Below are 46381 nucleotides of genomic sequence, written 5' to 3' on the forward strand. Positions count from 1 at the left end.
ACTCTCCGATAAAAGTTTGAATAGCTCTTAAAATAAATCTAGAATTAACGTTGACGTTATTGTCTTGTTTTGTTCAGTTTTCAAGGTTCAATGTGTAAGCGCTTCGTTTGAAGCGACTTTTTTATCTTATCAAGTCGCGTCGTAATTGTCAACAACTTTTTAAGTTTATTTAAGTCGCCACTGACCGCTCGTTGCCGTCGTTCAGCAGCGACATTTACTAATATAACAAGGTTTCAGAATGAAGTCAACGAAAAATTAATATTTCACTATAATTATTTCACGGCACGGTAATATCGGTGATAGATGCCCTGTCCTTTCGTCTCTACATCGACGATTTCAACAAATCCTTTATCCGTCAAATATTCAATGAGCATGCTCAAATCCACAGAGTAGTGTCTTGCCTCTGAATGGTTAAGCAGATCCTGGAACGTCCAGTGTTCTTTTTGACCAAGGATGTCTAATAAATGCTCGGTTGAAACCTTGGTTCTTGAGTGGATGAGAAACTCGCTTGCCAGGAACAACAGTTCAAGTCGCTTATCGATCTCTTCATCACTTGTCACGAGCTCTTCATACAGCTTGTATATTTCAGGCTCTATTTGCTTAACCTGGTTCCATACAGTGACCTCCGGATGGAAACCATTTTCAATAACAGCAAGCCTTGCTAAATGATGCAATGAATGCACGATGTGATTATAGGCATCTAAGTAATGTTTGCTTTCGAAAAATTCTCTGCCATCCATATAGCGACGGATCAATTTGGCAAATTCCATCCCCATCTTGATCTTTCTTCCATAGAAAGGGAAATCCCTTAACTCTGTTTTGAGATTATGAATATATTCGTTCCGATCAAACAGAACTTTCCCATTGAACAGCCAATCAATCACTTTACGATTGGATCCAAGCAAAATCCATTCGTTCAGTTTGGCTTCTGTCACAATATGCAATGCCGCCTTTTGTTCTTTATAAGAATAGTGTTTGATGAAAACCGGCTCTTCGGCTTCCTTCACAACCAGGAACAGAACTATATCGAATGTATCGGTCAACGGACTGGATTTCTTGCTTTGTTCTATTAAAAGCGCTCCTAAAGTATTGGGGTGACTGGTACGCTCTTGGTATATCGGTCGTAAAATGTCTTCCATTTCATACTCCTCCACATCACTCATTGGTTGGTTGGTTACTATTTCGACATCCAAAGAGGATTTCCTTCTCTGAATATAGTCATTTTTCGACAAAACGGTTTCGTATCCCTCTTCTTATAACAAATATGGTATAGTATTTTTTTAGGGGGGACAAACAAATGGCTAAGAAATATTCAAGTAAAATCAATAAAATCCGTACGTTTGCCTTAAGTTTGGTTTTCATCGGTTTTATCATTATGTACGTCGGTATATATTTTAGAGAACATCCATGGGTCATGACAACATTCATGCTGCTGGGTTTTCTGGGAATCATCGGAAGTACGGTTGTCTACTTCTGGATCGGGATGCTGTCCACAAAGGCTGTGCAGGTGACATGCCCCAATTGCGGAAAGGTCACCAAGGTCCTCGGGCGCGTAGATATGTGTATGTATTGCAACGAGCCGCTCACTCTTGACCCGAACCTTGAAGGTGAAGAATTTGATGAAGACTATAATAAAAAGAAAAGATAAAGCTTCATGAGAAAAGACCTTCGACTGAAGGTCTTTTTTTGATAAAAAAAAGAATGGTCCTGAAAACCAGAACCATTCATACTTAATGCGTTTCTTTAACCGAACATTCCGTGCACGTTCCGTATATTTCCATACGGTGATTGTTCACTTTAAATCCTGTGACATGAGAAGCCAATTGTTCCACTTCATCCAGCCCAGGGTAATGGAAGTCGACAATTTTGCCGCAACCATCGCAGATGACATGATAATGATCGGTCGTCACAAAGTCAAAACGACTGGAGGCATCACCGTAGGTCAACTCTTTCACTAGCCCTACTTCCCTGAATACGCGTAAATTATTGTATACGGTCGCCACACTCATATTTGGGAACTTTCCTTCTAGTGCTTTATATATGTCATCGGCAGTTGGATGAGCCATTGAATCAATGAGATACTCTAATATCGCATGACGCTGAGGAGTGATGCGGACTCCCGTTTCCTTTAATGTCGAAATCGCTTCTTTTAATTGTCCTTCTTCAGACATCGTCATGCACCTCTTTTCATAAGAATTATTATTTTATAATCTTTATAAATAGTGTACTAATCAACCTTCCCTTTTGTCAATCTTTCACCCTATTACTCGTGGAGGTTTTTCTCCTGTTCCCCCAGCTGCTGGTTGATATAACGGCCAGCTACAAATAGATAATCAGAAAGTCGATTCAGATAAGAGAGCACCAAAGGATTAATGTCTTCATCAATCCCTACCGCTTCTCTTTCAGCTCTCCTGACAATCGTCCTTGCAGTGTGAAGGGCGGCACCGGCCGGCTGACCACCTGGAAGAATGAAATTGCTGAGTGGAGTTAGAGACCCGTCCAGAAAATCGATTTGTTCTTCTAATTCCTTGATATGTGTCTCATCCAGCTTCCATTTCACTTCTTTTCCTGCAGGTGTAGCGAGTTCTGCCCCGACATGAAAGAGAACCGTCTGCACTTTATGAAAGAACCTTTCAAATTGTTCTTTTCCATCAAAGTATTCAGTTTTGATATAACTTAGACCAAGACCAATCATGGAATTTGCCTCATCACATGTACCGTATGCTTCTACTCGCTGATCTTTTTTTGATACGCGTGTTCCATACACCAATGACGTCGTACCCTTATCTCCCGATTTAGTATAGATCTTCATCTTAATATCCCCTCTCTGCATCAATAACGTTAATATAGTTTTCCCTGTTATTACTATATGTAGATAAATTCTTTTTAAAGATTTCAAGTGCTCTGGGCATGTATTTTTTTGTAATGCTTGAAAGATGAGGCGTCACCGTAATTCCTTCCTTCGTCCAGAAGGGATGACCTTCTGGCAGTGGTTCTTGATCAAATACGTCGAGATACATATGTCCGATTGCCTTCTTTTCCGCCACTTCCAGAAGTACTGATTCTTCCACGAGGTCGCCCCTGCCGATATTGATGAATACGGCGGTGTCTTTCATTTCCTCAAAATGATCCACTTTCAGGATTGCCTTCGTACGAGCCGTGCTGGGCAAAACGGATATGATGTAATCGGCTTTTGGCAACTGCTCCCTGAATGTATCCAATGTAAACATCTTGTCGAAATGATCTGCATCTGAACCAGTTGAATTCACTCCGCTGACATTCATCCGAAATGCTTTTGCCAGACGGGCAATCTCCCCGCCGATGGCTCCCGCTCCAAGAATGAGAAGGGATGCTTCATAAAGTTCAGAGGTAGGTAGCCTTCTGCTCCAGACGGCCTGCTTTTCCTGCTCCCATACCGACTGTAGCTGTTTGGCGTGCTGAAGCATCAATCCGATCGAGAACTCAGCCATGGGGATTTTATGGATTCCCCTTGCATTTGTTACCAGGATACCTCTTCTTTTAATGGCATCTAAAGGCATCTTTTCCAAGCCCGCCGAAGTGACCATGATCCATTTGCACTTTTCACTTCTTTCGATATGATCGTCCGTCAAATCTTCCCCCATTGTGACGATCACTTCTGCATTCGCCAGTTCATGTTCTGCTTCCTTTACCTTTTTATAAAAATGAAACTCAGCCTCAGGGAAGCTATTCTTCAAATCTGAGACGAATTCTTCTTTAGGTTGAAATGTAAAGATGATCTTCATGTGGTTGCCCCCCATCCCATTTGACCATTATTTTACCATATAGAGGTTGAATCGCCCTAGCGCCAGCATTCCTAAGGGCAAAAAAAAAGAGGATCGACCTGGTCGATCCTGCTACACGGATGAGACTGACTTATTTGAGGAGGTTGCCCTACTCTTACTATATGTCCTTATCGCTATTGTGAATGGACAAAAGCCTCAAACCCATTAAAATAGGCTTACGAAAGGTTGTCTTGAATGTACTGGAGAGCTTCCTCTACATGCCCTTTCACTTTCACTTTTCTCCATTCCTTGGACAGGTTTCCTTCTTTATCGATGATGAACGTGGAACGCTCTATCCCCATGTATTCTTTACCGAAGTTTTTCTTCAGTTTCCAGACGCCATATTCCTCTGCCACCTTATGATCTTCATCTACTAGAAGCAGGAAAGGCAATCCATGCTTGTCTACAAATTTTTCATGTTTATCAACAGGATCTGGACTCACTCCAAGGATAACCGCATCAAGGTCTTCGAAGTTCTCATGCTGATCCCTGAAATCACATGCTTCTGTTGTGCAGCCAGGCGTCATGTCCTTTGGATAAAAATATAAGACAACGTTTTTCCCATGATAATCGGAAAGCTTCACCTTTTCTCCATTGCTTGCGAGTAATTCAAATTCGGGTGCTTTTTGACCTACTGTCATATGTTTTCCCTCCTATTGGATATTGTTCTGACTTTAGCGTACCCAATAGAAAGGAAAAACTCAAACTATACGCTACTTGTTTTCATAGTTGAGGAAGGATTTCACGACAAAGGCTGCCGGGATGGTATAACCAAGCCAGGATTCAATGAGGGCGATCCCTCTCCCGATGCCGACCGGTGTAACATCTCCGTATCCTACCGAGAAGAGGGTGATGCCACTGAAATACATCGTGGTAAAAAAATGATCGAGGAAGTCTCCCCTAATAGGAATTCCGCCCTCAACAAGGATCGGAATCCCCTCAAGCTCCAGAAGTGTAAATAATAGTCCGAATCCAATCATGATCGTAATATAACTCATCCCTAAAAAGAGGAAATGATGCAGGGAAACATGATGTTCTTTCCATCTTGAAGGATAAAATAATGCCCGTAAACTCATAGCCATGCAGAACAATATAAAAAATCCAATGATATAAAGCATGTACATACCCTCTTTTTCTGCTTGTCTCTTAGTATATGTACGCTTATCATCCTGGAAAAATTCTAGTTACCTGCTCCTCTGTATCTTTTCACACCTTCATTCCAAAGAACGATGGAAAAGATAAAAAATCCGATTCCCACAAATGGAGTGAGAAAGGAATATGGGTACCATTCCGTCTTTTCGAGGAAAAAGGCAGATGGATACACCCCGACGAACGCAAAAGGTAAGATCCAGGTCAGTACAAATCGGATCAGGCTGTTATAAATATCAACCGGATATCTTCCATAGTTTCCTATATTGTACATCATCGGCATGATGGACGTCTTCGCATCAGACCAGAAGGCAATACTTGCAAGTGCAATGAAGATTCCCGCATAAACCAGGGCACCACCGAAGACAAACACGACGAAGAGAATCGGTTCATACCATTCAAACGTAATATCAAGCCTGCCCCCTGCGTAGAACATGACAGCCATACCAGTGATCACTCCGAAAAGGGACTCTAACTCCATCCGCTCTAAGATCACTTGAAATAAGCTGTGGATCGGTCTTGTCAATATCCGGTCGAACTCTCCCTTCACCACATACCGGTCGTTAAAATCCCAAATATTGAAGAACGAACTGAACAGGGCGAACGGAACGAGGAAAAAACCATAGATGAATATGATTTCATCCCTTGTCCACCCGCTCAACAGCTGGGTATGACCGAAGACTACTAGGATAAATACAAGATTAACTGCTTGAAATAGTAAATCAGACAGTATTTCGACGATCAGGTCGGCTCGATATTGCAGTCGTATTTTCATATATTGGGCGACGTATTGAAAGAACATCTTTACATAGAACATCGGTCACCCTCCTTGAATGATCATTTGTTTTTTTGCCATAACCCAGAGCACTTTGATAGGTATAAGAAGGATCAGCGACCAAAGCCCCTGCACCATGATGGCATTGAATGATTCCGAGGCAGAAAAACCATTGGTAAAAATCATACTCGGTACATAGCTGATACTTTGAAACGGCAGATACCCCATCACATCCTGCGCCCAAAGAGGGAAGAAATGGATAGGCAGCAATAAGCCCGAGAACAAATCAATGACGACCCGTTTCGCACGAATGAGACCATCATTATTAAATAAGAAAAAGGTGGTGATCCCTGTCAGCAAATTGATTTGAGTATTAATGATGAAACTGAACATGATGGATAATGAAAAGAGGCCCAACGTATCAAATCCCGTTCCAATCTGAAGCGGAAAAACAAGGCTAACGATGATCATTCCCGGGAAGGAGAAAAACACCAATCGGAATATCCCTTCACCAAGTCCCTGCATCGTCTTCATCCCAAGATAGTTATACGGCCTGATGAATTCAACGGCCACTTTCCCCTCTTTAATTTCCTGGGCGATTTCGCGGTCGATATTATTAAAGTAAAAGGCCCTGGCCATCCATGATACCGCTACATATGTGGTCATTTGAATGATCGATAATCCTTCAATATCCTGTTTGCCTCCGTAAATCGCCTGCCACAAGAAATAGTACGCGCCAATATTGATACTGTAAATTAAGATTCCACTATAATAATTCGTACGATAGGCGAGCATCATCAAAAAACGGATGCGAATCATCTCGATATACTTAGCCACGATACATCCCCTCGCAATCAAGGAGACATTCAGATGCTATTGCACGTCTCATCTTGTCACAGCTCCTTTTTCATAGATGTTCCGAATGATCTCCTCTGTCGTCGTTTCTTCTATCTTCATATCTTTCACCTTGAAGTGTGAAACAACATTCGTGATAAGCTGTGAGATGACCTCTTCATCCGCTTCCGTCACAGCAGCATAAGATTGCTTCTTCTCGTCAAAAGACCAGGAGATATGATGGTCCCTTGTTAAATCGGATAAAGCTGACAGTGATACCTCGTCGAGGAACTGAAAAACAACTTCTTTCTGGTCTCCCCAGTTTTCTTTCAGTCGACTCAGTTCACCATCGTAAATGATCTTCCCTTCATCTAACATGACGACCCGTTCACATAGGGCTTCGATATCCGATAAATCATGGGTCGTAAGTAGAATGGTTGTATTGTACTTCTCATTGATTTCCTTTAAAAATTGACGGATCTTCAATTTCACAAGGACATCCAGCCCGATGGTGGGTTCATCCAGGAATAATAAAGGTGGGTTATGAACAAGTGCCGCGGCCAGTTCACACCTCATTCTCTGTCCAAGAGACAGCTTGCGGACCGGTTTGTCCAAAAGCGGTGCAATATCCAACGTTTCAATCACATGATCCATATGCTCCTTATATTGTTGATCCGGCACTTTGTACACCTTTTTCAAAAGCTGAAATGATTCCTGTACGGCAATATCCCACCAGAGTTGTGACCGTTGTCCGAACACAACGCCGATCGTTTGAACGAATTTTTCCCTGTCACGATGGGGGTTCATTCCATTGACAGTCAACTCTCCCCCTGTCGGAGTCAAGATGCCCGTCAACATTTTGATGGTGGTGGACTTTCCTGCCCCATTTTCACCTATATATCCAACCATTTCCCCCTGCATCACATTGAATGAAATATCATTCACCGCAGGAACGACTTTATAATTACGCGTAAACAAATCCCTGAAGGCACCCTTCAGCCCCGAACGACTGGAAAAAGCCTTGAATTCCTTACGCAAATGATTCACTTCAATTGCATTCATCTTGCGTCCTCCTAGATCCAATTAAAATAGGTCTCTCTTTTTACAAACATAGATTAGTGTACCATAGAGAACCGTGTCTCTTTGAACAGTCTGCTTGAAAATTAGGATACCCAATTGATTCCGTATTTGCTAAAGTGGAAAAGGCCGTACTACAATAGTAGAGTACGGCCTAGAAAAATACGCTTTAACAGGGAGGAAAACATGAAATTCACTGAGTCAGAAACTTTACATACAGAAGCATTGGAACATATCGTCGGAGGCGTGAACAGTCCATCCCGTTCTTATAAAGCTGTGGGAGGCGGTTCTCCCGTTGCCATGGAAAGAGGAAAAGGTGCATACTTCTGGGATGTGGACGGAAACAAATACATTGATTACCTTGCAGCTTATGGTCCGATTATTACAGGTCATGCTCATCCACATATCACAGAAGCGATTACGAAGGCAGCAGAAAATGGGGTCCTTTACGGTACACCAACACGTCATGAAGTGAAATTCGCCAAAATGATTAAAGAAGCCATGCCTTACATGGATAAAGTCCGCTTTGTCAACTCTGGTACCGAAGCTGTGATGACCACGATTAGAGTAGCTCGAGCGTATACAGGCAAAGACAAAGTCATCAAGTTTGCAGGCTGCTACCACGGCCATTCGGATTTAGTACTGGTTGCAGCTGGTTCAGGCCCTTCTACCCTGGGTACCCCGGACTCTGCAGGGGTTCCGAAAAGCATCGCTCAGGAAGTCATCACCGTCCCATTCAATGACATCGAGCCATTTAAAGCAGCGATGGAAAAATGGGGAGATCAAATCGCAGCGGTCCTTGTTGAACCGATCGTAGGAAACTTCGGAATCGTGGAACCGAAGGAAGGTTTCCTTGAGCAAGTGAATGACATAGCCCACGCTTCAAATTCCCTTGTTATTTACGATGAAGTCATTACGGCGTTCCGATTTATGTATGGAGGGGCACAGGACATGTTAAAGGTGAAACCGGACTTGACTGCCCTTGGAAAAATCATCGGCGGCGGACTTCCGATCGGTGCTTACGGCGGGAAGAAAGAAATCATGGAACAGGTCGCGCCGTTAGGACCTGCCTACCAGGCTGGAACGATGGCGGGTAATCCTGCCTCCATCCTTTCTGGAATCGCCTGTCTTGAAGTATTAAAAGAAGAAGGTGTATACGAGAAGTTAGACGAGCTTGGCGCAATGCTCGAAAAAGGGATATTAGCCGCGGCAGAAAAGCATAATACGCCGATTTCCATTAACAGATTAAAGGGAGCCCTCACTCTCTACTTCACTACGGAAAAAGTGGAAAACTACGAACAGGCGGAAGCAACGGACGGGGAAATGTTTGCAAAGTTCTTCAAGCTCATGCTTCATGAAGGAATCAATCTTGCTCCTTCTAAATATGAAGCATGGTTCCTGACAACTGCTCATACTGAAGAGGACATCAGAGTTACACTCCAAGCCGTGGACCGTGCATTTGCACAATTATAATATTAAAGATAAGAAAAAAAGACTGCTTCCAGAATGATCTGCTCTGGGGCAGTCTTTTTTGATCTTTAGGAATATTTCCTTCGATGCTTACATAACTATGAATTTTGTAGTAGAACGGTTGTTTATTCTGCCTCTAAAAAAGGTACATATTTTTGTAGGAAATTATTTAAATTTTCCTATTGATATTGCTTGTAAGTACATGTATAGTACAGTATTGTTTATTAAAAAGTAACACAAGAAAGGATTCTAATTCCATGAAATTTGGTGCTCGCATCCTCAAAACGGGAATTGCGATTGTATTAGCTTTACTTGTATCCGAGCTACTGGGTATACCTTCTCCGGTCTTTGCGGGGATTGCGGCAGTCTTTGCCGTCCAGCCCACTATCTACCGCTCTTATTTAACCATCATTGAACAAATCCAGGCGAACCTGATCGGTGCCGGAATTGCCGTACTTTTCGTCCTATTATTCGGAAGTAATCCACTGATCGTCGGACTTGCGACGGTCATAGCCATTGCCATCATATTAAAATTAAAGCTGCAAAACACGATCGGGCTGGCCTTAGTAACAATGATTGCGATCATGGAAGTGACGGATCAGACATTTATCCAATTTGCATTCATCCGTTTCTCAACCATCATGATCGGTGTTTTCTCTTCGTTCCTTGTGAACCTGGTCTTTCTGCCGCCAAAATATGAAACCAAGCTTTATCATAGAGTATCGGACTCAACAGAGGAAATCTTGAAATGGATCAGGTTGAGCATGAGACACGCAACAGAGTTCCACCTCTTAAAGAAAGATCTGGAACGAATTAAAGAAAAGCTGATTAAAGTCGACCAGCTGTATCTTCTTTATAAAGAAGAACGGGATTATTTTAAGAAAAACTCAATCGTCAAAAGTCGTAAGCTCGTGATTTTCAGACAAATGATTTCTTCAACCAACAGAAGCTTTGAGATATTGAAGCGGCTGAATCGATATGAAAACGAAATCTTTCAATTACCTGACGAGTTACGGGGCGTGATTAAAAATCAACTCGACTGTCTACTCACATATCATGAACAACTACTGTTGAAATTCCTTGGTAAGATGCACCCCCATGCAGAATCAGAAGCACAGCAGGATGTATGCCTTCACCGGAAAGAACTGATGAAAATCATGCTCGAGGAAGTCAAACATCATACAAAGGAAGACAATTTTCACAATTTCCATCTTCTTCATATTTTCTCTGCCATTTTTGAATATGACGAACATCTGGAACATTTGGAAAAACTGATCACCAGCTTCCAGTCGTATCATAAAGAGGATAATGAAGTCATGATCGGAGAAGAAGAAGAATAAAAAACGGAGCAAAGGATGATGTCCTTGCTCCGTTTTTATTAGTTTTTCATTTTTGGATCCAGGGCATCACGAAGACCGTCGCCCATCAGGTTAAATCCTAATACCGTCAGCATGATGGCAAGCCCCGGGAAAATCATTGTCCAAGGAGCCTGAAGCATATACTGTCTCGCATCAGACAGCATTTTCCCCCATTCAGGTTCAGGAGCCTGGGCTCCGAGGCCAAGGAAACCAAGAGCCGCTGCTTCAATGATGGCAGTCGCAATGGCCAATGTTCCCTGCACGATGATTGGAGCCATACTATTTGGCAGCACATGACTGAATAGAATCCGGAAATCGCTCATGCCGATGGCTTTTGCTGCCATTACGTACTCTTCTTGCTTCACACTCAATACCCTTGACCGGATGAGTCGACCGAAATTCGGGATATTGATGATGGCAATGGCTATCAATGCGTTTCTTAGTGATGGCCCAAGAGCAGCTACGACGGCAATCGCTAACAGGATGCTTGGGAATGCAAGCATGATATCAAAGATACGGGAAATGATGGTATCGACCCATCTGCCGTAATAACCCGCAACGATTCCAAGTAAACTACCAATCACAGAAGACCCGATGACTGCGAAGAACCCGACCCATAGAGAAATACGGGCTCCATGGATGATCCTTGATAATATATCCCGACCAAAGTCATCCGTCCCTAACCAATGCTCGGAAGACGGGGCTTGAAGCCGTTTTGAAAGATCCTGTTCATTGATTCCCTGCGGCGCGATAACCGGTGCTGCAATCGCAAGGATGACAAAGAAAAGAACAATGCAAAAGCCGACTAAGGCAATTTTATTTTTTGTGAAGCTTTTCCATGCTTCCTTCCAGGGAGAGACCGTCTCTTCCTCCATAGAAGGATGAAATTCCTTTTGCGGTTCTGCTAATTCTGCCATGAGAGATCACCTCTTTCTATTGATGTTAGTTGTATTTAATGCGGGGATCGACAGCCGCATAGAGTAAGTCGACGATTAGATTGATCGTGACAAAAATCATGGCAACGACCAGGATTCCAGATTGCACGACAGGATAATCCCGATAACCGATTGCCTCGTAAATATATCTTCCGATCCCTGGCCAGCCAAAGATGGTCTCGGTCAGGATCGCTCCCCCAAGGAGAAGGCCCATCTGCAACCCGATAACAGTCAGAACGGGTATGATGGCATTTTTCAACGAATGTTTATACACGACCCAGAACATTTTCAAGCCCTTTGCACGTGCAGTACGGATATAATCAGAACGCATTACTTCCAGCATACTTGAACGAGTCATACGGGCAATGATCGCCATCGGAATCGTTGCCAGTGCAATTCCCGGAAGGATGATATGCTTCAACACGTCACCAAGCTGGTCGAACCGCCCTTGCATGAGGGTATCAAGAATATAGAAGTTGGTAATGGAATCTACGGGGTTCCGTATATTCTCCCTGCCTGTTGTAGGCAGGATGTCCAGCTGAATGCCGAATGTCCATTGTTCCATTAACCCCAGCCAGAAAATAGGTACGGAAACACCGATAAGAGCAAGAATCATGGCCGTATAATCGAACCAGGAATTTTGGAACCATGCACTGATGATGCCGGCATTCACTCCGATGACGACTGCGATGATGATCGCCACGATTGCAAGCTCCGCTGTAGCCGCCAAATATGGCCAGATTTCAGATGAAACTTCCGTCTTTGTGCGAAGGGAACTACCTAAATCCCCTGTCAATAATCCTTTAAGATAATCAATGTACTGGATATACCAGGCATTATCGAGACCAAGCTGATCTCTTAACGCAGCCACGGCTTCTTTCGTAGCCTGCTGTCCCAAAATGACCTGAGCCGGATCTCCCGGAATCGCACGGATGATGAAAAAGACGATAAGAGTCATCCCGAGTAAAACAGGAATGAGTTGCAGTAATCGACGAATGGTGTATTGGAACATTAAGTTCACCTCTCTGTGTGGAGATTCTGATTAACTAGTATTAATGTAATGAAAATGCATTGTGGATATTATTACTTCATTACTTGTCGGGGCTGAACAGTCGGCTCTGCTTTTCTTTTTGTCTAGCTCCGCCTCCTAGCCCCTCGAGGTCATTTTCAATCAAGCAGTTGAGGGCAAAGAACGCCCTCATCTGCTTGCTCGGAAATGCTTGTCGGGGCTGAACAGTCGGCTCCGCTTTTCTTTTTGTCTAGCTCCGCCTCCTAGCCCCTCGAGGTCATTTTCAATCAAGCAGTTGAGGGCAAAGAACGCCCTCATCTGCTTGCTCGGAAATGCTTGTCGGGGCTGAACAGTCGGCTCCGCTTTTCTTCTTGTCCAGCTGCGGGGCTTAGAGGCTCGGGGTCATAAGTCCAGTCCACCAAAAAGGCAAAAGGCGCCTTTCCGGCGGACTTGCCTTATGCTTGTCGCCTCTGGGCAAAGCCCCTCCGCTTTCCTATGTACAAAGGGGAGAAATCGTAGATGTCTCCCCTTTGGTTTGTTGCTTATTACTCCATGTCCACTGCGCCTAACCAGTCTGAACCAGTTGGATGTGGCTTGAAGTTTTTAAGAGCTGCGCTTCCTGCAAGTAATGGTGTAGAGTGAGCAAGTGGTACCCAAGGAGCATCCTCATGGATGATTTCCTGTGCTTTCTTATACAGCTCTTCACGTTTTGCAGGATCTACTTCTGTTTGAGCATCGATCAGGATTTTGTGTACCTCATCGTTTTTGTAGTAAGAGTAGTTGTTGCTTCCGATATTGTCTTGGTCAAGAAGGACATATAGGAAGTTATCTGCGTCCCCATTATCACCAGTCCAACCAAGTAAGAATGCATCTGCTTCTCCGTTTTTCGCTTTTTCAAGGTAAGTAGCCCACTCGTAAGATACGATTTTGGCTTTTACCCCTACTTCAGCAAGATCTGCTTGAATAGCCTCTGCTACTTTTTGACCGTCCGGCATATACGGACGAGGTACAGGCATAGCCCATAATTCCATTTCAAATCCATCTTTATGACCCGCTTCAGCAAGTAGTTTTTTCGCTTTTTCAGGGTCGTACTCATAAGGCTCGATATCGTCATTGTATCCACCGATTACCGGAGGCATCGGGTTTTTCGCCATTTCAGCTTTTCCTTCGAAGAAAGCATCAATGATCTCCTGCTTGTTGATTGCATAGTTGATCGCCTGACGTACTTTAGGGTCATCGAATGGCTTGCGGGTAGATGTTAAACCTAAGTATCCAACGTTCATAGACGGACGTTCGAATAATTGAAGGTTGTCGTCACCCTCGACTTTACTTGCATCACTTGGATTCACACCATCGGCAAGATCGATTTCACCAGAAATCAGTGCATTCAGACGAGCTGAGTTTTCAGGAATCGATTTGAATACGACTTGATCTAACTTTGGTAGATCTTTGTTCCAATAGTCTTCATTTTTCTCAAGTACGATCTTGTCATTGCGCTTCCACTCAACAAATTTGAATGGACCAGTTCCTGCATCAGTCGGAGCTTCAGCAAGCTTGTCTCCCATTTCATCAATTGCTTTCGGACTTACGATTGCGAAAGGACTCATGGCAACATTCTTTAAGAATGGAGCTTGAGGACGCTTTAACACAAATTCAACCGTCATATCATCAGTAGCTTTCACTTCTTTGATCACATGACCTTCATCGGCTTTAAAACCGCCGAACATGGAACCGTAATATGGGAATTGATCTGCATTACCGTTCATCCAGCGTTCGAAGTTCTTCACAACGGCATCTGCGTTGAAGTCAGTGCCATCCTGGAATTTCACGCCTTCACGGAGCATGAATGTATACGTTAAACCATCATCGGATACTTTCCATTCTTCTGCTAATCCCGGGTTTACTTCTGTATCCTGCTCTCCGAATTTCACAAGCGTTTCGAAGATGTTCTTCGTTACTTTAAATGATTCACCGTCAGTGACTGTTCCTGGATCAAGTCCAACAGAGTCTCCTCCGCGACCAAAGATCAGTACTTTAGGATCTCCCTTGTCTCCACTGTCGCCGCTGTTCCCTGAAGATTTTTCATCTCCTCCGCATCCGTAAAGTACGGATGATACGAGCAGGATGAGCAGCATTAAAATTGACCAGCTCTTTTTTCTCAACTAAATCCCCTCCTGAATAATGTTTATATACTTATGAGACATGCCAACTTAGTAAAGATGACAAGCTACATAATGCCCTGGTTGGTGTTCCTTGAATTCCGGCACTTTCTGTTTGCAAATCTCCGTTGCGTGTGGACATCTGGTATGGAAAGTGCATCCACTCGGAGGATTTGACGGACTCGGGATATCCCCCTGCAAGAGGATGGTCTCCCTTTTGAAATCGGGATCGGGTACCGGAACCGCCGACAGGAGTGCCTGGGTGTATGGATGAAGCGGCTTTTCATAGAGATTCTCACTATTACTGAGCTCTACCATTTTCCCGAGATACATCACTCCCACCCGGTCACTAATATGTCTGACTACACCGAGATCATGCGCGATGAAGATATAGGTGAGTCCGAACTCTTTCTGTAAATCCTGCATCAGATTAAGCACTTGGGATTGTATGGATACATCGAGTGCAGATACCGGTTCATCGGCAATGATAAGCTTCGGCTTTGTCATAAGTGCCCTTGCAATACCAATTCGCTGCCTTTGGCCCCCACTGAACTGATGTGGGTAACGCTTGGCATGATAGCTGCTTAGCCCGACGATATTGAGGAGTTCATGAACCCTCTCTTTTCTTTCCTTGGCAGAGCCCATTCCATGAACCTTGAGAGGTTCTTCAAGAATCTTTTCCACCGTATGTCTCGGATTCAAGGATGCAAAGGGATCTTGAAAGACCATCTGCATTTCCCTGCGTACCTTCCTCATTTCCGAGTTTGATAGACTCGTAAGCTCCCGATCCTCGAATGTTACCTTTCCTTCGGATGGATCGATGAGTCTCATGAGCATCCTGCCAGTCGTCGACTTTCCACAGCCACTTTCTCCAACGATTCCTAGGGTCTCCCCTTTATTTACGGTAAAGGAAACCCCATCCACTGCTTTCACAGAACTGACAGGTCGTCCCAGGATTCCCCCTGTAATGGGGAAGTGTTTCTTAAGATTCTCAACCTTTAGCAACGGTTCCGTCATAAACTCCCTCCTCCACTTCATCGAACAGGAAGCATCGTGTGCAATGTCCTTGTGATGTTTCATATAACTCTGGTGTTTCCACTAAACAGCGATCGAATGCTGAATCACAGCGTGCTGCAAATCGGCACCCGGTCTTGATGGATCCGGGTTTAGGCACATTCCCCTGGATCGAATGCAGTCGCTGCTGCTTGATCCGCATATCGGGTACGGACTGGATCAGGCCCTTCGTGTATGGATGTTGGGGATTTTTGAAGATTTCTTCAACGGTCCCTTCTTCCACGACTTTCCCCGAATACATCACGACCACCCGTTCACATGTTTCTGCCACCACCCCTAAATCATGTGTGATCAAGAGGACAGCGGTGTTCAACTCTTTATTTAATCGCTTCATTAATTTTAAAATCTGGGCCTGGATCGTCACATCAAGTGCGGTTGTCGGCTCATCCGCGATCAGGACACGCGGATCGCAAACCATCGCCATGGCGATCATGACCCTTTGCCTCATTCCTCCGGATAATTGGTGGGGATATTCCTTTATCAATTCATCCGCCCTCGGCAGGCCGACCATTTTCATAATGTCTACTGCCTTTTCCCTTGCCTGTTTCTTTCCAACCTTCGTATGTATTCGTATTGCTTCAATTAATTGATCACCTATGGTAAAAACAGGATTTAACGATGTCATCGGTTCCTGGAAGATCATCGCGATATCATTTCCCCGGATATCTCTCATCCGCTTCTCAGATGCCTGTGTCAAATCTTCATCTTTATAAAGAATCTTTCCACCTACTATTTTCCCGGGTGGTTTTGGTACGAGACCCATAATGGATAGGGATGTCACACTTTTTCCACATCCACTTTCCCCGACGATCCCGAGCACCTCCCCCTCATTCACATGAAAACTGACTCCATCGACTGCCGGAACTTCTCCATCATCAGTAAAAAAGGAGGTCCTTAAATCTTCCACTTTTAGTAAAGGACGCTGTTCTGCCATTCAAATCCTCCTCTTCGAAACTATCTCTCTTTTCTCAATAGTGCTTATTTTCTAAATTTTATATGTTTCTTATTATACAAGATGTTACAAATGTTGCAATCTATTTTCAGAATTTTTCTACATAAATTCAAAATTCCCATTTCAATTCAATATATGTCCAATTAACCTGTTCATTCCTTCCATATAAAGTAATTTATACCTACTTTATTCATAACACCCCTGAAATAAGTTTGATATATTTTTTCAACCAACAAAAAAAGTCATGACTTTTATCACACAAAGGGTGATATGTCATGACTTTCAATTTTATTGATCAAGCTGTTGTACTTGAAAGAGTTTGTAATAGTGACCTTGCTTTGCCATCAATTCTTCATGTGATCCCATTTCAACAACTTCACCGTGTTCCATGTGGATGATCCTGTCCGCATGAGTGATGGTTGATAGACGGTGAGCCACGATAAAGGTCGTTCGATCTTTTGCCAGGATTTCAAGGGATTCCTGGATGAGGTGTTCACTTTCTAAATCAAGGGCAGATGTTGCTTCATCAAGGATAAGGATCGGTGGATTCTTAAGAAATACCCTTGCAATCGCAACCCTTTGTTTCTGGCCGCCTGACAGCTTCACGCCACGTTCACCCACTCGGGTATCGTACCCTTGAGGTAATTTCATGATGAAGTCGTGGGCATTTGCCGCTTTCGCTGCCTCAATGACCTCCTCGTCCGTCGCTTCGGGATTACCGAACTTAATATTCATCTTGACGGATTCACTGAAGAGTATATTATCCTGCAGGACCATTCCGATATTGTCTCGTAAAGATCTGACTTGAAACCTTCTGATGTCCGTGCCGTCTAAAAGGATTTCCCCTTCGGTTACATCATAGAAGCGGGGTATAAGACTGACGAAGGATGATTTACCTCCGCCACTCATCCCGACCAACGCGACGGTTTCCCCTGTTTTGATATCCAGATTGAGGTCTCGCAGTACTCTGTCTTCTTCTGATTCATATCGGAAGGAAACGTTTTTGAATTGAATATTTCCTCGAACATCATTGCATGGAATAGCTCCTGGTTCGTCATCAATATCATACTTCTCGTCCATGAATTCAAAAACGCGGTCCATTGAAGCAATCGATTGAGTCAGTGTTGTTGAAGAGTTTACCAGTCGTCTGAGCGGGCCGTACAAACGGTCGATATAGGCTATGAATGCTGCCATCGTACCAATTGTGAGATCTTTTTCAATCACCTGCAGCCCGGCATAGCCGATGATGATCAAGGGGGAAATATCCGTGATGGTATTGACAACCGCAAACGCCTTTGCATTCCAGCTTGTCTGCTTTAACGCTTTTGTCAGGAAATTATGATTCTGCTCCTGGAATTGCTTCTGTTCATAATCTTCAACAGCAAAGCTCTTGATGACAGCCATCCCCTGAACCCGTTCGTGCAGGTGGCTTTGCACCTCAGCAAGTGCCTGGGATCTATCCCTCGTCAAGCCCCTGAGCCTGCCGAAGAAATAACGGACAGAGAAAGCGTAAAATGGGAAAGCAATGAGAGACACCAGGGTCAGAGATACATCCATCGTGAACATGATGGATAGTGCAATCACAATGGTGGCCGCGTCAAGCCATAGATTCATCAGGCCGGTGATGACGAAGTTCTTTGTCTGCTCTACATCATTGATGACCCTTGAAATGACTTCTCCTGCCCTTGTATTTGAATAATACTTAAAGCTGAGCCGCTGAATATGAGAGAAAAGATAATCCCTCAAGTCATACAGGATCTTGTTTCCCGTCCACTGGGCAAAGTACTGTCTGTAATATTCCACTGGTGGTCTGACGAGGAGGAACAGGACGAGCATGATCCCCATGATCATGAGTAACTGACTTGTCTTCTCATCGGCCGATAGCCCTTTGGCCCCTACAATATCATCGATGACATACTTAATTAAAACGGGGATCAACAGTGGGATCGTGAATTTTATGATACCTATGATTAATGTACCTATGATTTGCCACTTATACGGTTTGACAAACTGAAGGTACCTTTTGATACTATCCAAGTGATTACTCCTTTCTAAGTTGTATGTGTTTAGTTTGCCCCAATAAAAAGGGGTGACCCTTTACTGAAAGAAGCACTGCACCTACTCCTGATCGAATAATCGTTCAGGAGTAGGTTGCTCCTTACCGGGTCAGCCCTACGATACCTATACAATTTTGAGGATTTCTGTTAACCCCTGTGGGTCAGATAACGCTCGTACCAAATATCAATAAAGTCCGGGGCGAATGGCCCTTTTCTTTGTCTGATCCAACGGACAAGCTTATCAACATTCCGCTTCAGGATGTGATCGATCACATCAGGGTAACCGTATAGTTTCCGATGAGCTTCATACTCATCTTCATCGAGCAGTGTATATGTCATGTCGGGAAACACTTTGATATCCAGGTCGTAATCGATATACTTGATCGCCTCATGATCATATACAAATGGTGAGCTTAAGTTACAATAATAATAAATACCGTCCTCACGAATCATACAAATAATGTTAAACCATAGCTCCGAATGAAAATAGCAGATGGCCGGCTCACGGGTCATCCATGTCCTTCCGTCTGATTCCGTCACCATCGTCCGGTCATTTCCACCGATGATCTGATTCGTGGTCCCTTTCAGGACCGTCGTCTCATTCCAAATGCGGTGAATGTTTCCATCATGCTTAAAGCTATGTATTTGTACAGATTTTCCTTCAGTGGGAACCGCCATCGTATCCCCTTCTTTCATTTCAAAATTACCCTTATATATACTAGTCTATTTTATCATTATAACGTTTCCTCAGAAAATTTAAAACAAAAGGGCTATCCTTAAAGAAAATATCCTTTAAGAACGGCCCGAAATAACTTCAAAATGGGGTGTTTTATGGAAATATAAGTGGTGCTTCTGCCGAACCGGCCGATGATTCCTGAAGTTTATGATGTGACGCCGCTTTGTTCCTTTTGATAGGAGCGGATCACTTCATCGGTCTGCTCTTGAAAGGTTTTCTGTATTTCCCTGAGATCCTTCTTTTTAGTAAGGATTTCTTTCTGAATCGATTCAGCCTTTGTCATTTCCTGAAGCTCGATCAATTCTTCCTCCAACGCCTGACAGCGCTCTATTTCGGACTGAAGATATAACAACTTATCCATCGTTTCCAACTGCACCGTAACCAACTCATTAAAACGCTGCTGCATCACTTCAACCAACTCCTCTAAACAAGCTCTCCTAACACATTCTCCTTTCAGTGCACAAACCCTTTGACTTTTTCTGTCATAAACATGAAAGTTTTGTCGATGGGAATGTTGAGAACTGAGGTGCCGTTTTGTAAGGTTGTTTTTCAATATTTGTTAAAAGACGCAATTGTCACCCAGAATGACGCAAAATATTTAAAAATTGACGCAATTAAAATGAAAATGACGCAATTATTTTTATAACGACGCAATCATCATCCAAAATGACGCAATGCCCCCCCTTTAGTGCATCCTCAAAAAGTGGCATCTTACGCACTTATTGGACTTCCTATCCTATAATCAGGGCAAAAATGAAAAAGCACCCAACTGAATGGGTGCTTTTCCTGTCAAGAACAATGAAATTATTGTTGTTGTCCGTATTTACCAGAAGCTTTCGCTTTGTTAGCTTCTGCTTGTTGGTTTTGTTGCTTTACGTGTTGAGCTGCAGTCGTTTCTGAAGCAAACTCAGTACCGTATTGTTGCTGAGCTTGACCAGCTTGAGCGTTTTGTTGTTTCACGTGTTGAACGTTTGTACCAGATTGAGTTTTGTTTGGTTGTTTTGCCATTGTAATCACCTCCACGCTTATTAAGATAACCAAGCGTGGATTTCACTATTCGATTAATTTCAGGAAAAACATTCCATTAAACGAGAAGCGAACGACCACCGTCTACGATGATGGTTTGCCCTCTGATCATGGAGGAATCGTCCGAAACGAGGAACATGACTGACTTCACAAGATCATCGATTTCGACCATTCGTCCTGCAGGCGTTTTGCTGCGGGCATCTTCCAGGAGCTCTTCACGGTTAGGGAAATGCTTAAGTGCATCTGTATCGATGGCACCACCGGAAACGGCATTTACGATAATGTCACGAGGCGCAAGCTCAACGGCAAGATAGCGCGTCAATGCTTCAACGGCAGCTTTAGAAACACCTACTGTCGTGTAATTATCCAAATAACGGATCGATCCCAAAGAGCTGATGCTTACGATGCGTCCACCTTTATCCATCAATTTAGCCGCTTCCTGGGCGCAGAATAATAATGCTTTACTATTGATATTCATTGTCCAGTCCCAGTGAGACTCTTCAAGCTCCATGACAGGTCGCAGTACTCCGGACGCCGCATTGCTTACCAATACATCCAGGCGTCCGAATTCTTCTTTGATCTGCTCAAACATGGATTTGATTTTATCTACATCCCCGACATTTGCCCGGACAACAAACGCTTTACGGCCAAGCTTTTCAACTTGTTCAGCCGTCTCAAGGGCACCTTTTTTGCTGCGGGCATAATTGACGACGATATCGTATCCTTTTTCTGCAAGCTGGATGGCGATTTCCCTTCCGAGACCGCGGCTGCTTCCTGTTACTAATGCTACTTTTTGACTCATGTTTCTTCATCCTTTCAAATTTCATTTTCCAATTGGTCCAGGGCATAAAGAGACTCTGAACATGCAAACTAATAAGAACATAGTTAATTGGAGGAATGAGTTATGTATGTAGGCAGAGATATGACAGAGCTTTCAATGATTCCAAAAGATGAATGGAAGAAAAGCGAACTTGCTTTCTTTCATCACTCACTACAACAAATAGTACCTTATTTGAATGCAGAAGGACAATCTATTCACCGGGAAATTGTCGAAGAAATTGAAAACCGTGGCGGGTTGAAGCGTGGCGAAGCCGATTATACTCATGGCACGAAGATCAGCTACGACTGAAATTGCAATGATGAAAGGAGCAGCGGTTCCCGCTGCCCCTTTCTAGTTTTGCAAGATCCCTTCCCCGGTTTCCTGCCAAATTTTCTGATGTGAAACGGGAAAGGCATACTTCTCCATTTCTTCGGGTGTAACTGCCAACAAGCTGCTGCCCTCGAGAGAATTGCTGTCGATCGATCCTACATATACTTCAATATCCCAAATAATATGAGAAAATACATGCTGGATTTTTGTCACAACCCCCGCCTTTAATGAGCAGTCCACTTCATACTCTTCTTCCAAAGAATCAAGTAATTGCGCACGTCCGCTGCCCGAATTTCCCATTTCAAAATTAGGGAATTCCCATAAGTTGGCGAGCAACCCTTTTCCAGGTCGTTTGTGAATCACGACCCGGTCATCTTCTGTAAAAAGAACGGCTGCAGCCATGTTGAGCTTGCGTGCCGATTTTTTCTTTGACTTGATGGGGAGCTCGGTTTGGACCCCTTCTTCAAAAGCTTGGCAGTGTTCCCTTACAGGACAGAGAAGGCAAGATGGTGAAGTTGGGGTACAAATCAATGCCCCAAGTTCCATCAATGCCTGATTGAAATAAGAAGGATTTTCTTTAGAAATCAGGTTCCTTACCGCTTCTTCAAACACCTTTCTGGATGAAGGCTTGGCAATATCAAGCCAAATGGAAAGGATCCGTGAAAAAACCCTCATTACATTTCCGTCTACAGCGGGTTCGGGTTTACTGTAGGCGATGCTGAGTATCGCCCCTGCTGTGTAGGGACCCACTCCTTTTAAAGATGAAATTTCTTTAGGCGTATCCGGAACGATTCCTTCATATTTTTCATTCACTTCTTTAACCGCAGACTGCAAGTTCCTTACTCGTGAATAATAACCAAGGCCTTCCCATGCTTTCAGGACATCCTCCTCATCAGCAGAGGCAAGAGCATCTATCGTGGGAAATTTATCAATGAATCGGTTAAAATAAGGTATGACCGTATCCACCCTTGTTTGTTGAAGCATGATTTCAGATACCCACACTTTATAGGGATCTTGATCCTTCCTCCACGGAAGATCGCGCTGTTCCCTTGAAAACCAGGAAATCAGATCTTTTTGAAAATCCTCACGGTTAATGGTCTGTAAATGTCTCAGTGAATCTTCTATCAATTTTGTACCTCCAGGATGTTAAATGTTACATTGATTAGGGAATAAATAATTAATGCTCTGTTTTTAAGCAGATAAGGTTTATTTCTTTTACACCACCACAAATACATTCGTCCAGTAATCCAAATAATAAATGACGACGGGATTTTCGTAAACGTTTTAACACATGAAAATGAGATTCAGTCGGGACAACGAAGGTTTCGATATAACGGTTAGAAGTGTCTTCAGCCTTCTCCCAACTGATATCACAAGCATCATATTGTGGTAATGTCTCTGCGATACTGGTCATAATTTGCTTATATCGAGGCTTTAGATGCTGTTTTATTTCATATTCTAAGTAAATGTGCAAGGTGTTTTTCATTGAAATAATCTCCTTTTAACCATATCATGTTCACCAATGCTACGTCATAAACAAATCTTAGAAATGCGAGCCAAGGGAGGACTTTTTTTGGATACAGGTACTCATATCGTCATGGGTTTCGCTCTCGGGGGGTTGGCTACATTGGATCCCGTTGTTGCCGAGAGTGCGGCCACTTCTCAAAGCGTATTGCTTGCAGCAGTCATCGGCTCTCAAATACCCGATATCGATACCGTCTTGAAACTTCGAAATAATGCGGTTTATATTCGTCATCACCGAGGAATTACACATAGTATACCGGCGGTTGTTCTCTGGCCGCTGTTGATCGTCGCTTGTCTTTATCCTTTTTTTCCTGGTGCAGATTTGCTTCACTTATGGATTTGGACATTTTTAGCCGTATTCCTCCATGTATTTGTCGACATTTTCAACGCATATGGCACACAGGCCATCAGACCAATTTCGTCGAAATGGGTCGCTTTAGGGGTCATCAACACGTTTGATCCGATTATCTTCGGGATTCATGTTGCCGGTTTAATTCTATGGGGAGTAGGACTTCCTCCGGGAAAAACCTTTTTGGTCATGTACATCGTAATTTTCGCTTATTATGTGTTGAGGTTCCAGGTTCAGAAAGCCGTAAAAAATGCGGTGAAACGCAGGGTTCCGAAAGCGGAGAAAATCATCGTTTCACCGACGATTCGATTTTTCCAATGGCGTCTTGCCGTTGTCACAAAGCACCATTACTATGTAGCGAGAGCCTATAGAAGGTCTATCACGATCTTTGATAAATTTGAACGGGTGCCGATTCCTGAAAACCCAGTCATCATTGCCGCTAAGAAAGATAAAAACCTGGGAGCATTCCTTTCCTTTTCCCCGGTTTACCGCTGGGAAGTGGATGAATACGATGACCATTACGAAGTCCGTTTCATTGACCTCCGCTACCGAAATAATGGACATTACCCATTCGTTGCCCTCGTGCAGCTCGACAAGGACCTGAACATCGTCAGCTCCTACACAGGATGGGTTTTCAGCGAAGAAAAACTTCGCTCAAAAGTCGACATCGACATATTAATTGATTAAAGACAGTGAGGGACGGACCTTTAAAGGTCCGTCCCTCATCATGTTAATGTACTAAATCATCATCTTCTTTATCATCAATCAAGTGCTTGTATTTCGGGTTTTGGGCAGCAAACTCGTGGATTTGTTCTCCGTACGTGTTGACCCATTGGCGAACGACTTTCTCCGTTACTGCTTTTCCTTTGTAATCGTAACCTGCTTTTGCGTATGTCGCTTCGAAATCTTCCCAAACAAGTTCGATCCAAGTCCTCGCTTTTTCATATGAGAGCTTATTATTTTTTTCAATTAACAACTGTGTTAATTCGTGGAATGTAGACTCCATTTTGTCTCCTCCTTTTCCAAATATTTAGTTCATCCTTTTATGATAATGTGGACCATTTCACCCATACTAAGGGTACGTGGTTAAGCTTAGTTGTGAATCTTTGCTTCTTCACGGTATGAGTCAGTAAATTTCACCTTTTAGGAGGCACATTATGCGAAATAAATCGACAGGGTTCCCCAATATGAACAATAATAAATTTGAAGGTGAACCGAGAGCAAAAGCGGAATATGCATCTAAAAGGGCTAACGGCACCATCAATACCCATCCTCAAGAACGCATGAAATCTTCTGGACAACGAGATCACGACTCACTTTAATGCGAGTGAAATTTGATTAGGGGGTAGTCACGATGGCAAACATGAAAAACAACTTTTACCGAAATAAGTACAGCAGTCCATTTAACAAGGCATTCTACAATCCGAAGCATGCCCATTCCCAGGCAAATGGACAGACTACACAAACTCAAGACTTAATCATTCTAGAGAACCAGACACGTAAACGTTCCTAGACCTTCCGAGGTCCGTCCCTCTTGACGGACCTCTTCCTTATTTCTTCTCTCCTGCCAATAGGGAAATCGGCAAAGCCTCTTCTTTCCCATCACCCCCAAGGCGGTACCCCCATGCGAAAACACCATTTAAGTAATCCACCTTGAAGTATGTACCGGGATCTCCTTCGATTGCGTATATGCCGCCAGGCTTGTATGCATCAGGATCCATTAAATAAGCCTGCGCCATAAGGGCTTTCCGCTCCAACACAGCAAACTCATTCACAATACCCAGCTGCTCGGCCTTCCTTGCCTTCTCCTTCAACGAAGCAATCTCCTGCTTCAACTCATGCTCTGTCATCTCACTATATCTTCTCTCTTGTTCCATTCCTCATCACCTCTACTAATAGTAGTATAGAGAAAATGATACAATAAGAAAAGCGGAGACGACTGGTTAGGCCCGACAAGCATTTCCGAGCAAACAGATGAGGGCGCTCTTTGCCCTCAACTGTTTGATTGGAAATGACCTCGAGGGGCTAGGAGTCGGAGCTGGACAATAAGAAAAGCGGAAGCGGCTGGTCAGACCCGACAAGCATAAGACGGGATGGCCGGAAAGGCGCTCTTTGCCTTTTTGGCCATCACGACTTATGACCTCGAGGGGCTAGCCGCTGGAGCTGGACAATAAGAAAAGCGGAGGGGCTTTGCACAGAGGCGACAAGCATAAGGCAAGTCTACCGGAAAGGCGCCTTTTGCCTTTTTGGTGGGCTGGACTTATGACCTCGAGGGGCTAGCCGCTGGAGCTGGACAATAAGAAAAGCGGAGACGACTGATCAGACCCGATAAGCACAAGAAAGGATGAATTCAACATGAAAACAGCCATCATCACAGGTGGAGGCTCTGGCCTCGGTAAAGAATTAGGCATACTTCTGAGCAAACAGGGATTTCATATTTTCCTGCTAGGACGAACGGAAGATACTTTAAGAACAGCGGCAGCTGAAATTGAACATATTGGGGGCAAAGCATCCTTTGCCATATTGGATATCAACTCAAATGAAAAAATACAAAAGGTGTATGAAAACCACCTTACAAACAGCAGCCTTTCATTACTCATACATAACGCAGGTGTAGGCTACTTCGGACCATTCAACGAGTCAAACGACGACGAATTAGTAAGCATGTTCGAGACCAATGCCCTCGGACCAATACGGTTAACGAAGGCACTACTGCCTCAACTTGAGCAGCAGGATAGCACCATCATCAATATCATTTCTACAGCTGGTCTTAGAGGTAAGAAAAATGAATCCTTATATGTAGCAAGCAAGTTCGCACTAAGAGGATTTGGGGAAAGTCTGCAAAAAGAATATGAAGGGACCCATCTTCGTATCGTCAATGCTTATATGGGGGGCATGAATACTCCTTTCTGGGATAATAGCGACCATATTAGCGATCCTTCACGACTTCGTTCTCCCCGAGAAGTGGCGGAGATGATCGTGAATGAATACCAGGAAAAAGATGAAATTGTCATCGAATCAAAAAAATAAACCTCAAAAGGCAGCCTTCGATAAACGAAAGCTGCCTTGATTTACGGAGCAAAAGGAAAAAACATAAAGGCCACAAAAAATAAAAGCATAGGAACTAAAAACAATGCAAATACATCAATGACCACGACAAAGGCGATCCATACCCACCGGATGCCATCTTTCCGTTTTAGAAACTGCTGTATCATCCTGATATTGACCAAGACCAAGAATATGGCGACTCCGAGAAGGAAGAATGGCACGACCCATTTCCCCATATCTTCAGCGAACCCCTGGTTATGCCACTCCTGCCTGCCTATTGAAAAGAAGTCCGTTCGCACCTTAATCGTCAATTCACCGATGAGAAATATAAGGGCTGTACCAATTACTATTCCACCAGCGTATATCTTGAATTTTCTACTAGTTCTAATGATAAGTGGCAGCGTGACAATAACGAACAAAAGAGCAACTATCTCCACAGAACTACCCCTTTCCACAACCTTTTAATGCTGAAAAAGATCACCATTCATTTTCTTTTAATTCTTCCAGCAGTCTTTCGATATCTTCCATGGAAAACCCTTTTCGATACAACGTTTGTTTCATCTTTTGTACATATTCATATCCATCATATTTTGTACTAAGTTTTCTGTGAGCCTTTAATCCCTGATGATAAACCGCATCCCATCTCTCATCGTCATCCCTCTCGGATTCGACTGTCTCCCACACGATTTTCATGACCGAGCCAGGATATCCTTTTCTCATCATATTTTGCTCGACCTTTTGCTTGGCGATCATCTTGGAGTCTTTTCGATATTTATGAAGGAGCTTTTCTGTTAAAGCGACGGCTTTATCTACCTGCTTTTCTTGTGTGAAAGCAGCAAGTGCCTCTTCAATATGTGAGTCACCTACCCCTTTTCTCCTTAATTCACCTCGTATCCATACAGGTCCTTTCTCAGCGGTATTCATCTGTGTCCCGACAAACGCATGGGCGAATTCCAAATCATTGATGTATTTAATCTCATTCAATTTATGGATCACTTCCTGTATGATTCCATCTTCCGGGTCCCCTTCCTGCAAATGATCGCGGATTTCTTTTTCCGTCCTCATCCGATAGGCCAGATACTGAATCGCTTTGTTGAATGCTTTTTTCACATCGTCTTCGTATTGAAGCTCTGAAATCTCCAGCTCATCCACCTCAAGGCCTTTTCTAAGCTGAAACTTTGCAAGGACTGCTTCATCGACACTGAAGGCATATTTCCCATCTATAAATAAATTGTAACGCTCATCATTCTTCACTTGCTTCGTTATTTTCGTAATCTTACCCATTTTTTCCACCTCACCATAATCCTAACACATCCAACATGTTTTTTATTCTGAAGATAGGTAAAATAATAATATAACTGGAGGGATGAAGATGAAGATCGCCATTACAGGTGGAACAGGTTTTGTCGGCCAGGCACTGACGGAGGAACTTCTCTCACATGAACATGAAATACTGATTCTTACACGTAATCCGGATAAACATGAGGCACGTCCAGGCGTGAAGTATGTGAAGTGGCTGTCTGATGGAGCAAGACCCGAAGAGACCCTTGAAGGAATCCATGCATTTATCAACCTTGCAGGCGAATCCATCAACAGCGGACGCTGGACCGATGAGCGTAAGAAGCGCATCATCAATAGCCGGATCACCTCCACTGGGGAAGTAATCAATATTATTAAGGCCCTGAAAGAAAAGCCTGCATGCCTAATCAATGCGAGCGCAATCGGCTATTATCCTTCTTCAAAGACGAATACGTATACAGAAGCCTCGACGGAAACGGCAGACAATTTCCTTGGGGAAACCGTGCAAATATGGGAAAAGGAAGCGGCCAAGGCCAAAAAATTGGGTATTCGTGTAGCATATACACGATTTGGCATCATCCTCGGTAAAGATGAAGGTGCCCTCCCCCGTATTGCGCTCCCTTATAAAATGTTTGTCGGAGGCACGGTCGGTTCAGGTGAACAGTGGATGTCATGGGTTCATATTAAAGATATCGCGAGAGCCGTGCATTTTGTTACTGAAACGGAGGGGATCACAGGACCGGTTAATGTCACCGCTCCTTCCCCAGTCACCATGAAAGAATTCGGAAAGACACTCGGATCCGTTATGGGCAGGCCACACTGGATACCGGTCCCATCATTCGCTTTAAAAGTCGCGATGGGGGAAATGAGTTCACTTGTGCTGGAAGGACAAAAAGTTCTCCCAAGTGTCCTCTCAGAACATGGCTTCAAATTCAAATACCCTGAATTAAAGAGTGCCCTGATGGAAATATATCGATAAGTAAGAGGTATGTCCCTTCCTTTTCACGGCAAAAATAGAACTAATCTTGAAAAGAAGGGATGTACATACGAATGGATAATAAGAAAAAGAAAGACAAGAACAAGTCAGTTTTATCTAGCGCTCAGGAAGTGACGTACTCAAGGGAGTTCAAAGCAGCCGACCGTGCAGGCGGCTTCAGTTCCAAAGCCCATAGATAGTCAATTATTTCCTAACTAAAACCCCCTACTTTGAAGAAAGATAAAGGTACAGGTTACAAGCCTGTGCCTTTATTTTTTAGCGAAAAGGGGATGTTGATATTGGGAAGATCACGCGGACATAGTAAAAGAGGAAATAAAAACAGCCTGCCACAAACACCCGCTCAGCTCAAATCTGATGGTGTTGACGAAGAGTTCTCACGAGAACTTGCCGACCAGGCTGACATGGAAGCGCAAGCCCGTGCAAATGCTGCCAATCAGCGTGCGCGAGTGAAGAAAAACCAATAGTGCAATCCCGTTAGTTGAAAATTCAGGTAAAAAAGGACCCCTGCTGTGAAAGCACGGGTCCCTTCTTATGTTACTCTCTCAAACCACAATCGGCTTTTTGTTTTTCTTTTCATTATGGTGAATCAATTGCTTCATGTATGGCATGATCCAGTGATCAGCTCCCCAATAGTATGTCCCTCTACCTGCAAAAAGAAGAATGATGGCCACTGTATACAGGACTGGATTCGTGCTCACAGTTCCCGCCAATAAAAAGTTAAGGTTCATGAATGCCCCTGCAATCAGAGCTGGTAATGTCATGAATCCCACAACCAAGCCCACTCCCACCAATATCTCACCCCACGGAATCAGAACATTGAACAGCTCAACGTTTGGTAGTGCAAATCCGTTCAGAAATTCTGCATACCAGCCTTGAACTGCAGGATGTTCACCAGTTGCTTTTGTCATTGCCCCTTGCAGGAAACCACTTGCATCAAACCCGTCATTCACCTTATGCCATCCTGCCTCCAGCCACTGAACGCCCAACCAAATTCTCAACATTGTCCAAACCACACTCACCTTTTGATTTTCCCACCATCTCATGATGGATCATCTCCTTATGGTAATGTTTTTGTGAAACAATTCACATGTTATGTCGGATTGAAGAACCTGATGTCAGGTGATGAATAATGATTGTGAAGTGTTTCACATGTTCTTTACATCTATAATATACCTCTACATCAACCTAAATACAATAGGCTTTTGTTGCGTTCACAAAGGTGTCAATATCAGAATACTATTGTGTTTGTAAACGATTCACTAGTAGATTCAGTTGCTGAATTCTATATAAAAAAATCAGCAGCTGAATATTGGGTCATGTTCAGCTTCTGAACAACGCTCTAATTTAAACTGAGAAGTCTCTTCGCATCATTTTAATCCGTTACTTTAAGGCTCGTATATCCACTTTTGTCCAAATATCAAGGAACTTTCATAATCGAAACTTTCCTATTTCAAATCCGTATTACATAATAGAGATAAAAGTTCCCGATTACGGAGGATAAAAATATGAAATCAGAGAACAAGCTTTGGAGAATGTGGAAAGTCCTGTCCCTTGCCTTATCCATCGTCGTGAGGGTCTACTGGTACCGACTACGGGGTAAGTCTCAATGGGAGAAGGAGAAACTGTGGGAACGAATCGGTAAGGAGTTCAAAGATACCCTGTTCGAACTGAACGGGGTGTTAATTAAAGTCGGGCAACTTCTCAGTATCCGGGAAGATTTGCTCCCCAAAGGCTTTATCAGTCAAATTCAAGATTTGGTTGATCATGTACCTCCATCAACGTGGGAGGAAATACAAACGGTTCTTGAACGTGAATGGGGCACCTCTATCTCCTCGAAGGTCATGGACATAGACAAAGATGCCGTTGCATCTGCCTCCATTGGCGAAGTGTATAAAGCAAGACTGCTTGATGGCACTAAAGTAGCCATCAAAGTGCAGCGCCCTGAAATCCCGACACTCGTCAAGACTGATTTCCGTACTCTTTCCATCATCATTTGGTTCGCACGGCATTTCGCTCCCATGCCGAAAGGGTTCATTGATTTCAAGATGCTTTATAGGGAATTAAAGCAGGTGATTGAACAGGAGCTGGATTTTTCTAAGGAAATGAGTACCGCCATTTCCTTTAAACAACGGTTCAAGGATCAATCCAATGTGAAGATCCCTGGGATGTATCCTGACCTTTGCACGGATAAAGTGCTTGTAATGGAGTGGATTGATGGTGTCCGATTGAATGATAAAGAAGCGATGAAAGGGTATGAACTTGACGGACAAAAGCTAGCACAGGATTTATTCCGCCTCTTTCTCCCTCAGTGGCTAGAGCCTGGGATCTTTCATGCCGATCCCCATGCAGGAAATATACTGCTTCAGCCTGATGGTTCATTTGTTTTATTGGACTTTGGGATGATCGGGGAAATTTCGAAAAGAGATTCTGCACATTTTCAAGACCTTCTGGAAGGTGTCCTATTAAAGAATTTCCGGAAAGCCTCTGAGGCGCTGGCTCAATTGGGCTTCCTGCTCCCAAACGCAAGTCCGAAGACGATTGAGCCTGTGCTGAAGGAATTTGTCACTCTTGATATGGAGCAGTTCAAGCAGATGGATATGATTTCAGTTAAAAAGGAAATCAACGACATGGTGAAATCACTCCCTGTTCAGGTACCGACCCGCTTTATCTTCTTGGGTCGATCATTTGCCACCATCGAGGGGCTTGTCCATACGCTGAGTCCGGATGAAGAAACCCTTGATGTCGTTAAACCCGCTTTTTTAGATTGGGTGAAGGATGGCAACACCAACAAATGGGAGCTTCTAATGAAATGGCTGGGTGCACAGCCTCTCTTTCAGACCGTTCAAAAAGTACGACAGCTATTGGATATACCTGAAAGGGCTTTGGAACAAAAGGACCACCATCAGCTAAATGAATTTCAGTTCACTCTATTCGAGAGCCAAAAGAAGCATGCTTTCATTCTTCTACTAGCCGGAATCATCGGCGGGTTTGCAGGACTTGGCTTCGAATTTGAGTTAATCTGGCAGGGAAGCTTTGGACTTGCCGGATTCGGTTCCGTTTTGTATTGGATGACTGCTATAAGAGAAAGAGCCTGGCTGAAGAAATTGAAGAATGGGCAACTGCATTAAACGTAAAAAGGTAACCTATGAATAATATGGTTACCTTTTTACGGCAGAATACAAACAGGAGGGATACTATGACAAATCGTAAAGAATTGTTTAATGATGTGATCGATCATATGTCCAAGATCGAAGGCGCACCCATGAGTAAGCCAGAAATGAGCAGCCTCCCACTCGGAATCCGGATCATCGGGTATGCATTGATTGGATTTACGGCCCTTGCATCTTTATTGTTCATTATTCTGACCTTACTTGATTAGCACTAATTTCGGGCTGATGCTGAAATTCCTCCAGATCAATCCGGTTATCCCCTATAAAATGAATTCCTTCTGCTTCCAACGATAGTTTTTGGGTCATTCTCTGCTCCTCATCACGAAACCCGATTTCCCCTTTACTATTCAGCACCCTGTGCCAGGGCAGATTGTACTTTCCACTCATAGAATGGAGGATGCGGACGATCTGCCTTGCCGCCCTCGGACTGCCCGCATGCGCAGCGATTTGTCCGTACGTCATGACCTTTCCGGGAGGTATCCTCTTTATTATTTTCACGGCTCTTTCGGTAAACGGCTCCATGCTCGTCACCTCCTCTTTCACTCTCAATCATCCACTCCCCCTATTATACTGCCTTCATAAGTCAGGTTCCTAGAAGATTTGCTTCCATTATATTAAACTGTATATGAAAGAATAAAAGGACGTGATGATGAAATGGATATTAAACTGATTGCACTGGATATGGACGGGACTCTCGTCAACCATGAAGGAGAGGTATCTCCTGAGAACGAACAAGCCATTCAGCGTGCGAAGGAGAAAGGTATTCATGTCGTGTTAAGTACCGGACGCTCCCTCTTCACATGCCGGGATATCTCAGACGAACTTGGACGTTCATCTTATCTTGTGACTGTGAATGGCGGGGAAATCTACGATCATGAATACAACCTCGTAGACAGCATCCCCTTGGATATCGACCTTGTGAAGCAGCTTTGGGCGTTGAAAGAAGAGCATGATGTCTACTTCTGGTCCTCTACCTCTCAAGGGCTGTTCAATAGTAAGAAGCCTTTTGATCAGGACATAGAAACCTATAATTGGCTGAAGTTTGGCTTTGATATACAGGATGATGATGTCCGTAAAGTCATGATGGACGAACTCGTGAAAAATGAAGCACTCGAGATTACGAATTCATCCCCGACGAATATTGAAATTAATCCGGCGGGTGTCAATAAAGCCGCAGCATTAGTGAAAGTATGTAAATGGCTGGATCTTTCCATGGAACAAGTCATGGCGGTCGGAGACAGTATGAATGACATTGCCATGATACGTGAAGCCGGTTTCGGTGTGGCCATGGGCAACGCTCAGGAAATGGTAAAAGAAGCAGCCGATTGGGTAACGGGTATAAATACCGATCATGGCGTGGCCCAAGCGATCGATAAAGTGCTTGCTGATATGGAATAAACATTTTCATTAATGTGCCTGATTCAATGCGAATCAGGCACTTTCACTTTCCACCGTGTCTATTATAATTACATTAGGTACATACTGAATACAAAAACAAGGATTGTATCCGACATGTATCTATTACTGGTAGTGGTTGTTTATCTGATTTTTGCTAAGCTCTTTATTGATTGGAAACGCTGGAAAGAGTATTATCCAACGGTTCAATATTATATTATCTGTAATCTTACATATAATGTGATCTTTTATAATCATACTTTATGGAAGTACAAGGCTGTTACGGTGGAATGGCTAAACCATACTCTGATCGACCTCGTCTTCACCTTTTTCATCATTCCTGTTGTAATCATGATCTTTCTCCGTTATTATCCATACGGAAAAAAGAAATGGATTTACCTTACCTGCTGGATAACCTATTTCACGTTTCTGGAATACCTGTTTCATAAAAAAGGTCTGTTTCTGTATGAGAATGGCTGGAATTTAGGGTGGTCCGCTGTGTTTAATATCATCATGTTTTCCATCTTGGGTTTGCATCACAAGAAGCCTTTACTTGCCATCATAATTTCCTTGCCTATCATTGCCATTCTATTATTCCTTTTCCATCCATCTTTACAAGATTTAAAGTGAGGGTGTTTAAATGTCTTCCTTTTCTACTCCTCTATTTATTATATTGGTTTTAGGCGTTTATTTAATCATGGCTATTTATATCGCCATTTTAAAAAGGAAAGAATGAAAAAAAGAAGCACCCTGGAGGATGCTTCTTTTACATTTTATTTCACGATAATCTCATTATTTTCAACTGAGACTAAAAGCTCCGTTACACCTTCTTCATCCAGTAAGAAGTCGGCTATCTTATCTTCTACTCTCTCCTGAATGACGCGCCGTAATGGTCGTGCACCAAATTCCTGGTGATATCCCAGTTCAACGAGCTTATGCTTCGCTTCACCGTCGATGGTCAGCGTAATCCCCTGCTCCTTAAGTTCAACCTGCAACTCCTCCAGCATTAAATCAAGGATTTCTAAGAGCTCTTCTTTTTCAAGAGTCTTAAATTCAATGATACTGTCGAAACGGTTAAGGAATTCCGGTTTAAAGTAGGCACCCAATGATTGAAGAATATTCGTTTCTTTAATGGCATCTGTGCCGCCAGTATCGAAACCGACTACAGCGGCCTTCTTATCCGTGACGCCTGCGTTACTTGTCATGATGATCACGGTCTCCTTGAAGCTGACCGTTCTACCCTGACTATCCGTAAGACGCCCGTCTTCAAGAATCTGCAGGAACATATGCTGCACATCAGGATGTGCTTTTTCAATTTCATCCAGAAGAATGATGGAATACGGATTTCTTCTAACCTTCTCCGTCAGTTGACCGGATTCTTCATGTCCAACATATCCTGGAGGGGAACCGATCAGTTTAGATACTGAATGTTTCTCCATATACTCACTCATATCCAACCGAAGCATGGAATCTTTAGATCCAAATAATTCTTCTGCGAGTGTTTTTGTTAACTCTGTCTTCCCTACACCCGTCGGCCCGACGAATAGGAATGTACCTATTGGACGATGCTTCGCTTTCAATCCTGCACGGCTGCGGCGTATGGCTTTTGCCACTTTCTTCACTGCTTCTTCCTGGCCGATCACTTTATGAGCCAGATTTTCTTCCAGTGATTTCATTCGCTTACGATCATCACTTTGGAGTTTTCCTACCGGTATACCCGTTTTGCCTTCGATGATGGTCTGGATTAATTCTTTTTCTACAACAGCTGCTGAATCAGTAGATTCCTGTCCAAGTTGCTTCTCCAGTTCCGTTTCCTGATCCCGGAGAATCGCTGCCTGCTCATAGTTCTCATCCTTTGTTGCCTGTTCTTTCTTTATTCGTACATCATGTAATTTTTTGTGGATAGCCGTTTTGTCTTTGCCCTCTGATAGAAGGTTGACTTTTGAACCTGCCTCATCCATTAAATCAATGGCTTTATCCGGCAGGAACCTGTCTTGGATATAGCGATGTGAAAGTTTCACACAAGCTTCGATGGCCTCATCTGTAAATGTCACCCCGTGATAGTCTTCATATCTATCTTTTAGACCCTTAAGTATGTCGATTGCTTCTTCTGGAGTCGGTTCATTGACCATGACCGGTTGAAATCGGCGTTCAAGGGCCGCATCCTTCTCAATTTGACGATATTCCTTGAGCGTAGTAGCCCCAATCACCTGCAGCTCTCCACGGGCCAGGGCAGGCTTTAAAATGTTCCCTGCATCCATCGAACCTTCGGCGGAACCGGCTCCGACTAATTGATGGATTTCATCTATGAACAGCATGACGTTTTCACGGTTTTGCAATTCACTGATGATGGCTTTCAACCGCTCCTCAAATGATCCACGGACGCCTGTACCCGCTGTCAAAGAAGCAACATCCATCACATATACTTCTTTATTCAATAACTTGGATGGTACATCCCCAGCTACAATTTTACGTGCCAATCCTTCTGCAATGGCGGTTTTCCCTACACCAGGCTCCCCAATCAGAACCGGATTGTTCTTGTTTCGGCGATTCAGGATTTCGATGACACGATTCACTTCTTTATTCCTGCCAATGACTGGATCGATCAAGCCTGCTTTGGCAGCGCCTGTGACATTTCGGCCGAATTGATCAAGAATGCCGTTACCTCCATGGCCACCCCTGGTTTCGGGAGTAGCTTGCTGATGATGGTTTTGGAACCCATCATTCTGATTTCCACCCATGCTTATGCCTTTAAACAACTCATCAAACGGAAACCCTCCGCTCATGCCAGAAGGTGTCTGCTGCTTTTTAAAGCAAGCTGAACACATTTTCATACTGGACTTCTTACCATTCACTTGCGTATACACTTCAACTGATGCTTGATTGTGATGACATACTTGGCATTTCATGAAACATGACCTCCTGTAGTCTTATCTATAAATTCATTTTCATTATTAGTTGAATTAGAAAGGTCAAATTTATCAAGTTTGACTTTGACTTTCTTTGACCTTATAAATAGTATACTTTGACCTTCTTTGACTTTCAATGTTTTTGCTTATGGGAATTTTTACATAAACGAGCTTGTGATTGAGTGTTGAAGAAGAGTGTAGGACATTTTAGAATAGAATTCAATTAATTGATTTATTGGTACAAAAAAAAAGCCGGCATTCATGCCAGCTCTCTTAATACCAATGTTCCCAGTTATCTTTATGACAACAATGTTTCTGCTTATGGCAGGTACATTTCTTAATCTTCTTTAACTCATCCAAAATGTCTTTAAGAAGTTCTTTAATATCGTTGTCACGATGCTTAGAGCAATCTGATTGTTTATTAGACATACGTTGTTTCACCACCTTTTCAACCATTGGCAGGACGTTCATCACGTTCGCCATATTTCCCATGCTTCCAAGTGATCCTAGTGCATCCAGGGAACCCTTCCCTCCAGAACCCGAATTCAACAGACCTTTTAATTGATCATTATTTAATAATGAACTTAATTGATCTTTTACCGAATTAAGGTCAAGCTTACTTGCATCTTCTTTTGTGTATTGGTTGATCAAATCCATGATCCCCTCAAGTGGATTATTTTTCTCACTCATTGTTTTCCCCTCCAATTCTTTATCATTCGATGTAATACTATTCCTTGAATATGGCTGCCCATGTTCAAGGAATGTTTTAAATCCTGGTTTAGCTAATGGCACCTACCGCAAGCAGAACGAGAATTGCAATTCCTACAATCAATGCTGCTAGAGGATTAATCGCAAGTAGTACTAGAAAAGCCACAATTAACAACACCAAAAGCAAACTGTAAAAATCAAATTCGCTATGAGAATGACTCGCACCCATCCATCATCACCTCACTTATTCAGTACTTGTAAAGCACTCTACATGGTATCTTATGTATAGATTGCTAGATTCGAATGATATAATCGTCTATTTGATAATAAAAAGGGCTATTTTATCCAAAAAAAATGCTAGACCTGAAAGACCAGGCCTAGCATGTTAATGAATATACTAGAGAATTAAACTCTTACTATTATTTTATACCAATTCGCGATCCCAATGGCGATGAGCGGCAATCGCTGTTATGAATTCCTGGACGAATTCCTTCATATTATCCCCAGTTACTACACCGGAACCGCCAACACCGGCTTCATCCAGCCAATGGATCCCTTCATGTGTGGCTCCGATTGGCTTATAATGAGAATACGCTTCTTTTACAAAGTAGGCCGTATCTTGAGAGAATTTCTTATCTACGTCCTCCCCGCCTATAATGTAAAGGCTATCAAATAAAACCGATTCTCCCGTTAGGAACGTATGGTCCACTTCCAGCTCTGAACCATTGTCGCCTTTTCGAATCCCCAGCTTGTCACTGATGACCTCAGGCTGAATCCCTTCTTCTTTAAGGGAAGTAAGGACCATGTCCACTTCTTCCCCTTTATAGCCGTTTCCTACGATTACTCCCACTTTTCTAGTAGCAGGTTTCTTGATTGTATTTTCCTGGCTAAGGGCTTTCGAAGATTTAGTCACCTTGGATTCTTCACCATCAGGGACTTCTCCATTGATCGCTTCGGCAAATCCTTTTGCCAGCTCCCTGCTTACATTTGCAAACATGTCAACGACCTGTTTCTGCACCGATTTACTCTTCACCTTCCCAAGTTCAAAACTGAAAGCTTGAATAATATGCTCTTTCTCAGGGGCACTCATGCTGTTCCAGAACATGGTGGCTTGTGAGAAATGATCTTTAAAGCTTTCACTTCTCGCACGTACTTTACGCCCTTCCATTTTTTCCTGGTAGTGGGTGTATCCACCGTCTTCTTTGGAAGCAGGAGCTGGTGTATTGTGAGCAAGTGAGTTGTTATGATAGCTTACCTGCCCTTTATTGATTGTATGTCGACCGTATCCGTCACGCTGATTATTGTGGAAAGGACACACCGGTCTATTAATAGGAAGCTCGTGGAAGTTTGGTCCTCCAAGGCGGATCAATTGTGTATCGGTATAGGAAAATAAGCGGCCCTGTAATAATGGGTCATTGGAGAAATCGATACCTGGCACGACAGATCCCGGATGAAACGCCGCCTGCTCCGTTTCTGCGAATACATTATCCACATTGCGATTGAGGGTCATTTTCCCGACCATCTTCACAGGGACCTCTTCCTCCGGCCACAGCTTGGTCGGATCAAGGACATCAAAGTCAAAGTTAAATTCATCTTCTTCCGGAATGAGTTGAACACCAAGCTCATATTCAGGATAGTCCCCGTTTTCAATGGATTCCCACAGGTCCCTGCGATGGAAATCTGGGTCCTTCCCATTGATTTTCTGTGCCTCATCCCATACAAGGGAATGTGTCCCAAGTACCGGTTTCCAGTGGAATTTCACGAAATGTGCCTTGCCTTCCCCGTTAACCAAGCGGAATGTGTGAACTCCGAAGCCTTCCATCATACGCAGGCTTCGCGGAATTGCCCGATCGGACATGGCCCACATGACCATATGTGCAGATTCCTGGTTGTTCGCTACAAAGTCCCAAAACGTATCATGGGCAGAAGCAGCCTGGGGCATTTCATTGTGTGGCTCCGGCTTCACTGCGTGGATCAAATCCGGGAATTTGATTGCATCCTGTATAAAGAAAACAGGGATGTTGTTGCCGACAAGGTCATAATTCCCTTCTTCGGTATAAAACTTCGTGGCAAATCCACGTGCATCCCTTACCGTCTCCGCAGAACCTTTTGAGCCTGCCACAGTAGAAAAACGGACGAATACCGGTGTCTTCTTTGTGGTGTCCTGCAGGAATTTGGCACGTGTATATTCTTTCATAGAGTCATAGAGTTCGAATTCCCCGTGAGCCGCAAACCCCCGGGCATGGACAATCCGTTCAGGAATACGCTCATGGTCGAAGTGAGTCATCTTTTCACGGAAGTGGAAATCCTCCATTAACGTAGGACCGCGGTCTCCGGCTTTCAGCGAGAACTCATCCTCGGATACCTTCAACCCTTGATTGGTTGTAAGATGCTTCCCTTCATCTTCCACGCGATACTGTTCAAGCTGTTCATCCTTACTGCTGCCATTCACTTTCGTATGACGATCGTCTCCCATTCTTTCATCCCTCTCCATCTAAATTAATGTTTACTATGTAAAACATTCTGTTTCATTTGTACCCTTGATGGGATGATTTAAACATGCAATACATGCGGATAAATACAAAGCTTCAAAAAAATACTTTACCGCGTAACATTGTTCTGTTAAACTGGATGTAAATTAACGTAACAATGTTTTGTTACGTAAAAAGAGGTGATTCCTCATTGGAAACAGATTTAATTTCAAAAAAGGAAGTATTGGAGCTGACTGGCATATCCTATGGACAGCTATACAGATGGAAACGGAAGAATATCATCCCGGAAAGCTGGTTCATCAAGAAATCCAGCTATACAGGACAGGAAACTTTCTTCCCAAGGGAAAAGATGCTTGCCAGAATTGATACTATCAAAGAGATGAAAGATGGTTATTCCCTGGATGAGCTTTCGGACTTTTTCTCACCCCATCCCACCAAGGTCGAAGTCAGTGAAGAAGGATTGCGCTCACACAACATTCTTACAGAGGACACCATGACATTCTGTACATCACTGTTAGCAATGAAAGGCGCTTATGAATTCCAGGATATCTTAAATATGGTGATTGTCGAAAAGGCACACCGATTAGAGATTCCTAAAGAAGCTCAGCGAACCCTATTTCTTTTTCTTCATGAGAAGTTTACTCCACTGAAAGAATCTTCCCTTGAGCTTATCGGTATCCGAAAAGATGAAGCGTATATATGGATGCTCCTGCCCCTCCCTTCGGACTTTCACGTAGACCATATGGCTCAAGTCGTATTGCGATTCGATTTACAACAAATGACGGAAGAATTGAAATTGACGTTAACGAATACGGAAGGGATCTAACACCCTTGAACTGGAGGAGAAATGGATGAATACAGTAGAAAAGAAAAAGTTGCATGACTTAAAGATCAGCGGGTCGGGAACATCCGGCGGAGGACAATTTGATGAAGTGAAAATCAGTGGAAGCGGAAAGATTGCAGGAGATATTGACTGTCGGGAGATGAAGATTTCAGGATCCGGGACGGTTGCAGGTGATGTAAAAGCCGGCGTCATCAAAACAAGCGGCTCTTCCACTATTGAAGGAAATACAAAAGCTGAAAATATATCAACGAGCGGGAGTTCTAAATATAACGGCTCCGTCATGGCCGCTGAAATGAATATCAGTGGCTCCAGTAAAATAACCGGTGACCTTATAGTGGAAAAATTCAAAGTAAGCGGTTCATGCAAAGTGGGAGGAAAGCTTCAGGGCGGATTGATCAAAGCAAGCGGTTCCCTGAAGGTGGGGCAGGATTGTGAAGTTGAAACCTTCTCATCTTCAGGCTCTGTCCACATCGACGGATTGCTCAATGCTGACAACGTTCAAATTGAGATCAATCACGAATCATCCATCAAAGAAATCGGCGGGGAGAAGATCTCCGTGACTCACCACAACTCGAACAGGCTGATTAAGCAAGTGGTCAACTTCTTCCTGCAAAAGGAAGACTATTTATTTTCAGATTTAATCGAAGGTGATGAGGTCTATCTTGAGAATACGAAAGCGAAGCTCGTTCGCGGTAAAAACGTCGTGATTAGTGAGCATTGCGATATCGATACGGTTGAGTATTCCGGCTCCATCGATGTGCACAAAGAAAGCCGCATCAGAAACAAAGTGAAAATCTAACATATTGGAGGAAGGGGATGGGCTTTGCCTTCCCTTTTTTCTACCATCTCCCCTTATTTACACCACCTTTCCCCCTCTAACATCTGAATTTCATATTTTTATTCTGAATGTTCTGCTATATTAATAGGTATATAGTACAATCCTGCACTGCATATTGGAGGACTTTATGAAACGTTTGACCGATCACCTGATAGTCATCTCTTTTGATTGTTTGTCTGCCCTGGATTATCCGATTCTGAAAGAGCTCCCCCACTTCCGGGAACTGCTTGGACGAGGATCCTACTGCAAACAGGTTGAAACCATCTATCCTTCTGTTACCTATCCATGTCACGCAACCATCGTTACCGGGAAGTACCCCAATCGACACGGTGTTGTAAACAACACCCTGCTTCAGCCGGGGAGGGATTCCCCTGATTGGCATTGGTACAGGAAATCCATTAGAGGCACCACCCTGTATGATGAAGCAAAGAAGGCCGGGATGACGACCGCTGCCCTGCTTTGGCCGGTGACAGCTAAAGCAGACATAGATTATAATATGCCTGAAATATTCGCCAATCGACCATGGCATAATCAGATCCTTGTTTCCCTTCTGAATGGCAGTCCGCTCTATCAACTTCAGATGAATCGTCTCTTCGGCGGGATCCGGAGTGGTCTTAACCAGCCGGAACTGGATGATTTCGTCCTGGAATCAACGGTCGAAACGATCAAAAGGAAGCCCGGCTTATTGCTTGTTCATTTTACGGATCTTGATACCCAGCGGCATTATCATGGCTTCTCTTCCGAAGAAGCGAAGAAGGCTCTTCGTCGTCATGATGAGAGACTGGGGAGAATCATGAAAGCGTTAAAGGAAAACGACATGTATGAAGAAACGACGATCGTCGCCTTGGGGGATCATAGTGCACTTGATGAATCCATGGCCGTTCAATTCAACATTCTCTTAAAGGAAAAAGGAATGATAACCGTAAACGGACGGGGGAAGATTTCGAAATGGAAGGCTTATTGCAAAGGATGTGATGGCTCAGCCTACGTCTACACAAAAGATGATAAAGCAACAAAGGAAGTAAAACGGCTTTTGGAAGAGTTGCAACCCGATCCTTCCAACGGAATCGAATCCTTTCTCACTGGAGAGGAAGCAGCTGAAAAGGGGGCCGACGGACATTGTGCGTTTATGCTTGAGGCCCGTCCAGGTTTTTATTTTAAAGACGCACTGGAAGGTTCCTTCATTCATACGATCACCCCGGAAGATGTCAGGAAGAAGCGTTATACGTATGGATCTCATGGCTATTCTCCAGAAAAAGAGGGCTACTTCACGATTTTTATGGCGGCAGGAAAAGGCATTCGCCCGCATCAGGACCTCACTTCTATGCGCCTCGTCGATGAAGGACCTACATTCGCCACATTGCTCGGACTCAGCTTAGGTGACACTGATGGAAAACCGATAGAAGCCATACTCGACATATAAAGAAGAATCTGTTTCCTTAGGGGGAAAAACAATGAAGCGTTTTTCGAAAGAAGAAAGCAGCTGGATTTTTTACGATTGGGCGAACTCCGCTTATTCAATCATCATTTCCACCGCCGTCTTTCCGCTGTTTTATAAAGCCGCCGCCACCAATGCAGGGGTGAGTGCTGCTAATTCAACGGCTTATCTGGGATATACGATTGCCATTGCCACCTTCATCCTTGCCATGATCGGGCCGATTCTTGGTACCATCGCCGATTATGAAGGGTACAAGAAGAAGTTCTTTTCCTTCTTCTTTGCATTGGGTGTAACGTTCACCGCCCTTCTCGCTTTTGTTCCGAGCGATAATTGGCTGCTCTTATTGATTTTTTATACAGTGGCTGCCGTCGGTTCAGCAGGATCGAACGTCTTCTATGATGCATTTTTGACCGACGTTACCACGGAAGAACGGATGAACCGGGTATCGTCCCGGGGGTTTGGATTTGGATATATAGGCAGTACGATTCCCTTCATCATCAGTATCGCCATCATCGTATTATCCCAAAATGGCACTATCCCTTTCTCTGTCACCGTCGCCAGTAAGATCGCCTTTGTCATCACCGCTGTATGGTGGGGACTCTTTTCCATCCCTCTATTAAAGAATGTTCATCAGCGCTATTTTATCCAACGTGAGAAAAGCCCGGTGGCAAATAGCTTTAAACGCCTGGGAAAAACGATGAAAGAAATCAAAAAATATCGGGCACTCTTTTTATTCCTTCTTGCTTATTTCTTTTATATTGACGGTGTAGGTACCATCATTACGATGTCCACTGCTTACGGATCGGACCTTGGTATTTCATCCACGAATCTATTGATCATCCTATTTGTTACACAGGTAGTGGCTGGGCCATTTGCCATTCTATATGGAAGACTGGCAGAAAGATTCACAGGGAAGAAGATGTTGTATGTAGGCATCTGCGTATATATCATCGTGTGCATTTATGCTTATTTCTTGGAAACGACCCTGGACTTCTGGATATTAGCCATGCTTGTCGCCTCTTCTCAAGGGGGCATTCAGGCACTCAGCAGGGCCTATTTCGCCAAACTGATACCCAAGAAAAATTCCAATGAATTCTTTGGTTTTTATAATATTTTCGGTAAGTTCGCATCCATACTTGGTCCGCTGCTCGTGGCGGTCACAGCTCAAGTGACAGGTGCGTCCAACAGCGGTGTGTTCAGTCTTGTCATCCTCTTTATCATCGGAATTGTGGTACTCGCCTTCGTTCCAGAGCCAAAGGAAGATGATGTGGAAAAGTCTGCGATTGTGTAAACAAGAAAGAGCCTGATCACAGGATCAGGCTCTTTCTTTTAACTTTAGTTAATCTTAGAAAGTATGAGCTGCATCTTTCGCACGGGAAATGGCATTTTGCTTGATTTCCTCTGCTTTGTCCGGCATAGCAGCATGTCCCTCCACAATGACTCCTTCAAAAGAAGGTACCCCGAAAAACTGCATGATGATACTTAAATATCGGTGGCCCATCTCCATTCCAGCTGCAGGTCCTTCAGAGTAAATACCTCCCCGAGCCTGGATATGGATGGCTTTCTTATCCGTCAATAACCCAACCGGCCCCTGTTCCGTATATTTAAACGATTTCCCTGCCACTGCAACAGAGTCAATATAAGCTTTCATCACCGGCGGGAATGAGAAATTCCAGAACGGAGTGACAAATACATACTTATCGGCACTTATGAACTGGTCCGATAATTCATTCAGCCGATTCACTTTCTTCTGTTCTTCCGGTGAAAGCTCCTCGAATCCTTTACCAGATTGAAGCTTACCCCATCCGCTGAAAACATCCGCATCGATATGAGGAATATGTTCCCGGTATAAATCGAGGTGTATCACTTGATCTCCCGGGTTCACTTCCTTATATGTATCCATAAATGCTTTTGCAACCGCCATACTGTAGGACTGTGTATCATCATGGGGATGCGCTGTTATATATAATACTTGTGCCATTGATCATCCATCCTTTGCTTCGTTTTATTCACAACAGTATTTTATGAAGAAATGGATGGAATTATCCTTATTTACGAATCAAAAAAAAACGCTGCCTGTTTAGGGCAGCATTAAGTGAAATACCTTAGTCTTCTTCACCAGGCATTTCAAAAGGGTTTCCCCCGATATTTCTTCTCATTTCGTCTGTTAGTTCAAATGGAGTGTTCTCTTGTGCTTCCCCTGTTGTGAAATGGTGACTGCCATCAAAGTGAAATGGTTTACCTTCCAATGTCGACACCTCCGTTTTACTATAGTTTAGCCATTATGTAACGGTCTATCCATTTTTTCAGGCACAGACCTTTTACCTGGTAGTATTTACTTAATTATAATATGTCTCATTTCCAGAAGATATCCTTTTTCCCCATTTTATATTGATATTCTTTATTTTCTAATACGACGATTTGTTCAGATGATAGCTCTGCCACATGTTTGGTTTCTTCCACTAGATGTTGAATGAGCCGGTGACATTGCTTCGCTCCTTTGACAAGGAGGGGAACCCCTATCCAATCGATGCCAAGTTCTCTCGAGAATAATCCCCCCGCAGTCATGAATGGGGGTACAGTAGGAGAAGTGTTGGAAATGATGATTTTCTCTTGTTGATCATATCGACTAAGGAGAATGCCACATAAATCAGTTAAGGCAGGAACAACATACTTGGAATTTCTCCTTCCAATTGTATACACAGGATTATCATCTTGGTCCAACCCATGAAAAAGAATGTGACCGGTGTCCTTTTTGGTAAGCTTGTTAAAAAAAGGCACTGAAAGGATGTCATCCTTTGTAAGATCACCTTGTTTTAATAACTGTAAGTGATAGGCAGCAGCCATAGACGTTGTATGGGTTCCACCGAAATCATTGTAAATATAAATCATATGCCCACCCTTTGAATAGATTCATTTTCCTTCAGTATGAACCTGATGAGCAGACTGTATCCCATTCCATGCATCAATAAAAAAAAAACGCCGCTTCCCAGAGTACAGGAATCGGCATTTACGGATGTATTTAACCACCTGCTGGTGCGGCACCAGCTGCTGGTCCTGCAGCACGTTGACCAAGCTCCTGATCCATTACCAGTAAGGCAGAAGGATTATCCCCGGCAATCTTTAAGCGGTCGACAACTTTCTGGGACTGTGCTTCTTCATCGATTTGTTCCCTTAGAAATTCCTGGATGATCACCGCAGTCTGTTGATCCGTCTGGGCTGCATAATTATAGGCTTGACGATACGAATTTGTAACGAATTGCTCATGCTCCAACACCTTTTGAAAGGTTTCCAGAGGGGAGCCATATTCTTTCGGCTGGGCTGGAAGCTCCTGAAGCTCCACCACTCCTCCCCTGTCCGTCAGATAGTCAATGAGTTTCAACATATGTGTTCGCTCTTCCTCCGATTGAATTCTTAACCATTTAGCCATCCCGGTATAATTTTGGTTCGCCATATAAGCCGACATAGCCAGATATAATGTCGTTGACACATGCTCAATCTGAATCAGATTATTCACCAGTTTTTGAATTTGATCATTAAGCATAGCAATCCTCCTCAATAATGTACTGACCTTCTATTTTATTGAGAGGGACCTTAAAATATGAGGAGATAAAAAAGAGACTGGGACAAAAGGGTTTCAGATAAAGAAAAATCCGAACGAGTAATTTGATAAAAATTTAACTCGTTCGGATTTTTAATTTTTAAAACCCATGTATTTAGCAGGTTCTAGCTGTTGATTGGAGTGCAAGACGAAGACTCCTGCGGGAAAAGCGGAATAGGTGAGACCCCGCAGGAGCGACAGCGAC

The 46381-nt window shown here is 43.5% G+C and carries 54 protein-coding genes; 19 read left to right on the top strand and 35 right to left on the bottom strand.

Annotation, left to right across the window (positions count from 1 at the left end; translation table 11 throughout):
- Window positions 1–272 precede the first annotated feature (272 nt).
- A complete protein-coding gene (locus KYJ26_RS01420; RefSeq protein ID WP_219165626.1) occupies window positions 273–1139 on the bottom strand; it encodes a nucleotidyltransferase-like protein in 867 nt (288 codons plus the stop codon).
- Between the two features lie 158 nt (window positions 1140–1297).
- On the opposite strand from KYJ26_RS01420, the gene KYJ26_RS01425 reads away from it, so the two are divergent.
- Complete coding sequence (locus KYJ26_RS01425; protein WP_219165585.1) at window positions 1298–1648, top strand: YgzB family protein; 351 nt, start codon at window positions 1298–1300, stop codon at window positions 1646–1648.
- Between the two features lie 82 nt (window positions 1649–1730).
- Here the strand turns inward: KYJ26_RS01425 and perR are convergent, their stop codons facing one another.
- The 8 genes from perR to KYJ26_RS01465 form a co-directional block, all read right to left on the bottom strand.
- A complete protein-coding gene (gene perR / locus KYJ26_RS01430; RefSeq protein WP_307513390.1) occupies window positions 1731–2171 on the bottom strand; it encodes a peroxide-responsive transcriptional repressor PerR in 441 nt (146 codons plus the stop codon).
- Window positions 2172–2263: 92 nt separating this feature from the next.
- Window positions 2264–2812: a cob(I)yrinic acid a,c-diamide adenosyltransferase gene (locus KYJ26_RS01435; protein WP_219165587.1), complete on the bottom strand. Its 549-nt coding sequence runs from the start codon at window positions 2810–2812 to the stop codon at window positions 2264–2266.
- Window position 2813: 1 nt separating this feature from the next.
- Complete coding sequence (locus KYJ26_RS01440) at window positions 2814–3764, bottom strand: D-2-hydroxyacid dehydrogenase (protein WP_219165588.1); 951 nt, start codon at window positions 3762–3764, stop codon at window positions 2814–2816.
- A 215-nt stretch (window positions 3765–3979) separates the two neighbouring features.
- Window positions 3980–4444, bottom strand: a complete 465-nt coding sequence (gene bcp, locus KYJ26_RS01445; RefSeq protein WP_219165589.1) for a thioredoxin-dependent thiol peroxidase — start codon at window positions 4442–4444, stop codon at window positions 3980–3982.
- A 72-nt stretch (window positions 4445–4516) separates the two neighbouring features.
- Window positions 4517–4921 (bottom strand): ion channel, encoded by a 405-nt coding sequence (locus tag KYJ26_RS01450; RefSeq protein WP_206853181.1) that lies wholly within the window; start codon window positions 4919–4921, stop codon window positions 4517–4519.
- 62 nt (window positions 4922–4983) lie between these two features.
- Window positions 4984–5769 (bottom strand): ABC transporter permease, encoded by a 786-nt coding sequence (locus KYJ26_RS01455; RefSeq protein WP_219165590.1) that lies wholly within the window; start codon window positions 5767–5769, stop codon window positions 4984–4986.
- Between the two features lie 3 nt (window positions 5770–5772).
- Window positions 5773–6564: an ABC transporter permease gene (locus KYJ26_RS01460; RefSeq protein WP_219165591.1), complete on the bottom strand. Its 792-nt coding sequence runs from the start codon at window positions 6562–6564 to the stop codon at window positions 5773–5775.
- A gap of 48 nt (window positions 6565–6612) precedes the next feature.
- Entirely contained in the window at window positions 6613–7623 is a 1011-nt protein-coding gene (locus KYJ26_RS01465) for an ABC transporter ATP-binding protein (RefSeq protein ID WP_219165592.1), read from the bottom strand.
- A gap of 201 nt (window positions 7624–7824) precedes the next feature.
- On the opposite strand from KYJ26_RS01465, the gene KYJ26_RS01470 reads away from it, so the two are divergent.
- Window positions 7825–9111: a glutamate-1-semialdehyde 2,1-aminomutase gene (locus tag KYJ26_RS01470; protein ID WP_219165593.1), complete on the top strand. Its 1287-nt coding sequence runs from the start codon at window positions 7825–7827 to the stop codon at window positions 9109–9111.
- 254 nt (window positions 9112–9365) lie between these two features.
- Complete coding sequence (locus KYJ26_RS01475; protein ID WP_219165594.1) at window positions 9366–10448, top strand: FUSC family protein; 1083 nt, start codon at window positions 9366–9368, stop codon at window positions 10446–10448.
- A 38-nt stretch (window positions 10449–10486) separates the two neighbouring features.
- Here the strand turns inward: KYJ26_RS01475 and nikC are convergent, their stop codons facing one another.
- From nikC to fabL, 10 genes are all read right to left on the bottom strand, one after another.
- On the bottom strand, window positions 10487–11383 hold the full coding sequence (gene nikC / locus KYJ26_RS01480; protein WP_219165595.1) for a nickel transporter permease: 897 nt from the start codon (window positions 11381–11383) through the stop codon (window positions 10487–10489).
- Window positions 11384–11408: 25 nt separating this feature from the next.
- On the bottom strand, window positions 11409–12413 hold the full coding sequence (locus tag KYJ26_RS01485; protein WP_219165596.1) for an ABC transporter permease: 1005 nt from the start codon (window positions 12411–12413) through the stop codon (window positions 11409–11411).
- A 542-nt stretch (window positions 12414–12955) separates the two neighbouring features.
- Window positions 12956–14545, bottom strand: coding sequence for an ABC transporter substrate-binding protein (locus tag KYJ26_RS01490; protein WP_219165627.1), 1590 nt, complete (start codon window positions 14543–14545; stop codon window positions 12956–12958).
- A 75-nt stretch (window positions 14546–14620) separates the two neighbouring features.
- Window positions 14621–15586, bottom strand: coding sequence for an ABC transporter ATP-binding protein (locus KYJ26_RS01495; protein WP_219165597.1), 966 nt, complete (start codon window positions 15584–15586; stop codon window positions 14621–14623).
- A complete protein-coding gene (locus tag KYJ26_RS01500; protein ID WP_219165598.1) occupies window positions 15561–16577 on the bottom strand; it encodes an ABC transporter ATP-binding protein in 1017 nt (338 codons plus the stop codon). The genes KYJ26_RS01495 and KYJ26_RS01500 overlap by 26 nt, the downstream gene beginning before the upstream one ends.
- 306 nt (window positions 16578–16883) lie before the next feature.
- Window positions 16884–18632: an ABC transporter ATP-binding protein gene (locus KYJ26_RS01505; protein WP_219165599.1), complete on the bottom strand. Its 1749-nt coding sequence runs from the start codon at window positions 18630–18632 to the stop codon at window positions 16884–16886.
- 167 nt (window positions 18633–18799) lie between these two features.
- The gene (ntdP, locus tag KYJ26_RS01510; RefSeq protein WP_034762875.1) at window positions 18800–19330 is read right to left on the bottom strand and encodes a nucleoside tri-diphosphate phosphatase; all 531 of its coding nucleotides are present in this window, start codon (window positions 19328–19330) and stop codon (window positions 18800–18802) included.
- A gap of 203 nt (window positions 19331–19533) precedes the next feature.
- Entirely contained in the window at window positions 19534–19794 is a 261-nt protein-coding gene (locus KYJ26_RS01515) for a YgaB family protein (protein ID WP_219165628.1), read from the bottom strand.
- 398 nt (window positions 19795–20192) lie between these two features.
- The gene (locus KYJ26_RS01520; RefSeq protein ID WP_219165600.1) at window positions 20193–20396 is read right to left on the bottom strand and encodes a gamma-type small acid-soluble spore protein; all 204 of its coding nucleotides are present in this window, start codon (window positions 20394–20396) and stop codon (window positions 20193–20195) included.
- Window positions 20397–20472: 76 nt separating this feature from the next.
- Window positions 20473–21216: an enoyl-[acyl-carrier-protein] reductase FabL gene (gene fabL / locus KYJ26_RS01525; protein WP_034762580.1), complete on the bottom strand. Its 744-nt coding sequence runs from the start codon at window positions 21214–21216 to the stop codon at window positions 20473–20475.
- A 102-nt stretch (window positions 21217–21318) separates the two neighbouring features.
- Here fabL and KYJ26_RS01530 point away from each other — a divergent pair, with 102 nt between their 5' ends.
- Window positions 21319–21543, top strand: coding sequence for a hypothetical protein (locus KYJ26_RS01530; protein WP_034762579.1), 225 nt, complete (start codon window positions 21319–21321; stop codon window positions 21541–21543).
- Window positions 21544–21585: 42 nt separating this feature from the next.
- Here KYJ26_RS01530 and mutY read toward each other — a convergent pair whose 3' ends face one another.
- Together mutY and KYJ26_RS01540 are read right to left on the bottom strand one after the other, a co-directional pair.
- Window positions 21586–22692: an A/G-specific adenine glycosylase gene (mutY, locus tag KYJ26_RS01535; protein WP_219165601.1), complete on the bottom strand. Its 1107-nt coding sequence runs from the start codon at window positions 22690–22692 to the stop codon at window positions 21586–21588.
- Window positions 22693–22741: 49 nt separating this feature from the next.
- Entirely contained in the window at window positions 22742–23050 is a 309-nt protein-coding gene (locus KYJ26_RS01540; RefSeq protein WP_219165602.1) for a hypothetical protein, read from the bottom strand.
- A gap of 87 nt (window positions 23051–23137) precedes the next feature.
- Between KYJ26_RS01540 and KYJ26_RS01545 the strand changes: the two genes are divergently transcribed.
- Window positions 23138–24124 carry a metal-dependent hydrolase gene (locus tag KYJ26_RS01545; protein WP_219165603.1) on the top strand — a complete coding sequence of 329 codons (987 nt, stop codon included), beginning with the start codon at window positions 23138–23140 and terminating at the stop codon, window positions 24122–24124.
- A gap of 43 nt (window positions 24125–24167) precedes the next feature.
- On the opposite strand, the gene KYJ26_RS01550 is transcribed toward KYJ26_RS01545, so the two are convergent.
- Window positions 24168–24443, bottom strand: coding sequence for a YfhJ family protein (locus KYJ26_RS01550; RefSeq protein ID WP_034762572.1), 276 nt, complete (start codon window positions 24441–24443; stop codon window positions 24168–24170).
- 151 nt (window positions 24444–24594) lie between these two features.
- Here KYJ26_RS01550 and KYJ26_RS01555 point away from each other — a divergent pair, with 151 nt between their 5' ends.
- Together KYJ26_RS01555 and KYJ26_RS01560 are read left to right on the top strand one after the other, a co-directional pair.
- Window positions 24595–24759: a small, acid-soluble spore protein K gene (locus KYJ26_RS01555; protein ID WP_034762570.1), complete on the top strand. Its 165-nt coding sequence runs from the start codon at window positions 24595–24597 to the stop codon at window positions 24757–24759.
- A gap of 32 nt (window positions 24760–24791) precedes the next feature.
- Window positions 24792–24950 carry a YpzG family protein gene (locus KYJ26_RS01560; protein ID WP_082051311.1) on the top strand — a complete coding sequence of 53 codons (159 nt, stop codon included), beginning with the start codon at window positions 24792–24794 and terminating at the stop codon, window positions 24948–24950.
- A gap of 37 nt (window positions 24951–24987) precedes the next feature.
- On the opposite strand, the gene KYJ26_RS01565 is transcribed toward KYJ26_RS01560, so the two are convergent.
- Window positions 24988–25314 (bottom strand): YfhH family protein, encoded by a 327-nt coding sequence (locus KYJ26_RS01565; RefSeq protein WP_219165604.1) that lies wholly within the window; start codon window positions 25312–25314, stop codon window positions 24988–24990.
- Window positions 25315–25792: 478 nt separating this feature from the next.
- Between KYJ26_RS01565 and KYJ26_RS01570 the strand changes: the two genes are divergently transcribed.
- Entirely contained in the window at window positions 25793–26467 is a 675-nt protein-coding gene (locus KYJ26_RS01570) for an SDR family NAD(P)-dependent oxidoreductase (RefSeq protein ID WP_219165605.1), read from the top strand.
- 41 nt (window positions 26468–26508) lie between these two features.
- Here the strand turns inward: KYJ26_RS01570 and KYJ26_RS01575 are convergent, their stop codons facing one another.
- Together KYJ26_RS01575 and recX are read right to left on the bottom strand one after the other, a co-directional pair.
- A complete protein-coding gene (locus tag KYJ26_RS01575; protein WP_219165606.1) occupies window positions 26509–26922 on the bottom strand; it encodes a hypothetical protein in 414 nt (137 codons plus the stop codon).
- A gap of 40 nt (window positions 26923–26962) precedes the next feature.
- Window positions 26963–27769: a recombination regulator RecX gene (gene recX, locus KYJ26_RS01580; protein ID WP_219165607.1), complete on the bottom strand. Its 807-nt coding sequence runs from the start codon at window positions 27767–27769 to the stop codon at window positions 26963–26965.
- A gap of 88 nt (window positions 27770–27857) precedes the next feature.
- On the opposite strand from recX, the gene KYJ26_RS01585 reads away from it, so the two are divergent.
- The 3 genes from KYJ26_RS01585 (at window position 27858) to KYJ26_RS01595 (ending at window position 29245) form a co-directional block, all read left to right on the top strand.
- The gene (locus tag KYJ26_RS01585) at window positions 27858–28763 is read left to right on the top strand and encodes a TIGR01777 family oxidoreductase (RefSeq protein ID WP_219165608.1); all 906 of its coding nucleotides are present in this window, start codon (window positions 27858–27860) and stop codon (window positions 28761–28763) included.
- Between the two features lie 71 nt (window positions 28764–28834).
- Window positions 28835–28960, top strand: coding sequence for a YfhE family protein (locus KYJ26_RS01590; RefSeq protein WP_079531092.1), 126 nt, complete (start codon window positions 28835–28837; stop codon window positions 28958–28960).
- 99 nt (window positions 28961–29059) lie between these two features.
- Window positions 29060–29245: a YfhD family protein gene (locus tag KYJ26_RS01595; RefSeq protein WP_060673389.1), complete on the top strand. Its 186-nt coding sequence runs from the start codon at window positions 29060–29062 to the stop codon at window positions 29243–29245.
- Between the two features lie 78 nt (window positions 29246–29323).
- Here the strand turns inward: KYJ26_RS01595 and KYJ26_RS01600 are convergent, their stop codons facing one another.
- Complete coding sequence (locus KYJ26_RS01600; protein ID WP_219165609.1) at window positions 29324–29824, bottom strand: DoxX family protein; 501 nt, start codon at window positions 29822–29824, stop codon at window positions 29324–29326.
- 462 nt (window positions 29825–30286) lie between these two features.
- Between KYJ26_RS01600 and KYJ26_RS01605 the strand changes: the two genes are divergently transcribed.
- Together KYJ26_RS01605 and KYJ26_RS01610 are read left to right on the top strand one after the other, a co-directional pair.
- On the top strand, window positions 30287–31909 hold the full coding sequence (locus tag KYJ26_RS01605; protein WP_219165610.1) for an ABC1 kinase family protein: 1623 nt from the start codon (window positions 30287–30289) through the stop codon (window positions 31907–31909).
- A 68-nt stretch (window positions 31910–31977) separates the two neighbouring features.
- Window positions 31978–32160: a hypothetical protein gene (locus KYJ26_RS01610; RefSeq protein WP_219165611.1), complete on the top strand. Its 183-nt coding sequence runs from the start codon at window positions 31978–31980 to the stop codon at window positions 32158–32160.
- On the opposite strand, the gene KYJ26_RS01615 is transcribed toward KYJ26_RS01610, so the two are convergent.
- Complete coding sequence (locus KYJ26_RS01615; RefSeq protein WP_219165629.1) at window positions 32138–32473, bottom strand: MGMT family protein; 336 nt, start codon at window positions 32471–32473, stop codon at window positions 32138–32140. The two genes, KYJ26_RS01610 and KYJ26_RS01615, sit on opposite strands and share 23 nt — an antisense overlap.
- Before the next feature lie 111 nt (window positions 32474–32584).
- Between KYJ26_RS01615 and KYJ26_RS01620 the strand changes: the two genes are divergently transcribed.
- Together KYJ26_RS01620 and KYJ26_RS01625 are read left to right on the top strand one after the other, a co-directional pair.
- The gene (locus KYJ26_RS01620) at window positions 32585–33349 is read left to right on the top strand and encodes a Cof-type HAD-IIB family hydrolase (protein WP_308807536.1); all 765 of its coding nucleotides are present in this window, start codon (window positions 32585–32587) and stop codon (window positions 33347–33349) included.
- A 114-nt stretch (window positions 33350–33463) separates the two neighbouring features.
- Window positions 33464–33976, top strand: a complete 513-nt coding sequence (locus tag KYJ26_RS01625; protein ID WP_219165613.1) for a CBO0543 family protein — start codon at window positions 33464–33466, stop codon at window positions 33974–33976.
- A 143-nt stretch (window positions 33977–34119) separates the two neighbouring features.
- On the opposite strand, the gene KYJ26_RS01630 is transcribed toward KYJ26_RS01625, so the two are convergent.
- From KYJ26_RS01630 to KYJ26_RS01645, 4 genes are all read right to left on the bottom strand, one after another.
- The gene (locus KYJ26_RS01630; protein ID WP_219165614.1) at window positions 34120–36255 is read right to left on the bottom strand and encodes an ATP-dependent Clp protease ATP-binding subunit; all 2136 of its coding nucleotides are present in this window, start codon (window positions 36253–36255) and stop codon (window positions 34120–34122) included.
- Between the two features lie 273 nt (window positions 36256–36528).
- Complete coding sequence (locus tag KYJ26_RS01635; protein ID WP_219165615.1) at window positions 36529–36945, bottom strand: hypothetical protein; 417 nt, start codon at window positions 36943–36945, stop codon at window positions 36529–36531.
- Window positions 36946–37033: 88 nt separating this feature from the next.
- Complete coding sequence (locus KYJ26_RS01640) at window positions 37034–37192, bottom strand: hypothetical protein (RefSeq protein ID WP_219165616.1); 159 nt, start codon at window positions 37190–37192, stop codon at window positions 37034–37036.
- 195 nt (window positions 37193–37387) lie between these two features.
- A complete protein-coding gene (locus KYJ26_RS01645) occupies window positions 37388–39439 on the bottom strand; it encodes a catalase (RefSeq protein WP_219165617.1) in 2052 nt (683 codons plus the stop codon).
- A 206-nt stretch (window positions 39440–39645) separates the two neighbouring features.
- Between KYJ26_RS01645 and KYJ26_RS01650 the strand changes: the two genes are divergently transcribed.
- The 4 genes from KYJ26_RS01650 (at window position 39646) to KYJ26_RS01665 (ending at window position 43866) form a co-directional block, all read left to right on the top strand.
- Window positions 39646–40281 carry a DUF4004 family protein gene (locus KYJ26_RS01650; protein ID WP_219165618.1) on the top strand — a complete coding sequence of 212 codons (636 nt, stop codon included), beginning with the start codon at window positions 39646–39648 and terminating at the stop codon, window positions 40279–40281.
- A 25-nt stretch (window positions 40282–40306) separates the two neighbouring features.
- Window positions 40307–41098 (top strand): polymer-forming cytoskeletal protein, encoded by a 792-nt coding sequence (locus KYJ26_RS01655; RefSeq protein ID WP_219165619.1) that lies wholly within the window; start codon window positions 40307–40309, stop codon window positions 41096–41098.
- A 166-nt stretch (window positions 41099–41264) separates the two neighbouring features.
- Window positions 41265–42560, top strand: a complete 1296-nt coding sequence (locus KYJ26_RS01660) for an alkaline phosphatase family protein (RefSeq protein WP_219165620.1) — start codon at window positions 41265–41267, stop codon at window positions 42558–42560.
- A 31-nt stretch (window positions 42561–42591) separates the two neighbouring features.
- Window positions 42592–43866, top strand: a complete 1275-nt coding sequence (locus KYJ26_RS01665; RefSeq protein ID WP_219165621.1) for an MFS transporter — start codon at window positions 42592–42594, stop codon at window positions 43864–43866.
- 54 nt (window positions 43867–43920) lie between these two features.
- Here the strand turns inward: KYJ26_RS01665 and KYJ26_RS01670 are convergent, their stop codons facing one another.
- The 4 genes from KYJ26_RS01670 to KYJ26_RS01685 form a co-directional block, all read right to left on the bottom strand.
- Window positions 43921–44556 carry an FMN-dependent NADH-azoreductase gene (locus KYJ26_RS01670; RefSeq protein ID WP_219165622.1) on the bottom strand — a complete coding sequence of 212 codons (636 nt, stop codon included), beginning with the start codon at window positions 44554–44556 and terminating at the stop codon, window positions 43921–43923.
- A 124-nt stretch (window positions 44557–44680) separates the two neighbouring features.
- Complete coding sequence (locus KYJ26_RS01675; protein ID WP_219165623.1) at window positions 44681–44824, bottom strand: hypothetical protein; 144 nt, start codon at window positions 44822–44824, stop codon at window positions 44681–44683.
- A 106-nt stretch (window positions 44825–44930) separates the two neighbouring features.
- Window positions 44931–45467: a DUF3189 family protein gene (locus tag KYJ26_RS01680; protein ID WP_219165624.1), complete on the bottom strand. Its 537-nt coding sequence runs from the start codon at window positions 45465–45467 to the stop codon at window positions 44931–44933.
- Between the two features lie 130 nt (window positions 45468–45597).
- Window positions 45598–46119 (bottom strand): ferritin, encoded by a 522-nt coding sequence (locus tag KYJ26_RS01685; RefSeq protein WP_219165625.1) that lies wholly within the window; start codon window positions 46117–46119, stop codon window positions 45598–45600.
- Between the last annotated feature and the right edge of the window lie 262 nt (window positions 46120–46381).

Origin of the sequence: Rossellomorea orangium, from assembly GCF_019334305.1 — a bacterium.
Classification (GTDB): Bacteria; Bacillota; Bacilli; order Bacillales; family Bacillaceae_B; genus Rossellomorea.

Excerpts from the sequence above, each read along its gene's own strand:
- perR (WP_307513390.1), bottom strand. The coding sequence starts at position 2,171 with ATGTCTGAAGAAGGACAATTAAAAGAAGCGATTTCGACATTAAAGGAA.
- KYJ26_RS01485 (WP_219165596.1), bottom strand. The coding sequence starts at position 12,413 with ATGTTCCAATACACCATTCGTCGATTACTGCAACTCATTCCTGTTTTA.
- KYJ26_RS01560 (WP_082051311.1), top strand. The coding sequence starts at position 24,792 with ATGGCAAACATGAAAAACAACTTTTACCGAAATAAGTACAGCAGTCCA.
- KYJ26_RS01555 (WP_034762570.1), top strand. The coding sequence starts at position 24,595 with ATGCGAAATAAATCGACAGGGTTCCCCAATATGAACAATAATAAATTT.
- KYJ26_RS01455 (WP_219165590.1), bottom strand. The coding sequence starts at position 5,769 with ATGTTCTATGTAAAGATGTTCTTTCAATACGTCGCCCAATATATGAAA.
- KYJ26_RS01655 (WP_219165619.1), top strand. The coding sequence starts at position 40,307 with ATGAATACAGTAGAAAAGAAAAAGTTGCATGACTTAAAGATCAGCGGG.
- KYJ26_RS01640 (WP_219165616.1), bottom strand. The coding sequence starts at position 37,192 with ATGGGTGCGAGTCATTCTCATAGCGAATTTGATTTTTACAGTTTGCTT.
- KYJ26_RS01610 (WP_219165611.1), top strand. The coding sequence starts at position 31,978 with ATGACAAATCGTAAAGAATTGTTTAATGATGTGATCGATCATATGTCC.
- ntdP (WP_034762875.1), bottom strand. The coding sequence starts at position 19,330 with ATGGCGGTTCCCACTGAAGGAAAATCTGTACAAATACATAGCTTTAAG.
- KYJ26_RS01645 (WP_219165617.1), bottom strand. The coding sequence starts at position 39,439 with ATGGGAGACGATCGTCATACGAAAGTGAATGGCAGCAGTAAGGATGAA.
- KYJ26_RS01475 (WP_219165594.1), top strand. The coding sequence starts at position 9,366 with ATGAAATTTGGTGCTCGCATCCTCAAAACGGGAATTGCGATTGTATTA.
- KYJ26_RS01425 (WP_219165585.1), top strand. The coding sequence starts at position 1,298 with ATGGCTAAGAAATATTCAAGTAAAATCAATAAAATCCGTACGTTTGCC.
- KYJ26_RS01625 (WP_219165613.1), top strand. The coding sequence starts at position 33,464 with ATGTATCTATTACTGGTAGTGGTTGTTTATCTGATTTTTGCTAAGCTC.
- fabL (WP_034762580.1), bottom strand. The coding sequence starts at position 21,216 with ATGAGTCAAAAAGTAGCATTAGTAACAGGAAGCAGCCGCGGTCTCGGA.
- KYJ26_RS01550 (WP_034762572.1), bottom strand. The coding sequence starts at position 24,443 with ATGGAGTCTACATTCCACGAATTAACACAGTTGTTAATTGAAAAAAAT.
- KYJ26_RS01680 (WP_219165624.1), bottom strand. The coding sequence starts at position 45,467 with ATGATTTATATTTACAATGATTTCGGTGGAACCCATACAACGTCTATG.
- KYJ26_RS01530 (WP_034762579.1), top strand. The coding sequence starts at position 21,319 with ATGTATGTAGGCAGAGATATGACAGAGCTTTCAATGATTCCAAAAGAT.
- KYJ26_RS01570 (WP_219165605.1), top strand. The coding sequence starts at position 25,793 with ATGAAAACAGCCATCATCACAGGTGGAGGCTCTGGCCTCGGTAAAGAA.
- KYJ26_RS01630 (WP_219165614.1), bottom strand. The coding sequence starts at position 36,255 with ATGAAATGCCAAGTATGTCATCACAATCAAGCATCAGTTGAAGTGTAT.
- bcp (WP_219165589.1), bottom strand. The coding sequence starts at position 4,444 with ATGACAGTAGGTCAAAAAGCACCCGAATTTGAATTACTCGCAAGCAAT.
- recX (WP_219165607.1), bottom strand. The coding sequence starts at position 27,769 with ATGGGTAAGATTACGAAAATAACGAAGCAAGTGAAGAATGATGAGCGT.
- KYJ26_RS01590 (WP_079531092.1), top strand. The coding sequence starts at position 28,835 with ATGGATAATAAGAAAAAGAAAGACAAGAACAAGTCAGTTTTATCTAGC.
- KYJ26_RS01490 (WP_219165627.1), bottom strand. The coding sequence starts at position 14,545 with ATGCTGCTCATCCTGCTCGTATCATCCGTACTTTACGGATGCGGAGGA.
- KYJ26_RS01515 (WP_219165628.1), bottom strand. The coding sequence starts at position 19,794 with ATGCAGCAGCGTTTTAATGAGTTGGTTACGGTGCAGTTGGAAACGATG.
- KYJ26_RS01500 (WP_219165598.1), bottom strand. The coding sequence starts at position 16,577 with ATGGCAGAACAGCGTCCTTTACTAAAAGTGGAAGATTTAAGGACCTCC.
- KYJ26_RS01420 (WP_219165626.1), bottom strand. The coding sequence starts at position 1,139 with ATGGAAGACATTTTACGACCGATATACCAAGAGCGTACCAGTCACCCC.
- KYJ26_RS01440 (WP_219165588.1), bottom strand. The coding sequence starts at position 3,764 with ATGAAGATCATCTTTACATTTCAACCTAAAGAAGAATTCGTCTCAGAT.
- KYJ26_RS01665 (WP_219165621.1), top strand. The coding sequence starts at position 42,592 with ATGAAGCGTTTTTCGAAAGAAGAAAGCAGCTGGATTTTTTACGATTGG.
- KYJ26_RS01670 (WP_219165622.1), bottom strand. The coding sequence starts at position 44,556 with ATGGCACAAGTATTATATATAACAGCGCATCCCCATGATGATACACAG.
- KYJ26_RS01660 (WP_219165620.1), top strand. The coding sequence starts at position 41,265 with ATGAAACGTTTGACCGATCACCTGATAGTCATCTCTTTTGATTGTTTG.
- KYJ26_RS01470 (WP_219165593.1), top strand. The coding sequence starts at position 7,825 with ATGAAATTCACTGAGTCAGAAACTTTACATACAGAAGCATTGGAACAT.
- KYJ26_RS01600 (WP_219165609.1), bottom strand. The coding sequence starts at position 29,824 with ATGAGATGGTGGGAAAATCAAAAGGTGAGTGTGGTTTGGACAATGTTG.
- KYJ26_RS01495 (WP_219165597.1), bottom strand. The coding sequence starts at position 15,586 with ATGACGGAACCGTTGCTAAAGGTTGAGAATCTTAAGAAACACTTCCCC.
- KYJ26_RS01585 (WP_219165608.1), top strand. The coding sequence starts at position 27,858 with ATGAAGATCGCCATTACAGGTGGAACAGGTTTTGTCGGCCAGGCACTG.
- KYJ26_RS01635 (WP_219165615.1), bottom strand. The coding sequence starts at position 36,945 with ATGAGTGAGAAAAATAATCCACTTGAGGGGATCATGGATTTGATCAAC.
- KYJ26_RS01685 (WP_219165625.1), bottom strand. The coding sequence starts at position 46,119 with ATGCTTAATGATCAAATTCAAAAACTGGTGAATAATCTGATTCAGATT.
- KYJ26_RS01605 (WP_219165610.1), top strand. The coding sequence starts at position 30,287 with ATGAAATCAGAGAACAAGCTTTGGAGAATGTGGAAAGTCCTGTCCCTT.
- KYJ26_RS01615 (WP_219165629.1), bottom strand. The coding sequence starts at position 32,473 with ATGGAGCCGTTTACCGAAAGAGCCGTGAAAATAATAAAGAGGATACCT.
- KYJ26_RS01540 (WP_219165602.1), bottom strand. The coding sequence starts at position 23,050 with ATGAAAAACACCTTGCACATTTACTTAGAATATGAAATAAAACAGCAT.
- nikC (WP_219165595.1), bottom strand. The coding sequence starts at position 11,383 with ATGGCAGAATTAGCAGAACCGCAAAAGGAATTTCATCCTTCTATGGAG.
- KYJ26_RS01565 (WP_219165604.1), bottom strand. The coding sequence starts at position 25,314 with ATGGAACAAGAGAGAAGATATAGTGAGATGACAGAGCATGAGTTGAAG.
- KYJ26_RS01435 (WP_219165587.1), bottom strand. The coding sequence starts at position 2,812 with ATGAAGATCTATACTAAATCGGGAGATAAGGGTACGACGTCATTGGTG.
- KYJ26_RS01520 (WP_219165600.1), bottom strand. The coding sequence starts at position 20,396 with ATGGCAAAACAACCAAACAAAACTCAATCTGGTACAAACGTTCAACAC.
- KYJ26_RS01465 (WP_219165592.1), bottom strand. The coding sequence starts at position 7,623 with ATGAATGCAATTGAAGTGAATCATTTGCGTAAGGAATTCAAGGCTTTT.
- KYJ26_RS01450 (WP_206853181.1), bottom strand. The coding sequence starts at position 4,921 with ATGCTTTATATCATTGGATTTTTTATATTGTTCTGCATGGCTATGAGT.